The following is a 54,904-nucleotide window of genomic DNA, read 5'->3' on the forward strand; positions in this document are numbered from 1 at the left end:
CAACCAAAAGCGATGCCGATCGTTGTGCTGCCTTTGACCAGCCAAGTGCGGCAATGCCCATGCGAAGCCCAACGGTATCGCTGCTCACACGAAACTGCCCAGGCTCCCCTTTCACAAAGGTCAGAGCAAAATCCCCTTTGCCGTTGCCCGACACCATGTCGCGCGTGAGGCCGATATTGAATTCATCGATAAAGCGTTCGCTCAATTCCAGAGTGCCTGTCACCGAGCTGCGCCCGCCATTCCCCGGAGTTAACCCCGTGCTGAAAACCGCATTGAACGGCACCTGACCGATCCGGCCCGGCCCCTGCAGCGTCAGCGTCTCATTGTCAGCTCTCGCGATCAGTTTCGGCGAGGCAATAATCTTGTCTTTCACAAAATGTCCGGTGCGCACATCCAGCAGTTGGGCAGAAAGATCAAATTTAACATCTTCGGCCTTCAGCTTTTCAGCCAATGGCAGCCTCAGAACGCCATCAACGCGCGCCATACCTTCTGCGAGATCGACGGGAAGCTCCGCTTTGGAAAGGAAAGACAAAGGCTCATGATCAAGCAGCGCAAGCGTTGCCGTTACCGTGGCATCGGTTTTCAAATTCACTTCAGACGGCGCTGGTTTGATGCGTAGATCAGGGATCACAAACGAAGTACCGGATACGTCAATCAGGCCACCTTGCCCCGGTGCCACAACGCCCTCATGTGCTAAGACGGTAAAGCGGTTGTCAATCATGACGACCTGCCCCTTGCCTTGGGTCACATTGGGCATTTTTTTGGAATAGCGCACTTCGGCATTGTCAAAGTGGAAATCCAGGTAGATGTCCGGCTTATGTCCTGGCTGAGAGCGCGCTGCAAAATTCACGTCGCTTAGCGCGCCGGACAGGATATTTTCCGCCACCCATTTACGCGTTTTCGGGATCGCGTTTTCGGGCCACCAATTCACAACCTCTGACGCCGAGATCGCGTCCATATGGGCATTCAGCGCGACGATCCAGTCATCATCAGAGGCATTGAGCTGCGCATCCAAAAGAAGTGATTGCCCCTGATCCTGCAGCAACATCTCACCAATGCGGAGTTCAAATGGCTCTAACTGCAGTCGCAAATCGGCTTGAGCATGATCCAGCGACACACGATCGCCAAAGAGACCGGCTGGATTACCACTGAGTTCGGTCAGCTTGATCTGCGCAATCAGCGCATTTGGCAAACCCGTTTCGAAATCTTCAAGATGCGCTTTACCCTCCGCACGAGCCGTCACCCATGGACTTTCCACGAAGAGCTCATTGAATTGGATGGTATTGGTATCAGGCAGATATGTCAGATAACTGCGTGCAGATTGAAACGGGATACCATCCACGCTGTCTCTGGGTTGAATAACCCCTTCTGCAATCTGCAGCGAAGCGCTGAATGGGCCAATATTACCCTCTTCATCAATGAAAACGCGCATCGATCCTGAAATCGGAGCGCGCAGGATATCAAGCCAGGCTAATGCTGGTGATTGAGTCGCGATGTCTTCAGAGACGACATCGCCAATCGTGACCCCAAAACTTGCTGCAGTTTCTCCGATCTGACTCTCGTAGTTAAACAACAGCGTGCTGACGTAGTCACGCCCACCAAGCAATGCAAAATTTGACGCCATTCGCAGCTGATCGCCATCGCGACGCATCTGCATTTGGCCACCGTCAACTGTCCAGGAACGTTGCGCACGCAGATCGTCAAACTGAATTGTGACGGCATCCACATCCACAGCATCCAGACGCTCAAACTGAGGCAGGGTTAGCCAATCATCGATCCGTTGCACCAAATCGGATAGCGCCGTGTTTTCGCCTCCAGAGGCCTCATCCGCACCAAAAGACACTCCGACTTGCCCGCTGTCTTCACGTCGTGCATTCAGGAAAACGCCAGACAGGCGGATGTCTAATGGCGCAATCTGGCGCTTGAGCAGTCGGCGATATGACAAAGAGGTTTCTGCTTCGGAAAACTCAATGGCAGGGCCACCATCATTCGGAGAAATCACCAGACGTTCCAGCAGAATACGCGGATGCCAGTCTTTCTCGATTTCCACTGTGACATTGTCAAAGGTCACAGTTGCGCCCGGCACCGATTTGGAAAACTGCTCGATCGCCATATCCCGCAGCCAGGTTGGCGCCTGCACTGTACGACCATAGCTGTAAAGCAGCCCCGCGGTGATGGCACCGGCCAGTACAACCACCAAAAAGACCTTTGCCAATAGCAACCCAATGGCCCAGCGTCGAATGCGACGAGGCTTCTTTTCTGGTGTCACGTCTTCGGAGGGTTCGAGTTCACTCATATATACCGCAACGGCCCGTTCGGTTTGCTTGTCGTGTTCTGCGCCCTAGCATATAGCCTATTAGAAAATTCCCCAAGGAGATGACATGCTGGACATCGGCGATATTGCGCCCGAATTCACACTGCCTGAAACGGACGGAAACCTCGTAACCCTTTCTGAGCAAAAACCAAACCCTGTCGTGCTGTTTTTTTACCCGCGCGACAACACAAAGGGGTGTACGATTGAATCCATCGACTTCAGTCACGCCAAAAGTGACTTTGACGCTTTGGGTGTCAATGTCTTTGGCATTTCAAAAGACAGCCTCGCGAGCCACGCGAAATTTCGTGACAAACAAGGGCTGACGGTTCCCCTTCTGTCTGACGAAAACGGCACCGCCTGCGAAGACTATGGCGTTTGGGCTGAAAAGAAGATGTATGGCAAAACTTTCATGGGTATCGTGCGAACAACCGTTCTGATCGACAAAGACGGCAAGATCGCCAAGGTCTGGAACAAAGTGAAAGTACCAGGCCATGTCGATGAAGTTCTTGCCGCGACAAAGGAACTCTGAACGTGAAACCTTTGGCAGAAATGGCGGTGGAGGTTCTCACCACCGCCGATGGGCGCGCGAAAACCGCCCTGTCTCGGAAATACGCCGCAGAGTGGTTTGCGGCGCGTGAGGCTGGCGAAGATGTTGTCATCGGAGAGGCAGAGCCTCCCCTGCGACCGGCACGCCCTGAACAGCCTGAGCTGCTTTCACCAAGGGATGTACCGCGTCGCCGTCCGGGATCTCGCCCCGGTCAGATCGCGCTTCTGCATGCCGTGGCTCATATCGAACTCAACGCGGTGGACCTTCATTGGGACATCATCGCACGCTTCACCGACACCAAATTCCCTATTGGGTTTTATGATGACTGGGTGAAGGCAGCGGATGAAGAAAGCAATCATTTCAATCTCGTATGCAACTGTCTTGAAGACCTCGACAGTTTCTACGGAGACCTGCCTGCCCACGCAGGCATGTGGCGGGCCGCAGAAGATACAGCAGAGGATCTGATGGGCCGATTGGCTGTAGTACCAATGGTACTGGAAGCCCGCGGTCTCGACGTTACCCCCGGCATGATCGAGATTTTCCGCAAGGCCAAATTGGATAAGGTCGTTGAAGCGCTTGAAGTGATCTACGCCGAAGAAGTCGGCCACGTGGCCTATGGATCAAAGTGGTTCCACTTCCTTTGCGGACGGCACGAGCTAGACCCCAAAGACGCCTTTCACACGCTTGTTCGCAAATACTTCCACGGTGCTTTGAAACCGCCGTTCAACGAAGAGAAGCGCGCAGATGCGGGTCTGCCGCCTGATTTCTACTGGCCTCTGGCCGAGGAAACCCCCGTCAAACAGCGATAATTTGGCGATTTACTGCCGATCATTACGTAAAAATCTGCCCATAGTTGTATAGAGCAGCAAATTCCTTGCGAGCCAGTTAGCGGCTCGTTAAGGAATTGCGAGCGCTGCCGGGGACAGTATCAGCGCACGACAGGGACTACTAAGGGACGGGATGTGAGAACACGTCTGGCAATCCATATTCACGCGTTTCTGGAGCGTATATTCCCAGAGCGCAGACTCTTTCTTCGATCCGATTCCGACACGCGGTTTATCCGCCTGCGGCCGGCGACGCAGCTCATTGCCTTTTCAGGCGCAGGGCTGGTTATTGCCTGGAGCATTGTCGCGACGGCCATCTTGGTGATGGATAGCATCGGATCTGGCAATTTCCGCGAACAGGCCAAACGGGATCAGGAAACCTACCAGCTGCGCCTGAATGAGATTTCCGGTGAACGCGATATGCGCTCTGCCGAGGCGGTTGCCGCGCAAGAACGCTTTAGCGCCGCGCTGGAACAGATTTCAATAATGCAGTCTCAGCTGCTCGAATCCGAAACTCGCCGCCGCGAGCTGGAAACCGGGATTGAAGTGATCCAATCCACCCTGCGCCGCACCATGAAACAACGCGATGAAGCCCGCGTTGCTTTGGCGGACGCACAGACAGAGGGTCAAAACGGCGCAGCGCCTGGCGCTCAGGATTTGAACAACGCCGGCGTGGACGCGCTTGCCTTGGCTTTGGCTGAAACAGCGAAAGAACGTGATGACGTCTTCGCTGAAGCACAGGCAGCCCTTGCGCGCGCCGAAGAGATGAAGCTCGAATTGAAGCTTCTGGAAGAAAAGAACGAGCAAATCTTCACCCAGCTTGAAGACGCCATGACTGTTTCGGTGGAACCGCTGGAAAAGATGTTCTCCCAAGCAGGTCTCTCCACCAAATCTCTGCTGGAAGAGGTGCGCCGTGGGTATAATGGCCAAGGTGGCCCCCTAACCCCGCTGTCGATCTCGACCTCTGGCGGTGTGCTTGATCCAAACGCGGCCCGCGCCAATGGGCTGCTGAATGATCTGGACCGTCTGAACATGTACCGGATCGCGGCAGAAACTGTGCCCTTTGCCAATCCCGTAAAATCTGCTGTGCGATTCACCAGTGGCTTTGGCATGCGTTGGGGTCGGATGCACAATGGGTCTGATTTCGCTGGCCCGCATGGCACCCCGATCTACACAACAGCGGACGGTGTGGTCACCCACGCGGGCTGGTCGTCAGGCTATGGGCGGCTCATCAAGATCAAACACGCCCATGGAATTGAAACCCGCTACGCCCATTTGGCAAAAATCCGCGTAAATGTCGGCCAAAGGGTCTCGCGCGGCGAACGTATTGGTGATATGGGCAATTCTGGACGGTCTACCGGTACGCATCTTCACTATGAAGTGCGGATCAATGGTAAGGCTGTAAACCCAATGAATTTTATCAAGGCTGCACGAGATGTTTTCTAAAAGCAAAATCAACGAGCCCGGCGCGAAACCAACAGATTCCGCGAAACCGGCCGCCCCAGAAGCTGCCTCCATCCCGGCAGCACCAAAGGGAGCAGACATGAAACCAACAGCGCCAAAGGCGAAGCCACCAGCATCCGTGCTGTCCTCTGACCTGCATATTCAGGGCAACATGAAGACCACTGGTGATATCCAGGTTGAAGGCACTGTCGAAGGCGACATCCGTGCTCACCTGCTGACCATTGGTGAAAGCGCAACCATCAAAGGCGAAGTTGTTGCAGATGACGTTGTCATCAACGGTCGCATCGTCGGTCGTGTCCGTGGCCTGAAAGTGCGCCTGACGTCTACCGCGCGTGTAGAAGGCGACATCATCCACAAGACCATCGCGATCGAATCCGGCGCGCACTTCGAGGGCTCTGTGCAACGCCAAGACGATCCTCTGGCGGGCAAGTCCAAAGCCCCTGCCCCTGCAGCGGCAAAAGAAGCCTAAACACTTCTTTACATTGCGCATTTTTAAAGGCACCCTCGCGGTGCCTTTTTTGTGCACACCTTCCTGAATATAGGCTTTGCCATGCGTGCTATCTCGACCAATGCAAACCTTGTGGGCAGCCTCTGGATGGTCGCAGCAATGTTCGGATTTGCGCTAGAAGACAGCTTCTTCAAAGCCAGCACTGACACTTTGCCTATCGGACAAGCCATCGTCCTCTTAGGTGCGACTGGTGCGCTGATCTTCTCGATCCTCGCGCGCAGAAATGAACAATCGTTGCTCGTCGCTGAAGTGCGCTCAAAACCGATGATTATCCGCGCAGGCTTTGAAATCACTGGGCGTCTTTTCTTTTTCCTCGCAATTGCCTTGGCGCCGCTGTCATCCGCAACTGTGATCCTGCAAGCGACTCCAATTGTGGTTGTCGCCGGAGCCGCGCTTTTTTTGGGAGACAAAGTCGGATGGCGCCGCTGGCTTGCCATCGCTCTGGGGCTGACAGGCGTCCTGATCGTCCTAAATCCAGACAGCCAAAGCTTTACATGGCATTCGGCATTTGCCGTCATCGGCATGTTGGGTTTCGCAGGCCGAGACCTTGCTAGCCGCGCCGCACCTGCGACACTCACAACCAGCGTGCTCGGTTTTTACGGTTTCCTCGCCATCATAGTGGCCGGGATCATCTACCGATATTGGAGCGGCGAGCCCTTTGTCACCGTCACCTTTGAAAACGGCACTCTGATTGCACTTTCTGCGGTCTTTGGCGTGCTAGGGTATTCCTCCCTTATGAAAGCCATGCGCACCGGTGAAATCTCTGCTGTTGCCCCGTTTCGCTATTCCCGCCTGCTGATCGGATTGGGGATTGGAGTTCTCTGGTTCGGAGAGAGCCTGACCACGCGCATGCTGATCGGAAGCGCCATCATTATTCTGGCGGGTCTCTTTCTTCTTTGGCGAGGCCGGTCGAGTTAATCGACCCGGCGCGCAATCGCAAAGAGTGTCGGCGTGCCATCAGGCACCCACTTATGTTCGATCTCAAACCCATGGGTCTGCATCAGGGTCAGTAGCTCAGCTGATTTGAACCACCGCAGTTTCGGTAAGATGCCGATGGCACTGAGAGGCGGTACAAAAAGCCGCTCAAGCCCAAGACGATCCCCGAGACAAACAGTAGACGTGATCAGCAAACCACCGGGTTTGAGCGAGCGGCGCGCTTTCTCAAGCACAAATTCAGCATCCTCCACCAAGTGCAGGATCGACATGCCTAGGATGGCGTCATAACCCTGCCCCGCCACAGGCACCGGCCAATCTTCAAACCGCGCCACTTCGAAACTCGCATTTGGCGCGTTGTTGTCCCAAAGTTTTTCCCGCGCAATCGCGATCATTTCTTTGGAAAAATCGATCCCCTCAATCTGCGCAACACGCGGCGCATGGATCAAGGCTGTGGTCCCAGTCCCGCAGCCGAACTCCAAGACCCGATCCGTTGGGCGCAGGTATTCTGCGGTTTTGTCGAGTTTCACCTGATAAGCATCGGGGTTGGCGACCGGGCTCTTGGCATAGCGGCGGGCCATTTTGTTCCAGAAAAAAGTAGGGCTTAAAAGCATGGCAGCATTCCTCTTAAACGACAGGCATCTATTGCGCGTCGGTGATGTCAAAGACCTCTTCCAGAGGTTTTTCAAAGACCCGCGAAATCAGGATCGCGAGCTCCAGTGTGGGTGAATATTTCGCGTTCTCGATGGCGACGATGGTCTGACGCGTGACCCCGACGCGTTCAGCCAAATCCTTCTGCGTCATCTCATCCGCATCAAAGCGCAACCTTCTGATATTGTTGGTGATCTTGAGTTTGGACCTTCCCATCGATCAGTACCCCCGGCGATAGCTGCCAAAGCGCACTAGATCAGAGCCAAGGGCCCCAAATGCCATGCCGAAATACATGATATTCAAACCAACCAGCGCAGAGTAATCCATCGCCAAGGCTATGATCCCACAGATAAAGCCCAGCCCTGCCCCTGCCATCACCGCAAAAATCCCGCGCCGTTCAAACATGCGATCGCGCTCGTCAACGATGAAGCTCGGCTTGGCCTGCCCAGTCAAAATAGCGAAGAGAATATTAAAGAGGATTGTGCCGACAATGGTGGCCGCAATCGACAGAGGGATCACCCAGATCACCATTTTCGCCCAGACATTGGCTGCGTCTGGTCCATCAAATTCTCCGGCACCCTGCATCGCGACAAGGCGTGAGACCACATAGGCAATCGTGATCAGATTCACCAAAATCGAGACAACTGTATTGCGATCTTGAAAGGTCATATGGCCTCCGTGGGCAGTCGATTATGTTCTTGTGTCTAGTATTTCGTACTAAATGTCCAATATACAATACCTCGTGTATATTATTTTTTACATATTCAGAAATTTCAATAACTTAGCGGAGGATTTTTCCAAGAACTTTGGTGAAACCATCGAAAAATCTTGAATTTAATCCCATGCGGATTCACCCTTAAATCGATTGGAGAGACACATGCTGACAGGATCATGTCACTGCGGGCAACTGCGCTGGATCTACAAAAAACAGCCTGACTCAGCGACTGCATGCAACTGCACAATCTGCCGTCGCTACGGCGCTCTTTGGATCTATGGTCTTGAAGGAGAGACCATAGAAACAAGCGGAGACAGCCAATCTTATGTCCGCGGAGACCACATTGAATTCCACTTCTGCCCGAAATGCGGCTGTGTGGCCTACTATCAAGGCATCCTCCGAGAAGAAAACGGCAGCCTACGCATGGCAGCCAACCTGCGAATGGCCGATGATCCTTCGCAAGTACAAGCGATCCCAACTTTACGATTTGATGGGTTTGACAGCTTCAAACCAGCCCCGGCAGAGGATCGCTGCGTTTCTGATTACTGGCTTTAAACCAACGAGGTGATCTCCCGCTTCTACTCCGCCAATGTTTGCGCTATCAGTTACACATATCAACGGATTGGGACGGAATATGCACCCCAAAACCATCATAGTTATGGGCGTTAGCGGCGTCGGAAAAACCTCAGTAGCGCGTGGGTTGGCCGCGCATTTTGATGGGACATCTGTCGAGGCCGATGATCTGCATCCCCCAGCCAACTTAAAGGCCATGTCCAAGGGTATTCCCCTAACGGATGAGATGCGCACACCTTGGCTAAAGGCCGTGGCAGAGGCCATCGCCATCGAACATCAAAAAGCAGATGACCAGACCGTCGTCGCTGCCTGCTCAGCTTTGAAACGCAGCTACCGTGACTTGATCAGAGCGACCCTACCCGATGCGCATTTTGTGTATTTGACAGCAGACAAAGACCTAATCGCGTCCCGAATGGGGGCGCGAGAAGATCATTTTATGCCGGTTTCACTGCTGGAGTCACAGCTCTCTACACTGGAGCAGCTTGCGAAGGATGAAGCGCACACACAGGTTGATGTCTCAGGCACGCCGAATGAAGTCATATCCAGCGTAATCGTGTCTTTAACGTCGTAGCGGATTGTTAGGGAAAACTTCAACCGCCCAGCATCCACTCCCCATCCGGCCAAAAGGCGTGATAGGCAAAGGCAAACATCACATCATGCGGCAGGTCATTTCCGCTCGCATCTTTTACCCGAATAGAGCCAACATCGCGCCCTCTTCCGATACGACCGGTATCCAGCGCAGAGGCCTGTCCAGCAATCCAAGTTACTTCGATACCCGCTTCATTGATCACCGGCTCATCTCTGAGGCGGCTCAACGGCCAGGCGCGGTCTCCGACGCGCACCACTCTTTCCAGAGGGCCAATCCCGTGTGGGGGCATTTCGCCGTTATATAGAAATGGGCGGCGCGATGTATCATATCCACGATATGGGTTCGCACCATAGCTGCGGTTAAATCCCGGTTCATCCATCACAAGCCCGTCTGGATTGCGGGTTGAGAACTGCTCCCAGCTTTCCATCCATGTCGGCAATGTGGTGAGCTCGACACCATTTAACTCTCCGACAATCCCCTGCCCAATCGCCTGTTGCCACCAGCTTTGGGTTTCCCGATCGTACATAATCATGTCGGAATTGCGCAGCTTGCCGGACACTCCAAAAGTCAGAGTTCCAACAGGTGTCCGACGATCAAAAGTGATGCCTGAATTACAAAGCGGGCAGAAGGTCACGGCGACAGGTACATCACCGACAACGTCATTAACGATCTCATGCCAGGTCAGATAGCGGATCGGATAAGCCCGCGGGATCTCTCCTTCCAATTCAACCGTGATCACCGGTTCTAAAGGATCAATACGACTTTCGTCGGCTACGTTTAAGAAAGTTGGATCGCTCAGCGCGGGAATGCCATCTTTCGGAGGACCGTCTGACATGACCTCGATCCACTCAACACTTGTGTTGGTGAAATCCGTTTCAGGCCATTCGTTTTTCCAGAAGTTTGGATCGGCAGAGGCGGCACTCATGACCAAAGTCAAACCAGCCGCAGCAACTAGTGTTCGAAATTTCATGCGCGCGCTCCCGTTTTACTAAATAAAACAGTGCGCAAGTGTGGGGCACAAAGATAGCCCCCCACACGAGGTTGTGACTAAGAATTACTCTGTCACGACTACCGAGGTCATCACGTCTGGTTTGCCGGTGACAGCACCGGAGCGAGGATGGCCGCGTTTGATCGCATCCAGAACGTCCAGACCTTCGGTGACTTTGCCCACAACAGTGTATTGACCGTTCAGGAAGTAACCCGGCTCAAACATAATGAAGAACTGAGAGTTCGCGGAGTTCGGGTTCTGGCTGCGCGCCATGCCCACAACGCCACGCTCATATGGCACATCGGAAAACTCTGCTGGCAGATCCGGGAAGCTCGAGCCGCCAGTCCCCGCGCGACGCATGTCGCTGCCAAGAATGCCATGCTCCACATCGCCCGTTTGTGCCATGAAGCCATCGATCACACGGTGAAAGACCACGTTGTCGTATTTGCCCTGTTCGGCCAAAGTGGTGATCCGTTCAACATGCTGAGGCGCAACGTCCTCCAGCAGGTCGATCTTGATCACGCCATTGGCTTCACCCTCGACAGTGATGTCGATGCCCGATGCAAACGCTGGTCCGGAGACCAGCGCTGCAATCACTGCAAGCTTACGCAACATCTGCTGCAACCTTGACAGAAACCATACGGTCAGGGCTCGCAGGTGGCTCACCGCGAACGATGGCATCCACGTGCTCCATACCTTCGATCACACGGCCATAAACGGTGTATTGACCGTTCAGGAAGTGGTTGTCGTTGAAGTTGATGAAGAACTGAGAGTTCGCAGAGTCTGGCATCTGGGAACGCGCCGCACCCAGAGTGCCGCGGTCATGTGGCAGGCTGGAGAATTCCGCTTTCAGGTTAGGAAGGTCAGACCCACCGGTTCCGGCTGCGCGGATGTTGAAATCTTTTTCCATGTTGCCGTTGGCCACGTCGCCAGTCTGCGCCATGAAGCCATCGATCACGCGGTGGAAGCAAACATTGTCGTACTGACCGGAACGCGCCAGCTCTTTCATACGCTCAGAGTGGCCCGGCGCCACCTCTGGCAGCAGTTCGATCACAACGGTGCCGTCTTTCAGCTCCATCAGGATGGTGTTTTCGGGATCTTTAATGTCGGCCATCTGGCGCTCCTATTGTCGAATTTGGAGGCAAAGTAGTCATCAATTGCCAGAATGCCAAGGCTGCCATTGACCTGTCACGCGCATACGTTATGCAGCAAGGCGAAGACCTGCTTAAGGAGGCCGAAAATGGCTTGGAAAACACTGGATGATATGGACCTGAACGGCAAACGCGTTCTGACACGTGTAGACATCAACGTGCCAATGGAAGATGGCAAGGTGACCGACGCCACTCGGATCGAACGTATCGTGCCAACCATCAAAGACATCCTTGCGAAAGGTGGCTCTCCGATCTTGCTGGCGCACTTTGGCCGGCCAAAGGGCAAGCCTGTTCCTGAAATGTCTTTGGGCCAGCTGGTCCCTGCCCTCTCTGAGGCCTTCGGCACTGAGGTGACTTTCATCGAACGCCCAAGTCATGACGAGATCTATGCGCTGCCATCTGACGCCGTGGTGCTAATCGAAAACACCCGCTTCAGCCCAATGGAAGAAGCAAACGATCCGCAGATGGCGGGCTTCCTGTCCACTTTGGGTGATATCTACTGCAACGACGCATTCTCTGCCGCGCACCGTGCGCATGCGTCCACTGAAGGTGTGGCGCGTTTGATGCCAGCCTGCGCGGGTCGCCTGATGCAGGCCGAGCTCTCAGCTCTGGAAAGTGCCCTGTCTAAGCCAGAACGCCCGGTGGTTGCGGTTGTCGGTGGCGCAAAGGTTTCTACGAAACTGGAGTTACTGGGCAACCTTGTTGAAAAAGTCGATCATCTGGTGATCGGCGGAGGTATGGCGAACACATTCCTCGCAGCCCAAGGCCTGCCAGTTGGTAAATCGCTTTGTGAACATGATCTGGCTGACACCGCGCGCGAGATCATGGAGAAAGCCAAATCCGCTGGCTGTGACATCGTTCTGCCTGCCGACTTGGTTGTGGCACGCGAATTCAAAGCAGGTGCTGAAAACGAAGTTGTCGCCACCAATGCCTGCCCAGAGGACGCGATGATCCTGGACGCTGGCCCAACATCTGTTGAGCGCATCTCATCCATTTTGGATCAAGCGAAAACTCTGATTTGGAACGGCCCATTGGGCGCCTTTGAAATTGAACCTTTCAATGCAGCGACCAACGCAGCCGCTGCCAAAGCGGCGGAGCTTTCCAAAGAGGGTAAGCTGATCTCTGTTGCCGGTGGTGGTGACACGGTTGCAGCCCTCAATGGTGCGAACGCTGCGGATGATTTCACATATATCTCCACCGCAGGCGGCGCGTTCCTGGAATGGATGGAAGGTAAAACACTTCCCGGCGTTGCGGCACTCGAAGAAGAATAAGTCAGCCTTAAATATAGGCAAATATCGAAAATCAGAGCGGGTCTTAACCCGCTCTTTTTATTTCAGAAACTAAATCAATTTTAAACTTTGAGGAATCAGCCTCGAAACGGGAATTTGTTAGCGATACCGGCGTTGCAATTTGACCCTTTCGTCGCTTAGAAGCGGGTCAAGGTCTCTGACTGTCGGAACAAACCTTCATTTCAAGGCGGAATATAATGTCCAAAACATCTCAAGCTGAACTCATTCGCGCAGGTAAAGGCTTCATTGCCGCTCTTGATCAATCCGGTGGCTCCACCCCAAAGGCGCTGCGCCTCTACGGTGTTGAAGAAACCGCATATAACAATGATGACGAAATGTTCGGCCTGATCCACGAGATGCGCTCACGTATCGCTCAGGCCCCTGCCTTCACTGGCGACAAGGTGGTTGGCGCGATCCTGTTTGAAAAAACCATGGATAGCGACATTGCCGGCAAACCGTCCGCGACATTCATGTGGGAAGATCGCGGTGTGGTGCCCTTTCTGAAGGTCGACAAAGGCCTGGCAGCAGAAGAAAACGGCGCGCAGGTGATGAACGCGATGCCGGAACTGGACGCGCTTCTGGACAAAGCGAATTCCAAAGGCATTTTCGGCACCAAGATGCGCTCCGTGATTAACGCGGCCAACGCAGACGGCATCAAAGCCGTGGTTGGCCAACAGTTCGATGTCGCAAAGCAGATCATCGCCAAGGGTCTGATGCCGATTGTTGAGCCAGAAGTGACCATCTCTATCGCAGACAAATCCGAAGCAGAAGAAATGCTGCGCGACGAAATTCTCGCGCAACTTGATGCGCTGTCTGAAGATCAAAACGTCATGCTGAAGCTGACCCTGCCAAACGCGGCAAACCTCTATCAGCCACTGGTCGATCACCCACGTGTGCTGCGTGTTGTCGCTCTCTCTGGTGGTTACTCCCGTCAGCAAGCCAACGACATGCTGGCACAGAACGCGGGTATCATTGCTTCATTCTCCCGCGCTCTGACCGAAGGTCTGTCTGCGCAGCAGGACGACGCTGCCTTCAATGGCACCATCGAGGCGACAATCAGTGAGATCTACGACGCTTCCGTCGCGGGCTAAACAACTCACCCGAAACATTCAAATCCCCGTCGATCACCTCGGCGGGGTTTTCATTTGCGCCTATCAAACTCTGATGTTCAAGGGCCTAATGCCCCAGCGCTCGCTCTAACACTGCGCCGGATTGATACAAGTTCAGCGCCCCCGGCAGTGACCCGCGATGCTCACTTAACCGCGACGCGATAAACCCGTCCGCGATGAACTCTGGTGCTGCCTCTAGCAAGGCAACCGCAGACAGTAAAAGCGCCAGGCTTTCGCAGAACCACCTCGCCTCGCCTTCCTCTGGCGCAAGCGGCCACCGCGTATGATGAACCGCCAAGGCCGTGTCATAATGCGCGTTTCTGCCTGTCGCAGATTTCAATCGCTGCATGAGCGCCTCTTTGGCCATGCTGTCCTTTGACAAGGTTCTCAGAATGTCGAGGCAAATGACATTCCCCGCCCCTTCCCAGATGCCATTCAGTGGCGCCTCTCGATAAAGCATCGGCAAAGGTGTGTCTTCGACGTAGCCCATGCCCCCGAGCACCTCCATGCATTCTGCGATGACAGTCGGCGCGCGTTTGTTGTTGATGAATTTGGCCAAAGCGACTGCCACTCGGCTAAAGGCTCTGTCCTCATCGGATTGCCCGTCAAAGGCCTGCGCAACCATGAACCCTAGCGCGACTGCCGCCTCCACGTCCAAAGCAAGGTCAGCCAAAACACTTTTCATCAAAGGCTGATCCACCAAGGCGGCACCAAACGCATGGCGATACCGCGCCCAATGCAGCGCCTCGTGCAATGCCGCACGCATCAAGCCAGCGGGTGCCATCGCGGTATCAAGCCGCGTATGGTGCACCATTTGGATAATGGTGCGCACTCCATCGCCATCTTCACCAATCCGGTAAGCCAATGCATCATCGTATTCAATCTCTGCACTGGCATTGGCGTGATTGCCCAGCTTGGACTTAAGGCGTTGAATATGAACGCTATTCCGACCGCCCTCCAGCCACCGTGGGGCAAGAAAACAAGTGAGCCCTTTCTTGGTCTGGGCCAGTGTCAGAAACCCATCAGACATGGGGGCAGAACAGAACCACTTATGCCCCCGCAACCGATAAACATCCCCGTCTTGCGTGGCCATCGTGGCATTGGTCCGCACATCACTGCCACCCTGTTTCTCCGTCATCGCCATGCCGAGCATGACCCCGCGTTTTTGATCCACGGATTGCAGCGTTGGATCGTAGTCTGCGCTGAGGAGCTTGGGGAGCCAGACTTCTCCAATATCAGGCGCGCTTCGAAAAACCGGCATGGCGGCATAGGTCATTGTCAAGGGGCAGCAACAGCCCGGTTCGACTTGGCTTAGCAGATAGACATGCGCCGCATGGCAGGCATGCCCACCAAACTTCGCTGACCACGCAACGTTTGAATAGCCTGCCTTCAAGCTGGCGCGCAGAATGCCATGGTAACTCGCGTTGTAATGCACCTCATCCAAGCCACGGCCATGAAGATCATGGCTAACCAAGCGCGGTGGATCACGGCGCGCTTCGATCGCGGCCTGCCGCATCGCTGGCTGCGAATAAATCTTACTTGTTGCTTCCAGATGCCCGGCATCCACACCCCGCGCCTTCGCGTGAGTTTGCAAATACGGATCACTCACCAAGAGATCAGGTTCAGCCAGTATTTCAGGCTGATTGGTTACCCGGTGGGTACCCAGATCGTGGCGTGGCGGTAAATCTGCCATCAGTCCCTCCTTTGCCCCCGCAGCAGAGTCGGTTCCTGCTATTTCGATTAAAGAAATGCTAACAAACTGACTCTAATCGAAAAAAATCGAATCGTCCTGCATTTTAGGGATTCACATGGCGAATCACCTATGGCATAAGGGTGTCAGAGGGTCGCAAAGGCCCCACTTTACTGAGGCAGACGTGGCATAAACCATGGCAGTATCCAAATCCCGCCCGGCTATTGGGGCTGCTCTATTTTTTGGAGTGGCATTCAGTTTAGCAGTCTATTTTACCTTTGCCGCTGTGCAGGGGGATTATGGCTTGTTCCGCCGGGCGGAGATTTCGGCGCAAACTCAGCTTTTGGAACAAGAGCTTGAGATGATGCAGGTCGAAGTGGCGCGTATGGAAAACCTGACCAAGCGCCTGTCTGACGATTACCTTGACCTTGATCTCGTCGATCAGCAGGCTCGTTCTGTGCTCGGAATGCTTCGCGCCGACGAAATGGTCATTCGTTAACCAAGACCTTCACGCAACATTATTTTAGGGCTGGTACACCGGCCCATCCCGTGGTTTCATGGTTTTGCCGATAGTTTAAGGCTAAACTATATTCTGCGGGAGGATACGCACCCTATGGCTGCGAAAAAAGCGACGAAGAAGCCGAACGTCAGCGGCGATACGCTGAAAGAATATTACCGGGAAATGCTATTGATACGCCGCTTCGAGGAGAAAGCGGGCCAGCTCTATGGCATGGGTCTCATCGGGGGCTTCTGCCACCTTTATATTGGACAGGAAGCTGTTGTTGTGGGCTTGGAAGCCGCAGCGGAGGAAGGCGATAAGCGCCTGACATCTTATCGTGACCACGGCCATATGCTGGCCTGTGGCATGGATCCCAACGGGGTGATGGCCGAGCTGACGGGCCGCGAAGGCGGCTATTCCAAAGGTAAGGGCGGCTCCATGCATATGTTCTCAAAAGAGAAGCATTTCTACGGAGGTCATGGCATCGTTGGCGCACAGGTGCCCATCGGCGCAGGCCTCGCCTTTTCTGACAAATACAAAGGCAATAACCGCGTGACCTTCACCTATTTCGGGGATGGCGCCGCGAACCAGGGTCAGGTTTACGAGACCTTCAATATGGCCGCGATCTGGGACCTGCCGGTGATTTTTGTCATTGAAAACAACCAATACGCCATGGGGACATCGCAACAGCGCTCGACCTCAACCCCAGACATCTTCACCCGCGGTGAGGCCTTTGGCATCCCCGGCGAAGTTGTGGATGGCATGGATGTTCTGGCGGTGAAAGAAGCCGGCGAAAAGGCTGTGATGCACTGCCGCGCGGGCAAAGGGCCCTATATCCTGGAGGTGAAAACCTACCGCTACCGTGGTCACTCCATGTCGGACCCTGCAAAATACCGCACCCGCGAAGAAGTGCAGCGTGTCCGCGAAGAACGCGATCCGATTGAGCGTGTCCGCGAGATGCTTCTAACCGGTAAACACGCCTCTGAAGATGATCTTAAAGCGATCGATAAAGAGATCAAAAAAATCGTGAATGAAAGTGCTGAATTCGCCAAGACCAGCCCACTACCAGCGGAGTCCGAGCTCTATACGGACATCGTGGCGTAAAGGTCTGACATCATGGCACATTTTGAAATCTACGTGAAAGATGTCGATGCCGGAAAAGCCTTTTATTCGGGGCTTTTTGGCTGGGAGTTCAACCCCATGCCCGGTGGAGAAGAGATGGAGTATAATCTCGCCTCAGGACCGGGACTCGGCGGTGATCTGACCATCGGCATGATGAAACGCCCCGATGAAGCACACCCAGCTGGTTCAGCTATCCGTGGCGGCACAATGACCTTTGATGTCCCTGATTGCGACATCATCTATCTCTGGGCGTTATCCAATGGCGGTGCAGAGGCACTCCCACCCACTGATTTTCCCGGCGTGGGCCGCTGCGCCTATGTGGAAGATGGCCAAGGCAATATCGTTGGCATGATCACCTCGGCAGAAGGATCTTAAAAAATGGCAGTAAATATTTTGATGCCGGCCCTCTCGCCGACAATGGAAGAAGGCACGCTGGCAAAATGGTTGGTCAAAGAAGGTGATGAGGTCAGCTCTGGCGACATCATCGCAGAGATCGAGACCGACAAGGCAACCATGGAATTTGAAGCGGTCGACGAAGGTGTGATCGGGCATATTCTGGTGGCGGAAGGCACCGAGAATGTTGCCGTGAACACAGCCATCGCGACGCTGCTTGAAGATGGAGAGGAAGCCGGTGCGGCTCCTGCCCCATCTGAAGCAAATGGCACACCTGCGGCGGCAGCCACCGAAGCGCCTGTAGCAGCGCAGCCTGCAGCAGCAGAGCCGGTGCCAGTCATGAACCTGGAGCCAGACTGGCCCGTGGGCACAGAGGTAAAACAGCAGACCGTGCGCGAAGCATTGCGGGATGCGATGGCCGAAGAGATGCGGTCTGACGAAGAAGTCTACCTGATGGGCGAAGAAGTCGCTGAATATCAGGGGGCTTATCAGATCTCGCAGGGTATGCTCGATGAATTCGGCAGCAAGCGCGTCATCGATACCCCAATCACCGAACATGGTTTTGCCGGGATCGCTGTTGGTGCGGCCTTTGGTGGGTTGAAGCCAATTGTCGAGTTTATGACCTTCAACTTCGCCATGCAGGCGATTGACCAGATCATCAACTCCGCCGCCAAGACGCTTTATATGTCCGGTGGCCAGATGGGCTGCCCGATTGTCTTCCGCGGCCCAAACGGCGCTGCGGCGCGTGTGGGCGCGCAGCACTCTCAGGACTACGCCGCATGGTATGCGCAAATTCCGGGTCTCAAGGTGGTCATGCCCTACTCGGCAAGCGACGCCAAAGGTCTGCTGAAGTCCGCAATCCGCGATCCAAACCCGGTGATCTTCCTGGAAAATGAAATCCTCTATGGTCGGTCCTTTGAAGTGCCTGTCATGGATGATTTCACTGTTCCCATCGGCAAGGCCCGCGTCTGGCGCGAAGGCACTGACGTGACCATTGTGAGCTTTGGTATTGGCATGCAATATGCTTTGGAAGCGGCTGACAAGTTGGCTGAAGAAGGTATCTCAGCGGAAGTCATCGACCTGCGCAGTCTGCGTCCGATTGATTATGACACGGTGCTGGCGTCGGTCATGAAGACCAACCGCTGCGTCACAGTTGAGGAAGGCTTCCCGGTAGGATCGATTGGCAATCACCTGTCTGCAACGATCATGGAAAAGGCCTTCGATTACCTCGACGCCCCTGTGATCAACTGCGCGGGCAAGGATGTGCCGATGCCTTATGCGGCCAATCTTGAGAAACTTGCTCTGGTAACAACCGACGAAGTAATCGCAGCCGTCAAGCAGGTGACCTACAGGTAAGCTGATGGATATTCTGGGCCGCGACAGAGAAACCGAATGCTACCACGTCAAAATTGACGTGGATGGCCGCACCGTCTCTGCACTGGTTCCGGAACGTCTGGGCGCAGGGCATCGTTTCATTGGTGCCCGCCCAACCCATCAGTCCGCCTACACCTGGATTGCTGAGAACCAAACAAAGATAGAAGCCGCCATTGCCATTCTGGCCCGCGGCACGGGGCGCCCCAAGGCGCCTTTCGACCAAATCACGCTGATTGAGGAGCGCTGACATGCCCATTGAAATCCTGATGCCGGCCCTGTCGCCGACGATGGAAGAAGGCACCTTGGCCAAATGGCTGGTCAAGGAAGGCGATGAAGTGAACTCTGGCGATATCATCGCTGAGATTGAAACCGACAAGGCGACGATGGAATTCGAAGCCGTAGACGAAGGCACCATGGGGCCGATCCTTGTGGCCGAAGGCAGCGAGGGCGTGAAAGTAAACACCCCCATCGCGATGCTTTTGGAAGATGGCGAGGATGCTGGTGCTGTGACCGCACCTTCCCCGGCTGCTGAAGCACCCGCACCGGCAGCACCCGAAACGCCTGTGGTAGCAGCGGCACCCGTCGCCGCGGCGGCGCCTGCTGCGCCAGCAGCATCAGATGGATCGCGGGTTTTTGCGTCCCCATTGGCCCGCCGCATTGCGGCAGACAATGGCATTGATCTGAACACGCTCAAAGGGTCTGGCCCGAAAGGTCGCATCGTCAAAGCAGACGTCCTGAATGCACAGCCCGGCACGGCACCGGCCGCAGCACCCGCGGCTGCTGCAAGCGCGCCTGCCGCGGCACCGATGGCGTCTAGCCCATCCGCCGAACAAGTCGCCCGCGCCTACGAAGGCCGCGAGTTCGAAGAAGTCAGCCTGGATGGCATGCGCAAAACCATTGCAGCACGCCTGACCGAGGCCAAGCAGACCGTGCCGCATTTCTACCTGCGCCGGGACATCAAGCTGGATGCCTTGCTGAAGTTCCGCAGCGAAATCAACGCACAACTGGCGGATCGCGGTATGAAACTGTCCGTGAATGACTTCATCATCAAGGCCGTCGCGCTCGCCCTGCAATCCGTGCCTGCCGCCAACGCGGTTTGGGCCGGTGATCGCGTTTTGCAGATGAAAGCCAGCGATGTCGCCGTTGCGGTGGCCATCGAAGGCGGTCTCTTCACTCCTGTCTTGCAGGATGCAGAGATGAAGTCCCTCTCAGCGCTCTCAACGGAGATGAAAGACCTTGCGACACGCGCGCGCGATCGCAAGCTCGCGCCGCATGAATACCAAGGCGGCAGCTTTGCGATTTCCAACCTCGGCATGTTTGGCATCGATAACTTCGACGCCATTGTGAACCCACCACATGCAGGCATTCTAGCCGTGGGCGCCGGAGTGAAAAAGCCAGTGGTGGACGCAGAAGGCAATCTATCGGTTGCCACAGTGATGAGCGTGACCATGTCGGTGGATCACCGCGTGATCGATGGTGCCGTTGGCGCTGATCTTTTGAAGGCGATTGTCAGCAATCTGGAAAATCCAATGGCGATGCTGGCCTAATCTTTACCGGCAAACAAAGAAAAAGCCGCTCAAACGAGCGGCTTTTTCTTTTTGATATAAGTGCAGTATCACTCGATATGCGTTTGATCCATGCTGACGGATGGCTGCGAGCACCCTGCGTCACCCACGATACGCGCTGGCACACCTGCCACGGTTTTGCAGGCAGGCACTTCTTCGAGAACCACAGACCCCGCCGCAACACGCGAACAATTGCCAACTTTGATATTGCCCAGCACTTTGGCCCCGGCCCCGATTAGCACGCCATCGCCAATCTTTGGGTGACGATCCTCTTCTTCCTTGCCGGTTCCGCCAAGGGTCACGGAGTGGAGCATGGAGACATTGTCGCCCACCACGGCAGTTTCACCGATCACGATGGAGTGCGCATGGTCGATCATAATGCCCTGTCCAATGCGGGCATTCGGGTGAATATCGATGCCAAAGACTTCCGAGCAGCGCATCTGGAAGAAATAGGCCATGTCTTTGCGCCCTTCCCTCCAGAGCCAATGCGCCACGCGATAGGCTTGAATGGCTTGGAAGCCTTTAAAGAAGAGCATCGGCTGAATCAGGCGATGGCAGGCTGGGTCACGTTCGTAAACAGCCGTCAGGTCCGCCCGCGCCTGCATCGAGATATTTGGATCAGAGCGATAGGCCTCATCGCAGATCTCACGCAACAGCTGCTCTGACATCTCGGCGGATGCCAGCTTCAGTGAGACGCGATAAGCCAGCGCCTGCTCGATCGAGCTGTGGTGCAGGATAGAAGAATGCACAAGGCCGCCCAATAGCGGCTCATCCTTCAACGCCTCCTGACCTTCGCGCAGGATGCGCTGCCAGACTGGGTCGAGCTCTTGAATATGTAGGTTGCGTTCAGCCATTGGACCCTTCCTTCGTTGCCCAGCATTATACCTACTTAGGAAAATCAGAGCAAATTCAAGGTTGTTATGGACCCGATCAGTTGCGCGAATGCAAGAGTAAGCGCTGAAATCAGGGATGGAATTCCAAATTTAAGGTCTGATTGGAACGTTCGGACCGACCCGAACGGTGGAGTTTGAAGTTTCTCCAATGGCGCAATGCGCTCAGTGCAATGGCCAATGCAGCGCAAAATTCCGGGCATTGGAAAGCAGGTGAAGAATGAAACTGAGGCGCGGTCATTCCCAAACGTCCCATCACGCTGCCATTGCCCCATTGCCGATGTACATGCCCGATACGTTTGCGATATTTATCTGCGCAATCAACCTCTTGCAGCACTTCCAGACAGGTTTTGAACGCATCTCCCCTTCGACGCATCAGAAGGTAATGCGAAAGGGCAAAGACATCACCAGCAAGCACGGGTCTCATCCGTTCAGGGTAACCTGAAGTGAAGCTTCTGGCCCTGTGCCATAGACGCTGGAAAGCTGCGCCACACGAGCTTCAAAACTCCCGGTAACTCCGTGGCTTGCCAGTAAACTTGCGTCATAGGTCCAAACCGACTGTTCCAGAATGGTCTCATGGATCAAAGCCGCATCCGACCAGATCTGCAGTCGATAGGCCTCCTTCTCTTCCCCCAATGGCACGTCTGACACCAACCAGTTGTCACCGCCAATCCGCGTGCGTCTGATCCAACACAGATCAACATCACCAGAGGCCTGCTGTGCTGCCTTCAGATGCACCGGCGCGTAGGGCCGCATCCCATTGCCATCAAACGCCAATTGGCTTTCCACATAAACCTGATCACTGACCGGTCGCGACGCCGGCCCCACGCGATAGTGCCGTTCCTGTCCCAAAGCACTCGAAGGCAGATCCAACTGCTTGGCAGCCCCATCCAGCAAAACAAACCAACTCCCAGCGGGCCAATCGCCCAACTCTAAGGAGTCGCTACCGGCCTGCCCTCTCAGGCGATCTGAAATCTCATAAAGCCCCTTGCCCACCAAATCGGCTTTGGCAAACTGAATAACCTCCCAATTGTTTGGCGAACCATCCCCGACAAGGGCAATATTGCTCCCTGCCAAAACCGCCGCTTCTTCTTTACTTTCCAATGTCCCCTGGATCATGCGCACCTGCACAGACTGCCCGCGATCCCAGACGCCACTCTGAGAGGCTTTGAGTGGGCCTTCCAATACGCCAACTGTGGGCCGCTGCGAGAGCAGCTTGTTCAGCGCATAATCAGATGTCGCTAAGGAACTATAGACCGCTGAGACACCAGGCCAGGGATCGGCCACAGTAATGATATGAGGCGCATGCGGAACTTCATCACCGGTGATCAAAGGCAGATCCATAAACAGCGGAAACACAGGCACCGGCGCGCTGAAATCCGGCAAGCTTACCTCATCAAGCTCCAAATCACGCGGCTCATAAACTTCTGATGCCACCCGTACGGCTTCACAAAGCAAGGCCTCGGTGATTTCGATGCGATCGATACGGTAGTCCTGTGCCACTCCCTCTGCATCGAGCAGCCCGACAACTTCGCCAACACGTAGAGGAAGACGCGAAAGCGGCAATGCAAAGCGCACCACATCCTGTGCAAGTCGTGACTCCGCCAGCCAGCGCTCAGCAACCTGCCGCGCTTCCCCGCGCAGCATCGTTAAGTTCAGTTCACTTTGAGAAACCGACAGGGTTTCATCATCCGCAATCCGCGCCTCTTCGCTGATCGTGTCATAGTCCCCTAGCGCCTGCACCGCATCCACGCGTACTCGTCCAATTGTCTCTGCCGCGGAGGCGCGACGCCGCTCAACTCCAATTGGCATCTCCGGGGTGACGGCAACCAGTTCCTCGTCGATCTTCTGATCTGCTGACGCACCTCTCATGACAAAATGGAGTTTGCCCTCTCTTTCTACCGCGTCAAATCCATAGCGCAGCATCAGCACCTGCAGGCTCTTGCGGGGTTCAGAGACATCATCGCAAACAAACCCCCTGACAATTCCCACCAGCCCTGAGGTATCGATCTGCTCCAGACCAGCTTGAAAACATATCTCACGCACCACTGAGGCCAAAGACCGATGCGTGCTGCGCCCCGACAGCCAATGCCCCCGGCGATAGTTTTCACCATCGCTCCACACATCCAGATTGGCCGGAAACCGAGGATAGGGCCGCGCATCCCAAGCCCAGACATAGGCCCGCGACATGTCGATCATGCGGCTATCATAGACCGCAGACTGAGGATTGTTTTCAGGCGCATTCCAGTAAAGCGTCATCGCTTTGAGATACTGCATTTGCAGATATTCATCCGGTTGCCCGTTCGAATAATGCGGCAGGCTGCTTTCTGACGATTTCGGATCAAGAAATTTGTTGGGCTGGTTTGTGCCCTTATCAATCGCCGCACAGCCAAGTTCAGTGAAAACAATCGGTTTCGATTGTGGCTCCCAGGCAGTCGCCGCTTCCTGCCGAACGCCACCAATTCGCTCGTGATGTGCATTCTGCCACCAACTGCGAATGTCTTTATAGCGATAGATCCACGGCTCCCCGTAAGCCCCATCTTCGATCGGCGTCCTGATCTGCGCATCCCGCGCCTCCTGGGAGTGATAAAACCAGTCAAACCCCTCCCCGCCTTCAATGTTGGAAGTCAGATAGTCGAGGTCATAGATCGACGAAAACCTCGCATCTTCGTGTTCGCCGCCATCGCGCCAATCAGAGAGCGGCATGTAGTTATCAATGCCCACAAAATCCAAATCCGGATCTGCCCAAAGTGCGTCGAGATTGAAGTAACGATCCCCGGAACCATCACTGGGCTGATACCCAAAATACTCGCTCCAATCCGCCGCATAGCTGAGTTTTATTTCCGGCCCCAAAATCGACCGCACCTCACGCAGCAAATCAATCATCTGCGTGACTCCGGGAAAGTCTCCATTGGCACCTCGAATAGACGTGACGCCGCGCATCTCTGAGCCGATACAAAAGGCTTCAACCCCACCGGCTGCTTTGCACAAAGCCGCCTGATGCAGAATGAAGCGGCGATACCGCCATTCATCCGGACCGCTATAGGTCACCGAACCTTCAGACACAGAGAAATCAGCAGCAGACGCCGCCCCAAAAAACGCCGCAACTTCTGCATCAGCAGCAGAGGTACGATCAGAAGTCCCATCGCGCCCGGGCGCCACAGCCAATGTAATCCGCCCACGCCAGGGCAATTTGGCTTGATTCGCGCTGTCAGACCACGGATCAGGCAGCCCGTTGCCCTCGATCTGGTCCATCAGAATAAACGGGTAATACATCACCGCTTTGCCAATCTCATTCAGATGCCGAATAGCCTGAATCACAGCCCCGTCCGCAGGTGTGCCACCGTAGACCGGACGGTCATTTTCAGACGGTACAATCCCAGCAGAGGACCTCGTGAGCCCCGACACAATCCAAGGCATCGATCCGTCGAACTCATGTTTCTCAACCTTCGGCGTGATCTCACAATTTTCGCAGCGCAGATCATTTCCAAACCAAGAAACGATCAGCGATGCCGCCTCACAATTTGGCAGCTCACTCTCCAAATCCCTGGCAGCAGTCACAAAATCAGGTAGTCCAGACGGAGAGTTCATATTCGCAGGCCACGATTGCCCCGGACCGTTTTCATAATAAACCGGCTCCGTCGCCAAAGCGTACTCTCCGGTACCTGGCATCAGGGCGACAGCCTTTGTTCCTCGCGTTGGCTCAATCTCTGCCTCTTCCAACTCAACTGGCGCAGGTCGTGCCACCTCAAAAGAAAACTGCGGAACACGGTTTCCATAAGGCGCAAGATCGAGGTCTTCAAAAACCACATAGGCCGTGCCGCGATAGGCAGGCACTGTCCCGCTGCCTTCCACCGCCTCAATCTTAGGATCAGGCAGTTGATCTTCGCTGCCCGGATAGACCCGCATCGTAACATCTTGCAGAGAGATTTCCCGACCATCCGCCCACACGCGCGAGATACCTGTGATTTCACCTTCACAAAGCCCCAAAGCCAGCGACACCGAGTAGTTATAGTCATTGCGTTTTGGTGAAGACGGCGCGCCCTTACCACCTCCACTGCTGGTCACGGTTTCTTTGAATCCAGTCGCCCAAATCACATGCCCACCGATACGCATGCGCCCGTACAGTCTCGGGATCGCACGCCCTTCGGCAGATCCCGTAATCCGGTAGCGATCAATACGCCCGCTTTCGACAGCCGCACCCCCATTGCCCAGAATTTTCTGATCAATCGCATTGCCAATCATTGCGCCCGCAAAGCGACCAATCGCCACTGAAGACAGCCCCAAAACCGACCCGCCGACAGCGCCACCCAAAGCGGCACCAGCCGCAGACAAAACCATAGTTGTCATGACAAAATCTCCTGTTCGGATGGATCCGGAAGTGGAAAGGCAAACCGCGCCACAATCCGGCGCGCCCATGGGACACTTAAGGGAGTTTCGACAACTGCATGGCCTGCATAGGCATGAATAAAGGAGGCCTCAGCCCCAGTGCTGGCTTGAATGCCCATATGTTTCGCAACACCTTGGTCTCGCATCCGAAAGAGCAAAACATCCCCCTCACAAACTTCGTCCAAACCTTTACAAATCAGATGTCGTTGCGAGGCTTTCCACAGAACTTCGTCTTGCCCCATCTCAGACCAGTCCCCTGAATAGGCAGGCACGTCTTCAGGTTCTGATCCATTAACTTCACGCCAGATCCCGCGAACAAGCCCCAGACAGTCACAGCCCGCCCCGAGCATTGATGCCTGATGCACATACGGCGTTCCAATCCAGCGTCGAGCAGCCTGCACAACAGCGGCGTTCATCGCAGGCTACCGCCGTTATTCACCCCGTTCGACCTTGGGATCGTGGTGATCCAGTCATCCCCAGGAAGATCAGGAAACCCTTGAAAGTTCAGATGGTTCGCGAATTTAAATCGACAGGTCGAAAACTGGCCGTCGCACCCGGCAATCAGCGTCACTTCATCGCCGTCAGTAACGCGCCCAGGAAGCGGCGTCCACAGCTCGATACGTCGCCCAGCGTCAACGCGCACGTCCGCTTTGATCACGCCGTTCTGCCCTGACGCCTTATGCAAAAGCGCGCCATGGCTGAACCACGCGTCATCAAAAGCGCGACTCCCCTGCAGTTCAAAGACCATTGAGTTTTCATGAGACACCACAGAATACGCACCACGATACTCGGGCCGCGTAACGTCTACCCGGCAGCGTTTATCCCCCAAAGAACAATTGCCGCGTTTCTGATAGGCGCGACCGATCGGCTGGTTCAGTGGTTCGCTCAACCCACGCACTTCTGCTTGAAAACGACCGCCACTGCGGGTGACCTCCCCAATTTGCCCCGCAAACAAAACCATCCGCTGCTCCGGCGCTGCCCAGTTCACCAACCAGCACTGCACATCAGCCCCGTCATAGAGCCCCGCAGAAATGTCCTCCTCTGAAATTGCATCCGCCCTCAAAGCCCCAAGAGTTTCTGTGTTATCGACCCCCAGCCCGGTCCCCTGCTCCAGCGCAAAGGCCGTCATCCCACTGTCTGCCTGAAAGGCACAGTCTTCAAACTGCAAGGCGCAGTCATGATCGGTGAAACCCAGCACCAGGCCATCTTTGCGCGCAACACGCCAGCATCGCGCCAGCGTTGTCAGCCCACTGGCCAGATGCGCCTTGAATTCTTCAGAAACAGACATCACACACGCACCTCCACCACAGGCACATTCGGCATATCCCCAGCTTGAAAGCTCGCCACGCTGGTCTGAATGCGATCCGTGTCAAAGCGCACCGGCACATCAAATTCAAACCCAGCGGTCACCTGTTCCCCCGGAGCCGGAGCATGGCTCAGAGTGACCTTCCCACTGGCCGTATCCAGTGTGAAATCAACGGCTTCCTGCTGTTCAGTGTCAGCAACACCGATACGCACCATACCTTCGACGGGCTTTAAAATCGGCCGATCATACTGCGCATCGCCGCTTTGATAGACCTTCTGCAGCTGAAACACATGGCGCGCGCCATCCCCTTCACCAATCACCTGATCGCGAAAGTCGATCTCTGCTGATGCCCGACCCGATTTGAAATCCGACCAGTCCTTCCAGCGAAACCCATAAAGCTGACCCCGCCGCGCTTCAAAGAAGGAAATCAGTATTTCAATGTCATCCAAAGACCGCATCCCAACACCCGCATCATAGCGCCGCCGCGCATGCGCCCAGGGTGTGTTGCGTTCCTCAAACCCATTGGCCAACGTCACAACATCCGTGCGACGCTCAGGCCCACCGATTGATCCAAAGCTCAAGTTGGCTGGAAATCTTACCTCATGAAAATTCATCACATGCCCCCTCACATATTCCGCTGACCGCGCGAGAGCGCCCGGCTCATCTGCGCTGTGATCTGTCCCTGAGAGCGCCGGAAGCCCTCAACATCTGCGGTCTGAACATTCATCACCACCTGCACCGGTCGCCCGCCGCCACCACGCACGCCCAGTTTGCCATCAGCCCCGCGCGCCAAAGGCATGATCGCTTCAGGCCCGGCCTCCCCCATGAGGCCAAGCCCGCCACGCATTGGAAAGGCCGTCGCTTGGCTAACGATGCCACCATTGGCAAAAGGCATGACGCGACCCTGCGAAAATGCTGCGCCATCGGCAAAGGGCATCATCCCGCGAAACGCCCCGCCGACGCCTCTCGCAATCAATGATCCGATATGGTCCGTGACTGGCGTAACGGCAGCCTCATAAGCTGTATCCATTACGCTTTTGAACACATTGCGCAGAGCATCACTCAGGCTATCCCCATCTTGAACCAGCCCATCAACGGCCTTCTTCAGCCCTCTGGACATGCCCTTTTCAAAGGTCTCAAAATCCCCGGCTGAGGTCTGAAGGCTCTGTCGAACCCTCTTTAGCTCGCCGTCAAATGCCGCCAATACATCCCCAGTCACTTCCGCCGTATCGCCAATACTCGAAAGCCGATCCTGAAGATCTTCAAGATTATCAAATTCACTCATCCGAATGTCCTTTCTGATCGGGATAGGCTGCCAACAACTGATCCAACTGGCTGCGACTCATCGGAGCCACACCCTTGCTCTGCCCCAACATCATCGCGAGTTCCACTGGCGTCAGCGCCCAGAACTCATGCGGTCGCAATCGCAATCCAAGCAGCCCAGCCCGCATCAATGCTGCCCAGTCAAAGCGCGCCATCGCCTTCTCCCGGCACCACAAAGGCCACCGCCAACATCCGCGCTGCCAAACGTGCTGCCTGCATGGGGCCACCCTCAATCTCCGCCTCGGCCAGATCCGCCTCAGCCCCCTCCCAGCCGCAGGCTGAGAGCCCCGCATAAAGCAACGAAATCACATCAGACGCGGAAAAACGGCCGCCTTCGAAGCGCTCCACCAAAGCCATCAAAGACCCAGTTTCCAACCGCGTTTCCAGGCCTGCCAAAGCACCCAAAGTCAGCTTCGCCAGACAGCGCTCGCCATTCACCACCAGCGCGATTTCTCCTGTATGTGGATTGGCCATCCCTTAAGCCGCCACAAAGGTCAGCGCACCGGCAGATGCCAAAGCCAACTCATATGTCGCCTCGCCATTATGCTTTCCAGCATACTCCAGAGACGTCACCTGAAACGGCCCTTCGACGGTGCCAAAATCGGGGATAATCACCTGAAATCCAGGGATCTCACCATCAAAAAACAACTGCCGTGCGCGCTCGTCTGTATCAGCATCTTTGAAAACACCTGACCCCGAAATCGACGCTGATTTTACACCCGCACCACCAAGCAATTCACGCCAGCCACCCTGGCTCTCAAGCGAGGTCACATCCACACTCTCAGCATTAAAACTGATCCGAGTGGCCCTCAATCCGGCCAGCGTCACAAAGCTACCATCCCCCTGAATATCCACCTTGATTAGCAGGTCTTTCCCGTTCTGTGCCGTCATCTGCCCAGCCCCTTTCTGTCTATGAAATCAATTGTCTTGGACACGCGCTGCAAAGCGCAGATCAATTCGCCGAAGGTTCGCAGCCTCTTCTCGGCTCGCGACCGCACGTTCAAATCGCAGAGCGACCAAATGCCCCCGCGCCAAACCTAGGTCGGCACCGGCCAACGCATCGCTCACGGCAACTGCGACAGCCTTTGCCCCAGCAAACCCACTGACGTCAGACACCACAGAAACTTCAAAGCGATGCAGCGCCCCGCCTCCGTCCCCCTCTGACCGATCCAGCACCGTCTCAGGCCCCAAAGTCACGTAGGTCGATGGAATGGTCCCGTTTGGCACCTCGTCATAAATCGCGCTTCCCACGAGACCACCGAGATCAGCATCCGCCAACAAATGCTGATACACCGCCGCCTGCAACGCCACCGCCACACCATAGCTCATGCCGCCACCTCTTCACGCGCCAGACAGATCAGATAGCGCCCGGTAAGGTCAGGCTCCATCACCGCCAAAATCCTGAATATCCGAGCCCCCTCGCGTAGCCGCTGCCCTGCTTCAGGCCGTCTGGATGACCCGACAGGCGCCGCCCGCACCGTCACTTTCATATCCAGCCGAGAAACACCCACATCCTCGCGATCCCGCTCGCTACCAGAACGAGGCTTCACTTCCGCCCATAGCTCTCCCAATGCGACCCAGCTTTCCACAAAGCCGCCCGCACCATCAGAGTTCCGCGTCACGCTTTCCAACACCATGCGGCGGCTCAACAAAGGCTGCCTCATGACATGCCCTCCAGCCCCATGCGGCCAATGCTCAAACGGCGATAGCGCGCAATCAGGCTCGTTACGCCAAAGGGCATACAACCGCCGCCCAGTGCAGTCTCGTTGCGGTATTCATAATAGTGGGCTGCCAGCATGAGAACCGCTTGCTGCAAATCTGCTGGCACATCACCCCAGTCTGCCGCAAAGCCCACGGTCGCCACGACTTCAATTTGCCCGCCGCTCACCGGCGCAGGCAAACATGCGCCCACCGCCCGAAGCATCGGATAATGCGCGTCCATATCCAGACGGTACAACGAAGCGGCGACTTCCGTCGGCATCTCTGCTACATCCAACAGGCGCACAGCCTCAACCGACGTCACCGGCGCCAAGGGTAAAACCTGTGCTTCAGGATCGCGCCAATCGCGCATCCGCCAGGTCACAACCCGCGCCATCAAGACCTTGCTGCAACGTGCCTCAATCACCGCAATCGCCGCGCGCAGAAACCCTTCCAGAACGCTGTCCTGCAGGCTGTCCTCGGCAAACCCCGTCCCCAGTCGCAAATGCGCGCGAAACTCGGCCATGGGCAATGCCGACACCGGCAATTCTGTTTCATCCACCAGATACATGGACATCCTCCAAACCTCTCGCTCCCCTCACCTCTCCCCAACACGAAATGGGGCGCGCACCACGCGTCACTCGGTGGGAGGGGAGCAGCCAGAAACGCGTCTCAGGCGCACGCCCCGGCAAGGCAGTCACATCACCGCCTCACCCCTCACGACGCCCGCTTAGGACACCGCGAACCGCAGCAGTTTTATCGCCGCAAAGTCGCTCACATCGCCGCCCACGCGTTTGGTTGCGTAAAACAGCACGTGAGGTTTGGCAGAGAATGGATCGCGCAACACGCGCAGGTCTGGACGTTCCGCAATCGTGTAACCCGCTGAGAAATCACCAAAAGCAATAGCATCCGCACCGGTGACAATATCTGGCATATCCTCAGCAATCAGCACTGGATAGCCGAGCAGACGCGCAGGTTCCCCCGCCGCCAGTCCGTCAGACCAAAGGAAACGCCCATCGGCATCCTTCAGCTTGCGCACAGCGCCCGCAGTTTTGGAGTTCATCACAAAAGAGCCATTCGCGCGGTATTCAGCACCCACCGCATGGACCAGATCAATCAGCCCATCACCGCCATTGAAACCGCCATCCACACCGGTGGCCACATAGCCAATATTGCCCCAGCTCCAGCTGTCATTATCCACCGCCGTATGGCTCAGAATGCCTGTCGGCTTATCAACACCATCGCCACTGATGAAGGCCGCTGCCTCAGCACGCGCGAATTTGTCCGCAATGCGCCCGGCCAGCCAGCCTTCGACATCAAAAGCACTGTCATCCAGCAACCGCTGAGACGCCTTCGGCAGCGCCGAAAGTTCATGCAAAGGAATAGCAATCCGCTCAATCGTCGGCGTGCCAGTCTCAGACGTGACCGAGGTCTCATCCGCCCAACCAGCACCCGCCTCCGTGCTGTCAATCAGTACGTCATAAGACGTCGCCTCGACATTCACGACATTGGCAATCGCCCGAATTGAGGCGGTCGAGGCCAGCACCGAATTCACACTTTCAGATGTCACCGGATCAACCAAATAGCCGCCATCCCCGTTCACAACAGACGACAGCGCCTTTTCTTCCAGCTCCAGCCCACGCAGCCCGTCATCATCCCCTGTCCGGAGATAAGCCGCCATCGCCTTCTTGTGTGGCGCTTCATAATCCGTGCGCTCCAACCCTGGTCGCGCTGCCATCATCGTCTTTTGATCCAACTTGTTCATTCGCTCGTCCTGCTGTTGCAATTTCTTTTCAATCTCCGCCCGAAAGCCTTTGAATTCAGACGTAAACCCCGCCACCGCGGCCTTTACCCCCTCCACCGGAGACACACCTTCCCCGTTCCGAGCCATCAGCCCGGTTCCCGTCTTGGTCATCCTTGAACCCTTTCGAAATGTACCGACGCTAGTCCCGCGCCATCTCCTGACGCGCGTCCTCAAAGACCCCCGCCAAAGCCCGCATCATGTCAGCGTCAGGGTCATCCATATAATCATCCCCCTTGGCTGCCACGCGCGCCGTTGGAAGCATCGGGAAGGTCACCAAAGACACCTCCCAAAGCTCCAATTCATTCAAGAGCCGCTGGCCTTGTCCATCCTTCGCAGCCTTCACAGTCCGGTAGCCAATCGACAGCCCGTCAATCGCACCCGCCGCAATCAAGGCCGCCGCCTCGCGTCCTTTGGTCACTCTGTCGAGCAACCGGCCTTTCACATAAAGGCCTCGTGCATCCTCGCGCACCTCATCCCAAATCCCGATGGGCTGCGCCGGATCATGCTGCCACAACATCTTCACGGATCGCCCCGCTGCTTTCAGAGCCTTCAAGGATGCAGCATAGGCCCCCGCCTGCACCACATCGCCGCCCTGATCGGTTGCGCCAAACAGCGAGGCATAGCCCTCAATCACATTGCCAGATTCAACCGTCAGCCCCTCGCCAAAACGCGCAAACTTTTGTTCTAACCCCGTGGCTAAATCCATTTCCATCCTCACATCCCCGCTTCGATCAATGACTGAAACGCCTGCGCCAGGATCACCCCCACGACGCCATAAACCGTCAACCACAGCCGTTTCTCCAGCCGCTCAATCAGCGCTTCAATCCGATCGAGCCGCTTGTTCAAACTGTCAAATTGCAGCTTCGCCACCCGCTCATGCGCTTCCAAACGCAAGGCCGGCGCACAATCAAAGGCCTCAAACCCGTATCGGTCCCCTTCAGCCATCCGCCCCCTCCATCATCGGAGGCAAACCAAGCAGCTTGCGCTTTTCCTGAGGCGTCAAAAAATCCGCCGCCTGCACCCGCGCCCATTGACTGTCACGTTCTGCACTCAAGGCAGGCACCTGATCCAAATCCGGCTTCAGCTGTACCGCTTCACCTGAAAACCCACCCAGCCAGTCCGCCAAGCGACCCGCCAAGCGGCTTACCAAAGGCAGAACAGTCAGCCGGAAAAACGCCCGATGCGCTTCTTGGTAATTCGCGTAGGTCGCATCTCCCGGAATACCCAGCAACATCGGCGGCACCCCAAAGGCCAAAGCAATCTCCCGCGCCGCCGCTTCTTTGGTCTTTTGAAACTCCATATCGGATGGAGAGAACCCCATGGGCTTCCAATCCAACCCACCTTCCAGCAACATCGGACGCCCTGCATTCCGCGCGCCCTGATGATGGCTCTCCATCTCAGAGACCAACCGATCATATTGATCCGAACTCAAAGACCCCTGCCCATCTGCCGCCTTATAGGTAATCGCCCCAGACGGCCGCGCCGCATTATCCAAAAGCGCCTTCGACCAGCGCGACGCGCTATTGTGCACATCCAGCGCCATGGCCGCTGCCTGCATCGGCGAAAACCCATAATGATCATCCTGCGGGTGAAAATTCCGCAAATGGCAAATCGTGGATTGCCCAGAAACTTCAAACCGATGCTTTCGCCCACCAACCGCATATTCATAGCCAGCAGGCCAACCATCCGCTCCCGGCACGACACGCATGCGGTCAGACCGCAAGACATGCAGCTCCACCGGCAAACCAGCCTCGCCCACGGCTTCCACATAACCATCGCCCGACAGCATCAACTGCGCGACTAAAGCCTCCAGAAACTCCGCCCGCCCCTGCGCCAGGTTCGGATGCGCTAACAGTGACAAAATAGGATGCGTCTCATACCGCTTCTCAGCATCCTCCAGCACCAAAGACACTGCCGCCGCCGCTTCTGCAATCAGCTTCACACAGCGAAACCCAACCGGATTTCCCGCATAGCCCGTCTTGGTCAAAGACACGGTGTCTCGTGGTGACCAAGCCACCCGGCCCGAGGATTGATACGCCACCACAGGCGCCACCGCACTGGCCTTCTGCTCAGGCGCTTGCCATGATCCACGCTTTAGAAAATCAAACACCATGCGCCTCGCCTCTACCCTCGTTGTTTTGTTGAAAATCAATCTGACAGAAACCCGTTAAACCCCTGACACATATGGGTTCTCTCTGCATGCAACGCCCCATAAAGACCGCGCTACAAAGACCTTACCGATGGCCGAGACCACTTCGCCGCTGGCTCCAACATCACATCGGTCAATGCCCAGACCAGCGCATCCACCCGATCAGGCGATCTGTCCCCCTCAAAGCCTTGCGGCCCCATCAAGCACATCTGATCCTCCAGGGCCCCAAGACCCGGCAGATGCCCCACGCGCCCCTGCTCATACAAAGCCGCCACCGGCTCTGCTCGCGCCACCTTGCCCCTGGACGCCCGCACCGCCCGATAGGCCATCAAAGGATCTACCTGCCGCAGCACGCTCTCCACCAGATCACCACCCTGATTGACCTCTGCCACTAGCCGATCCGCCCCCCAACGCCGCGCCGCATCACAAGCCGCTTCAGCCCAGCCCTGCGGCGACTTCCCCGCCACCGAGGCATCCTCCAGCACATAGGCCTTCCACTCTTGCGGAGGCCCGTTCATCACAGCCCCCACAACCACAATCCCGCACTCGTCTGATTGCGCCGTCCCCGTCACCGGAGGGTCCACGGCAACCACAATCCGCCGCAACTCCGCCGCCTTTTTCACCTGCGCCGCCGACAACATCGTCCGAGACCACAAAGCCCCCTCAATGTCGGCCATCAACACGCCCTCAAGCTCCTGCCGCCCCAGCCGCGTCCCGGCATAGCGCCGCTCCACCTCTTCTAGGAAACTCGCAGCAAGATTGGCCCGGTTCGCCTCCGTTGGCGCATGGGTCTGCACCGTCGTATCCAACTCCAAAATCCGCTTCAGGACCGGCACATTTCGTGGCGTCGTGGTCACCACCTGCTGCGGGTTCTCTCCCAGCCGCAGCCCAAATTGCAACATGTCCCAAGTTGCCTCAGCATTCTTCCACTTCGCCAACTCATCCACCCAAGCCGCATCAAACTGCGGCCCCCTGAGCCGCTCCGGATCATGCGCCGAAAACGCCTGCGCCATGGCCCCGTTCGGCCAGGTCAAACGCCGCCGCGTCTCATGCCACACAGGTTTCCGATCTGGCGGCGAGCAGGCAATAATCCCGCTCTCCCCATGCACCATGACCTCGCGCACCTGCTCCAGCGTTTCCCCCACCAAAGCCACACGCGACGCCAGCCCCGCATCTAGGGGACGAGAACCCTCGACCATGGACCGAACCCACTCTGCCCCGGCCCGCGTTTTCCCAGCCCCGCGGCCACCCAAAATGACCCAGGTCTTCCAATCCACACCCTCTGGCGGCACCTGATGCCCCATCGCCCAGAACTCAAACAAATCAGGGAGAGCCAGCAGCTCTCCCTCTTCCAACCCATTCAGAAACTCATTCCGAACGGCAGCACTTTCGCAAGCGAGCCAATCGGCACCCGATCGTCCGTCGGGCCTCAACGAGATCGAGCGCATATCCGTCCACAATCCCTTCTTGTTCTTGTCGTCGCTTTTCAAACCGTGCCTCCGTTTCAATCGCCAAACGGCTCCAGGTGCGGATATCAGCGAGCAATTTGTTCGCCTCCCGCACAGACGCAGGCTCCCCAGCCATGACTTCATTCTCCAGCCCCCGCAGGGACTGGGTCAGATGCGCCAATGTCTGGCGAACCGCGTCAAATTCCTCCTCCAACGAAGGAGCTTTTTGTGGCGTTTCATTGTTTTGCATGTATTTCGCCTCTCGTGTTGTTGCCTCCCACACGAGCGAAATGAAAACGGCCTTAGGGAATACTCCCAAGGCCGAACCCAACTCTTCTAGCATGCCATATCTATAGCAAGGACCGTGACGATTGTCAATATATTGTTTATTTACAAATACTTAAATGTCCGCACCCTGAACCTGCAACGCAGATCAATTCGTCGGAGAATACTTCTTCAAAACAGCCATAGTCGGTTCATGACCTTCGGCAAATGCAAATACATCAGCACCCGAGAAACACCCCTTACCGGTGTCGCCCGCGCACACCGTGATATCCGCACCAGCGAGCAAAAGCGCTTCAGTTGCGATCGGATTCCATTCCGAAACCGCTGTAATCAGCGGAGTCCATTCTAAGTTTTCGGAGCGTTGTTCGATATCAGCACCAAGCTCAACGCAACGTAGGACAATTTGCGAAAGTGCTGTGGCATCAACACCATTCAGGTTTGCAAATCCCAAACCATGCAAAACATTCGTATGGGTCAGCCCCAATTTCGGATCCGCGCCATGGTCTAGTAATAGAGTGATGACGTCCAATGATACGCCAGTCATGTTGGACATAGCCGCATAAAGCGCAGTCTTGTCATATTGACCAATCCGCGCGTTGATATCCCAATCGCTCAATGCAGCGCGGACGGCTTCTAATTCACAGTCATCAATGGCTTCAAATATAGCTGGCTGCGGCTCTATCGGTTGTTTCAACCGCTCTTCGATATCCGCCGCGAGCTCTGGATTGCCCATAAGATCAACATGCATCTGAACACTCATCTCCAGCGCTTCGCTCAGCTGCTCCAGTTCTTCGAGTTCAGGATGGGCCTGTGCCGCGGCAACCAGTTCCTTCTTCAAAGCTTCACACTCTGGCAAAAGCTTCGCCTGCCGCTCAAGATCAAAACCGGATAAACCCATCATCAGGTCCGTGGTTCGCTTCATCAAATCATCAATATTCATTGGAAAAGTCCTTTTCTAATCCACTCTTCCTACCCGGATAATACGGCAAATATTTGATCCAATCAGTCTAATTTCTCCAGACACAAGCCCAACCTGACCCAAACGTGATTGGCTGTTGAACGGAAATCCGTGAACTCTACCCCAAAGAATTTCCAGCAAAGGGCGGCTCCATGTCTAAGATCTCTCGTTTCAAAGCAGCACTGTCCTCTGCGCTCCTTCTTGCGCTCACATCCCTGCCCGTTTCAGCAATCGCGCAAACCAACCACGCCGTCGAGCAATTCGGCACGCCTCCCCAATCCCCGACAGGATCGCTTTCTGGGGAATTAGAAACGGCCATTCAAGTTGCCTTCATCGACAGCATGCAAGATGGCACCTGGGGCGAGGCGCAAAACGTCGCGCTGCATACAATCACAAACTCAGGCGATCCCCGCATCGCATGGATCATTTCTGACCTTCTACGCTTTGCAGGCAGTGCGCAGCTCAACCAAGCCCTTGCCAATTCCGCCGCTGCTCTGCTGGGCATATCCCCCCCACGCCGCAACCATTGGGGCGTCATCACCGACCACCTCATCGCCTATGACATCCCCGCCCCGCCCGACTACCTGAAAGCCAAACGCGCGATCTTCACCACGGTTGTCCCCGGCTGGGACAAGATCTTCGTCAAGGGTGACATCGACTGGCGGCATGTCTCCTGGGGAGGTGTGCTGATCGACGACCGCCCATTCGACAGAACCGACGATCCCTGCAACTGCATTCCAGCTGCTGACAATCCCGAAGTTCAAACAGCGAACGAAGCCACTTGGCTGAAAGACAGCGACATTGTCTTTGGCGTCGAAGTGAACGGCGAATACCGCGCCTATCCCCGCCAAATCATGGAAGTGCGCGAGATGGTCAACGACACCCTGGGCGGCCGCGACCTCGGCATCCCATACTGCACACTATGCGGCGCAGCGCAGGCTTATTTCACCGACGTCAAAGGCATCAACCGCCCGGTCCTGCGCACCTCAGGCCTGCTGATCCGATCAAACAAAGTCATGTATGACATCACCAGCGGCTCGGTCTTTGACACCTTCAAAGGCACCGCCGTCACAGGCCGTTTGGCCCGCAAAGGCATCCAGCTGGAACAAGCCAACGTCATCACCACCGAATGGGGGGAATGGAAAAAAGCCCACCCGGAAACCACTGTTTTGGTTGAAGAACTGGCCCTGGGCCGCAATTTCGACTTCCGCAACAACCGCGATGCCGGCGGCCCGATCTTCCCAGTCGGAGATATCGACCCCCGCCTGCCCGTGCATGAAGACATCATCGGAGTGATCACCGCCTCCGGCAAACCGATTGCCTTCCAACGCAGCAAGGCTTTCTTGGCGCTAAAACGCGGCGAATCCATCTCGGTCGAAAACGTCAACCTCGTCATCGACGCAGGTGGCGTGAAAGCCGTAGACGCCAGCGGAGCCCCACTCGGGAGCCACCAAGCGTTCTGGTTTGCCTGGTCGCAGTTTTACCCAGAGACTGAATTGTGGGGTGGGTGATGCAATACCAAAAAGATTTTTTCCGTAACATGCTTAGAATTGGATAAACTTCGAGAACTTATTTAACTTGAGGACGTTCAATCAAAACTGATAAATGCTGTAAAATTGGAAGCTTGAATTATCGCGCTCTGGCTGTGTAAACCTGCTGAAGCAAATAATTAAAGATAGAATCTTTACCAATTTTCAGAGAAGAATTCCGTAATGCCGTTTTCCGCAACAGTTTATAACGTCCTTATCGCGTCACCATCCGATGTTCCAAACGAAAGAAAGGCAATAGCTCAAGCATTGCAAGACTGGAATTCTTTGAATGCCAAGGATGAAGGAAAGGTACTACTTCCTGTCATGTGGGAAACCCACAGTGCACCAGCAATGGGCGAACGACCTCAAGGTCTGATCAATAATCAAGTCGTACGCGGATGTGATCTTCTTGTCGGAGCATTTTGGACTAGGTTTGGTTCACCAACTGGTGTTGAAGAAAGCGGTACAGTTGAAGAAATTAAGTGGTTTCTGAACAATAAGAAACCCACGATGCTCTATTTCTCTAAAGCTCAGGTGGATTTGGATGAAGTCGATATTGACCAATATCAGAAACTAAAAGATTTTAAAAAATCTATCCGAGATAAGGGCATACAAGAAAACTACCATGGGTGCGATGAACTTCGACAGAAGCTCTTACGGCATTTGACAATCGTTATGCGCGAGATGAACACTGGGCCAAGCTTAGACAAACAAGCTGTTCAGGCAGTGAAAGCGTCCAGTCGGGCAGAAGAACATCATTCTACCTCGAATAGCCAACCAACTGGCGAAAATAGTTCCGCGAACGCGACCAAGAATAACATTACTCTAGTAGAGTATTCCGCTAAGGCATTCATAATTCGGGGTAATGTAATTCAGTTCAAGGACGAATTGAAAAAGCAAGGCGGTAAATGGATTACTTGTAGAGACAAATCTAAGGCATGGATGTTCTCAAAACGGCACACAAAGAGTGTTGCGAAAATCCTGAACATTAAGCCTATATTGGTCGCTATTGAAGAGGCTTAAAAATTAGTCCAAGATTGAAGTGTAATCGATCTTGGAACCCAATCAAATAGTTGGAATTTTTAGATATATCGTTCTTCGCGATAATAAGCGTCAGTTAGTCAAACCTAGACAAATCAATGATTGATCAACAATGTCAATCTAACTACTCAGCCCGCTCCGCCTCAATCTCACGCCACTTCGCCACGTTCCGATTATGCTCGGCCAATGTCGTCGCGAACGCATGCCCACCGGTCCCATCTGCCACAAAGAAGATATACTCCGTCGTGTCCGGGTTCGCTGCTGCTTCAAGGCTCGCGCGGCCTGGGTTGGCGATCGGTGTCACTGGCAGACCGTCAATCTGATAGGTGTTCCAAGGCGTCTCGCGCTGCAATTCGCTGCGGCGCAGACCACGGCCCAGAGTACCCTCTCCGCGGGTGATGCCATAGATCACCGTCGGGTCAGTTTGGAGCCGCATGCCGCGGTTCAGACGGTTGGCAAAGACACTCGCCACCTGACGGCGCTCTTCGGCGACGCCCGTTTCTTTTTCTACAATAGACGCCAAGATCAGCAGCTCTGCCGGCGAGGACAGAGGCACCGAGGTATCCCGCGCGGCCCAAATCTCTTCAACAGCCGCCGCCTGAGCCAATTGCATGCGTTCAATAACAGAAGCACGGGTATCGCCTTCACGGATTTCATAGCTATCCGGCGCCAATGTACCTTCTGTAGGCACCTCAACTTCACCCGCCAATAGGTCAATCCTGCTAAGACTATCAACCACTTGCCAGCTGGTCACACCTTCGGCCATGGCAATACGATAGCGCGTGTCAGACTGCGCGCGCACCTTGGTGAAAATCTCAGGCGCTTCCGCCTCGGCAGGCTCAAAAGACACGACATCGACAAAACGATTGGTCGCCGGGTCCAGTTCGCGCACCTGCACAGAGGCACGGGTCACACCGATGCGGTAGACCACTTCGGTGCCACAAGTAGACGCGCCACCACGGGTCACAATATCGGTGATCTCTTCCATCGAGGCACCGGCTGGTACCAGAAACGACCCGGCCTTAAGCTGTGATGATTTCTCGGCATAGTCAGCACCAATGCGGAACAAAGCACCGCTCGACACAGCGCCCGCCTCTTCCAGCTGACCAGACACGCGGCGCATGTTCGAGCCGCGGTCCACTTTCACACAGATGGCTTCCGACAGTGGCCCTTCAGCCGTATATTGGCTCTGCCCCCACAGGATCACCCCGCCAAGCAGGAACACCGCGACAATCAACAAGGTTATCGCGTTTGACGCAATGCTCCGCCACATGGGTTAGACCTTCCCGAAAAGCACCGAGGCGTTGGTCCCGCCAAAGCCAAAGGAGTTGGACAGCGCCACGTCGATCTTGCGCTCGACCTTTTTGTTCGGTGCCAGATCAACCTTGGTCTCAACCGCTGGGTTGTCGAGGTTGATGGTTGGCGGCGCAACCTGGTCACGGATCGCGAGGATCGAGAAGATCGCCTCAATCGCGCCAGCCGCGCCCAACAGGTGGCCGGTCATAGATTTGGTGGAGGACATGGTGACATTCGCCGCAGCCTCACCCATCATGCGCTCCACCGCGCCCAGCTCGATGCTGTCGGCCATGGTGGATGTGCCATGTGCGTTGATATAGTCGATGTCCGCTGGCTCTTTGCCCGCGTCTTTCAGAGCGGCGCGCATGGAACGCTCACCGCCCTCACCATCTTCAGACGGCGCTGTGATGTGGTATGCATCGCCAGACAGGCCATAGCCCAGAACTTCCGCGTAAATCTTCGCACCACGTGCCACGGCGTGATCATAGTCTTCCAGCACAACAACACCCGCGCCTTCGCCCATCACGAAACCATCCCGGTCTTCATCATACGGACGGGACGCCGCCTGTGGGTCATCCGCACGTTTGGTCGACAGCGCCTTACAGGCGTTAAAGCCCGCAATACCAATCTCGGAAATCGCCGCCTCAGCACCGCCTGCAATCATTACATCCGCGTCGCCGTTTTTGATCAGACGGCTCGCATCGCCAATCGCATGCGCACCTGTAGAGCAAGCAGTAACAACCGCGTGGTTCGGGCCTTTAAAGCCATAGCGGATCGACACCTGACCGGAGATCAGGTTGATCAGCGCACCTGGGATAAAGAACGGAGAGACACGACGTGGGCCGCGCTCTTTGATCAGGATCGCAGTTTCGGCAATCGAGTTCAGACCACCGATGCCAGACCCGATCATCACGCCAGTGCGCAGACGGTCTTCTTCGCCCTCAGGGGTCCAGCCAGCATCCTGCACAGCCATCTCAGCCGCCGCGATACCGTAAAGGATAAAGTCATCGACCTTACGGCGTTCCTTTGGCGCCATCCAATCGTCGGCATTGAACGTCCCATCGCTGCCATCGCCCAAAGGCACTTCGCAGGCGTATTTGGTTGTGACGTTCTCGGCATCAAACCGAGTGATCGGCCCCGCCCCGGATTTACCCTCCAGAATACGAGCCCAGCTTTCCTCAACTCCGGATGCCAATGGGGTCACCAGACCCAGACCTGTAATGACGACACGACGCATAGTGCTGCCCTTTCCTCAATTCGTTGAATGCTCTTACCAAGGCTTTGCTATTGGGGGCAAGACATAGCAAGACATTCAGCGGACTGTCACTGAACAAAGCACCTATGCTGGTGAATTTTCGCTGAAATCGCGCCTTACTGAAAATGCGCCTTGGGTTCCGGCGTCGCCTGCGCCAGCGCCAATGCCTCTTCCAGTTCTACGTCCTTGGCAAAAAGAGCCCGCCCCACAAGGGTCCCGCTGATGTTTGACACATATTTCAAGCGCGAGACATCATCGGCTGTATTTACAGTACCGCGCGCGATCACCGGATGTTTCGTCGAGGCAGCAAGGCCAGAGATCACACTTAGATGCCCCTCCTGATCATCGCCAATATCAGCATCAATATCGGTCACAATCACACCGGCCAATGGCACATCATCATAGGATTTCAGGAAATCCTCCGGCACCATGGCGCCTGCGTTGCGCCAGCCCTCGGTCATCAACTTGCCCTGAAAAATATCAACCGCCAGCACAATCTGATCCGGATGGCGTATGGCAAGCTCTCGCACGATCTGCGGCGCCTGCACGGCCAAAGTCCCGATGACAACGCGCGCCGCACCTTTGTCGATCAGATATTCCGCACGATCTGCGGTGCGCACCCCGCCCCCGATTTGAATGGCAGCACTGGTCGTGGTGATCATTTCTTCGATCAGCGCATCATTGCTGCCCTCGCCTGCAACGGCGTCCAGATCGGTCACATGTATCCAGTCCGCACCCTGCGCGGCAAACCCCTGCACCGTCTCCAGCGGGTCAACATGCCAGATCGAGGCCTCCTCCAGCCGTCCGCGCTGCAGGGACACGCATTTGCCATTTTGCAATTCGACGGTGGGGTAAATGATCATGGGGTCCTCCTGAGACAGTCTGCGGCTATGACGGGCCACAGAATTATCTTGCAATCTCAGATCGAAATCAAACGGCACCAAATCGGCGTGTCTGGGTCAAAAGGCGACCTATTTGGAGAGATTTGAGAAGATCGCCACGCGGATGGAAAACGCTCGAATAGGAAAAGACGCATAGCGCTGCCCTTTCCTCAATTCGTTGAATGCTCATACCTTGGGTTGGGTATGAGGGGCAAGTCTATGTGCCCCACTTGAGGAGTTTCAGCAAAGATTTTGCCATTGCAGCGCCTCTAAGGCCGGGTGACCCTCTGTTTCAGCGCATAATACGTTCTGCGATGGCCGGGGATAGTCGGTTCAAAATCCGTAAGGTTTTAGCCTTCTCGACCCAGACTTCGGCGCGCTCGCGTTCTAGCCCTGCCAGAACCTCGTTGGCGGCCTGCGCAGCTGTGATTTTACCTGACCCACGCCCGGCAGTCATATCCGTTTCAACCAGCGCCATAATGGCCTCGCAGACATGAATATGCGGTGCGGAAGATTGACATTGATACCGCAGCGCCTTGGTAAAGGACCGTAGCGCAGCCTTGGTGCCGCAATAGGTTGGCGAAGCTGCTTTTGGCGCAAGGGCAAGTCCCGAACCGATATTCACAATCGCTGAGGCCTTGTGGACTCGCAAAATGGGCAGAAAGCCAATCGTCAGGGCAACCAAAGCGGAAAGGTTCAAATCGATTTCGCGGCGCGCCAGCTCGATGAGCCTCGCATTGTCTTCGCTGAAAACATCCATTTCGAATTGCACGGCAGCGTTGTTTATCAAGACATTGATGTCAGGATGGACCGTCGCCACTGTCTTCAAAAGCGCGTCCACCTCCCGGCTTTGAGAGAGATCTGCCTGATAGACCGCAACACGATCTGGATAGGCGACCTTCAGGGCCTCCAAACTATCCAGAGAGCGCCCAACGGCCACAATAGAAGCGCCTTTCTCGATCAGCTGCTTTGACAATTCCAGCCCGATGCCCCGCGCTCCGCCGGTGATCAAGATTTTGCTTGCGTTCAGGTTCATACCACCGCCCCACGCGCTTTGGCCTTCTGAAAGGCCTGATGCCCGTTTTCCAGAGCCGGAAAAATATCAATCACTTCGAAATAGGCTTTGGCAATCAAGGCACTGCTGCGCAGCCGCTCCATGACAAAATAATAGGCCTGCAGATCGCTGGCTTCAAAAACCGCAATATCAGAACAGCGGCCCGCAAAAGCCTCCGCATCGTAAAACCGCATGGTCACACGGTCATCCACCAGCGCCTCACGCAATGATGTATCAGCGATTTCGCCGCGCATATCATCGCTAAGAGACAGCCATTCGGTGGATACTTTGAGCAAAACAAATATCGTCCAGGTCACCTGAAATTCCCTTCTTTTCTTGGTGCCCTATTGATATTGAGTAATTACTCACATTTTCCACTCGCATTGAGATGATCCAATGTCAGCGCCCATAAATCCCAGAAAAGAACCAAAACAGGCGCGGTCCAAAGCCACGTTTGAGGCCATCCTTGAGGCCTCTGCTCGCATTTTGGAAACGGGTGGGCTTGAAAATTTCAACACAAATCGCGTGGCTGAGGTCGCTGGGGTCAGCATCGGAACGCTCTATCAATACTTCCCGTCCAAACAGGCCATTCTGACAGAGATCATTCGTCAGAAACGCAGCTTGCTATTATCGGACCTTCGGTCCGCGACTGCCATGCAAGCCGAAGAGCGCTTTGAAATCACCTTGGATAAGCTGCTGTGGGCCGCGATCCGACATCAACTGCGCTGGCCCAAACTGGCGCAGACCCTGGAATATGCAGAGGCCTTCCTACCGCTCGAGACGGAAACCTCCGAATTAAACCGGGACATTCTGAATGTAGTGTCGGACTTTCTCATTCACACGCAACATCCCAACCCAGAGCAAACGGCCCAAGACCTGATTGCAGCTCTGCGCGGGATGATTGATGCAGCAGGTCTGGCAGGAGAAACCGATCAACAATCGCTTTTCATGCGATGTCAAAAACTGGCGCTGGGGTATTTGACTTAACTCCTGTCCAAACAAAAAAACCCCCGCCGAAGCGAGGGTTCTTCCGAATTGATCTCTGACGAAGCTTAGGAAGCTTCGGAGATGAATTTCACTGCGTCGCCGAAAGACTGGATGGTCTCTGCTGCGTCGTCAGGGATTTCGATGCCGAACTCTTCTTCGAAAGCCATAACCAGCTCTACGGTGTCCAGAGAGTCTGCGCCCAGATCGTCGATGAAGGAAGCGCCTTCAACAACTTTGTCTTCTTCAACACCCAGGTGTTCTACAACGATCTTTTTTACGCGGTCTGCGACGTCGCTCATGTCAATTCCTCATTCGTACTGGCCGCAATGGCCTTTGGTCTTCCGCTCAGCGGATAATCATTTGCCCGTATGGGCGGCTCTTGTTCCGGCTCCCCCGGATACCCGGAAAGCCAGACGGCTCACCCGGAAACTGCGCCGCCTGTAGCATATGATTCCTATTAGGCAAACGCTTTCGCACTGTAATTCCTGAAAGGCTGCTATGAGGTTTTCGCCCCATCTCAGCCCGTCAGCGCTTACAACATGGCCATGCCACCGTTCACATGCAAGGTGGTGCCTGTCACATAGCCCGCTTCATCGCTGGCCAGATAGAGAACCGCCGCTGCGATTTCAGCTGGCGTGCCCATGCGGTTGCTTGGGATTTGCTTGTTGATGGCTTCTTTTTGCTCATCGTTCAGCTTTTCGGTCATCGCAGTGGCGATAAAGCCCGGAGCAACGGCATTTGCGGTGATGCCACGGCTTGCGACTTCGTAGGCAATCGACTTGGTCATGCCGACCATACCTGCCTTAGAGGCCGCATAGTTGACCTGTCCCGGGTTGCCTGTCGCGCCGACGATAGAGCTGATGTTGATGATCCGGCCCCAACGCGCTTTCATCATTGGGCGCATGACCGCACGGCAGAGACGCATCGCGGATGTGAGGTTCACATCAATGACCTGCTGCCATTCTTCATCCGACATACGCATGAAAATCTGGTCTTTGGTGATGCCTGCGTTGTTCACAAGGATATCAAGGCTGCCCATGACTTCGATGGCCTGTTTTGGCAGTTCTTTGACGGCTTCTGCGTCACCCAAGTTGCATGGCAAAACAAAAGCGCGCTCGCCCAGTTCTGCGGCCAGCGCTTCAAGCGGCTCAACACGCGTGCCGGAAAGGCCGACATTTGCGCCCGCTGCGTGCAACGCTTTGGCGATTTCGCCGCCGATGCCACCGGATGCACCGGTTACGAGGGCGGATTTACCTGTTAGATCAAACATTTGAACTCCTGAAATTCAAACTTTTAGAATTTATGCCAGCTTCTCAGCGGCGGCTTTGACATCATCTGGCGTGCCAACGGCAGTGCAGGCAATCGCGCGATCAATACGGCGCACCATGCCGGACAGCGCTTTACCTGCGCCGATCTCATAAATCTCGGTCACGCCTTCACCGGACATCCAAGCCACGGACTCACGCCAGCGGACAGAACCTGTGACCTGCTCAACCAGCAAAGAGCGAATGGTTGTCGCATCCGTCACCGCCTGCGCGCGCACATTGGCCACCAGCGGCACGGCTGGGCGTTCAATGTTCACACCATCCAGTGCCTCGGCCATGACTTCGGCAGCAGGCTGCATCAGAGCACAGTGGAACGGAGCACTCACTGGCAGCAGAACCGCGCGTTTCGCGCCTTTTTCCTTGGCCAGCTCTACCGCGCGTTCGACCGCTTCTTTGTGGCCGGAAACCACCACCTGACCTGGGTCATTGTCGTTTGCCGCCTGACAGACCTGCGCGCTTTCTTCGGCCGCTGCTTCAGCCACTTCGGTCGCGGCTGCGAAATCAAGCCCCAAAAGAGCGGCCATCGCGCCAACGCCTACCGGAACCGCAGCCTGCATTGCCTCGCCGCGGGTGCGCAGCAGGCGCGCGGTGTCAGCAATGCTCAGAGAGCCAGCAGCCGCGAGAGCGGAATATTCACCAAGGGAGTGGCCCGCGACGAAAGAGGCGGCCTCTACAGAAACGCCTTCTGCTTCCAAAGCTTTCATCGCTGCCAAAGACGTTGCCATCAAGGCTGGCTGCGCGTTCTGTGTCAGGGTCAGATCAGCCTGATCGCCTTCCCAGATCAAAGAACTGAGTTTCTCACCCAGCGCGTCATCCACCTCGTCAAAGACAGCCTTTGCGGCTGGATAGGCTTCGGCCAAGGCTTTGCCCATTCCAATTGTCTGCGCGCCCTGTCCCGGAAAAACGAATGCTCGGCTCATGAGAACTCCCAAAATTCTTGCGTTTTATCCGCAATACCGAACCCTGTGCGGGTGTGCAATGTCATTGCGCGTGCCTGCACTGAGTTTCGGTGCCCTCTGCGCTTGCTGTGCGACGTTCACCGCATATCCTGTCCCAAACGGCAAACATGCAACGGGACCCATATTATGGCGCTCACAAACACCCACAAGAGTTACGGCGGCATCGCCAAGGTCTTTCACTGGATGACAGCGCTGCTGATCCTAACGGCCTTTCCACTGGGCATCATCGCCCAGCAGCTTCCTTTTGAAACAAATGATCAACTCGCTCTAAAAGCTACTGTGTTTTCTGCTCATAAAACGATCGGCGTACTGGCCTTCTTCACAGCTTTAATGCGCATCCTCTGGGCCATAACTCAGAAACGCCCAGGCCTTTTGAACGCCGAAAACAAGCTTGAGGCGACCGCTGCGGAAACAGCGCATTGGTTGCTATATGGATCGATGCTGGCAGTGCCATTGACCGGATGGGTACACCATGCTGCCACCGAGGGCTTTGCACCGATCTGGCTGCCATTCGGGCAAAGCCTTCCGCTGGTGCCAAAGTCCGAGGCAGTGGCGAGTGTCACAGCCTCTATGCATTTTCTGCTGATCATTGTGCTTGGACTAACAATCCTTGCCCATATCGGTGGTGCGCTTAAACACTTCGTCATCGACAAGGATCAAACCCTGCAACGTATGTTGCCTGGGCGCGCCCCTCAGGTGGATGTCGAGCCTCACGTGCGCAGCCTACTGCCCCTCAGCGCAGCACTCGCAATCTGGGCCATCGCAATGGTCGCAGGCACTTTCGGAGGTGTCTTCAAATCGCATGACGCGCCGATCGCAACCGTGGCCCTGCAAGAGGTCACATCAGACTGGCAGGTCACTTCCGGAGACCTCACACTGGAAATCACGCAATTTGGTGCACCCGTTGCTGGATCATTTGGCGAGTGGACCGCGCAGATATCCTTTGAAGAGCAAGACATTGACGGACGTCACGGTGATGTAACAGTCGAAGTCGCTATTGGCTCATTGTCATTGGGATCAGTCACGCAACAGGCAATGGGCAATGACTTTTTCAATGTCGCGACCTTTCCAACAGCCACCTTCCAGGCCGACATTCTGTCCGATTCTGATGGCGACAACCAATACATCGCTGAGGGTACGTTGACCCTAAAAGGAGCCACAGTTCCGGTCACCCTGCCCTTCGTGATGGAAGTTGACCAGAACACTGCAACGATGGAGGGCTCTGTTTCACTGGATCGGCAGGACTTTGGTATTGGAGCCAATATGCCTGATGAAACCAACCTCGGATTTGGTGTGGATATTAGCGTGGCGCTTCAAGCTCAGCGCTAAAATTCCCCAAAAGAAGAAAAGCCCGCAGGTCAGAAACCTGCGGGCTTTACAGCGTTTAGGTATCAGATTGATCAGCTTGCGCTGCCGTCTGCTTTCATCGCTTCGATCGAGATCATCACTGGAACTTCATCGCTGACAAAAGGCGCAAACTGACCAAGATTGAAATCTGAGCGCACCAATGTGGTTGTCGCGTCAAAACCCGCCCAAGGCTTGCCTGCCAATGGGTGGTCGCCAACTTGGTTGAGTTTTGCATCCAGAACAACGGATTTGGTTACATCGTTCATTGTCAGATCGCCTGTGATCAGCGCGGTGTTTTCACCGGTCACTTCAATGCTGGTGGAAACGAAAGTTACTAAATCATCGTCTTCCGCACCAAAGAAGTCGGCTGACATGAAGTGGCCAAAGCGCTCTTCCCAACCGGTCAGCATGGATTTCACTGGGAATGCCACAGACACAGACGACGACGCCGGATCTTCCTGATCGAACATGATTTCACCGTCAAAACCAGAGAACATGCCGTAGGTCGTAGAGTAGCCTAGGTGGTTATAAGAAAAGACGATTTGGCTGTGGCTTGCGTCGAGCACATATTTCTCGGCACCTGCGGATGCCATGGATGCTGCGGCCGCCAGGCCAGCTGCGAGTACGAGAGTTTTCATTGGATTGCTCCGTTATCAAAAAGAATACGAAGCAGAGATTGCCCTGTTCGTGCGTGCAATCAATTCGTTGGTTGCCAACAGATATTGTGCAGGGTTGCACAAGAGTTTCTGTTGCCAACCAATTGCTTGACCGAAGTCAGACTGCGGCTTGCAATCTGTGAAACTCAGAAACCAGGGCCTGGCGGGCTGGCTTCTCTAAATGCAGGTCAAACAATGGGTTGGCACGCTCATCCCTCATTGCAGCATCGCTTCCACGCAGGGTCAAAACACTGCCGCGTGGAGCAATATTCTCCAACTTCACTGCTTTCCCGCGGCGCGCGGACATTTTCCATTCTTCCGTCGAGCGGTCAAAGGCCAGCTCTACCGGTTGTCGCACTGTGCCTACGCGCGTCATGGCGACGCCAGAGACGAACAGGGACACACCGATAAGAGCTTTAATGAGAGCCAATGCCTCCGACTCAAATCCAGGAAGGGCCAGCACAGAGATCCCCATCACGCATATTGAGGCCCCAACGGCGACAGCCATTATGCGTTTGAGCCGATCCAAACCCGCTGTGACAAACAACTGCAGGCTGTTGGAGGGAGCGATTTCTATCACCATGATTGACCCGACTTTCTTCCGGATTTACAGACAAGTTCAGCCTGATCAGGAAAAACGGCGCAATTTAGGCAAAATCCTTTGAATTAAGGCGGAAACAGTTTGTTTCGAAAATCAAAAAGGGTTGCTTAACCCCCTTAATTCGTTATACAGCGCCATCCTTTTTGCAATTGTTTAGAACCGCGCAGTCTCTCGTGGGTGAGGCGCAAAAAGGTCTACTGCCTCGCTCTTTGAAATGCGCTTGAAATGAACTGGAGTTCACATGCCACTCTATGAGCATGTTTTCATCTCGCGTCAGGACCTGTCCAACACGCAAGCTGAAGGTCTTATCGAACATTTTGGTTCCGTAGTATCCGACAACGGCGGCTCGCTCGTTGAATCCGAATACTGGGGTGTCAAAACGATGGCCTACAAAATCAACAAGAACCGCAAGGGCCACTACGCCTTCCTGAAAACTGACGCGCCTGCGGCAGCTGTTCAGGAAATGGAACGCCTGATGCGTCTGCATGACGATGTTATGCGTGTTCTGACCATCAAAGTTGACGAACATGCGGAAGGTCCGTCTGTTCAGATGCAAAAACGTGACGATCGCGGCGAACGCCGTGAGCGCCGCAACTGATAGCGCGAAGAAAGGACAGTAAACCATGGCTGCAAAACCATTTTTCCGCCGTCGTAAGGTCTGCCCATTCTCTGGTGAGAATGCGCCTAAGATCGACTACAAGGACACAAAACTTCTGCAACGCTACATCTCTGAGCGTGGCAAGATTGTTCCTTCCCGCATCACTGCGGTTTCCGCGAAAAAACAGCGTGAGCTGGCTCGTGCAATCAAACGCGCGCGCTTCCTCGCTCTGCTGCCTTACGCAGTGAAATAAGGAGATACTGATATGCAAGTTATCCTTCTTGAGCGCGTGGCCAAACTGGGCCAAATGGGCGAAGTTGTAGATGTGAAGCCGGGCTACGCTCGTAACTTCCTGCTGCCACAGGGCAAAGCGCTGACCGCGTCTGAGTCCAATGTTGCACAGTTCGAAGCGCAGAAAGCGCAACTCGAAGCACGCAACCTGGAAACCAAGAAAGAAGCAGAATCCCTGGGTGAGAAGCTGGCTGGCCAGCAGTTCATCGTGATTCGCTCCGCTTCCGATGCTGGTGCGCTTTATGGCTCCGTTACACCACGTGACGCAGCAGAAGTTGCAACCGAAGCAGGCTTCTCTGTTGACCGCAAGCAAATCGTTCTGATCGCACCGATCAAAGAACTTGGCCTGCACAACGTAGAAGTTCGTCTGCACCCAGAAGTCTCTGTTGAAATCGCTCTGAACGTTGCACGTTCCGAAGAAGAAGCAGAACTGCAAGCTTCCGGCAAATCCATTCAGGAACTGGCGGCAGAAGCAGAAGCAGAAGCAGAATTCGAAATCGCTGAACTCTTCGACGATATCGGTTCTGCGGCAGCTGACGACGACAACCTGGTTGAAGACGCCCCTGCTGAAGAAACCGAAGAAGACGCAGAGTCCTAATCGGTTTTACAAGATTGGATGTCGCGCCTCACGCGCGACATCTCATGCAAGCCAACGCCGAAGAACTCGGCATTCTAACAACTTTAAGGCGAAGAATTTGCCCTGACGCCATAATTCAGGCAGAAAGGTTTGCATATAAATGGTCGCCACGGGACGGATTGCGGCTACGCAACCGGTTCGTAATAGTAGTTAGAACCACAGGTGAAGTATGAATAAGATCGATGTTTTGGTTGGCAAAAGGATCCGTGCGCGTCGGCATGCCATGGGTATCAGCCAAACCGAACTCGGCGACGCAATTGGCGTCAAATTCCAACAAATTCAGAAATACGAAACCGGTGCAAACCGTGTGAGTGCGTCCCGTCTTTGGGCCGTTGCTGAGAAGTTGGGGGTAGACGTTGTCTACTTCTTCGAGGGCATTAAGCGCTCCGATGAAAACGCTGAGTTGTCAGATGAACCAATTGACAAGATGGAATTCCTGTCAGACCGTGATGCCATCGAGATGATGGAGCTCTATCGCAAGCTGCCCAATAGCCAGCGAAGTGCAGTTCTGGCATTTATGCGCTCCATGGTTATGGAATCGCAGCAGACAAACTTGAGTGTCGCGAACTCTTAATCGAGACACTCACGCGTGTTTCACACGCACCGGGAGGATAGTTGTTGGATCTTTTCAGCCTGCATGACGCGCCACGTTCAGAAGAGCTATATGCGAGCTATCTGGATGAAGTGTGCGAAACGCTTGGCTTCGACAATGCGGCCTATGCAGGTATCAACCCTGCCGGTGGAACCATGCATGCCTATGTCACCTATAGTGAAGATTGGCAGAACCACTACCAAGATCACGGGCTGCATAATCTCGACCCTACCCTACATTCTGCCATGCGCAGCGTCGCCCCTGTGGATTGGTCGCGCCTGAGCCGCGATACAAATTTTCGCCGTGTTTTCAATGACGCGAGAGATTTCGGCATCAGTGAACGTGGGATCACAGTTCCCATTCGTGGTCCCTACGGGGAATTCGGAATGCTCAGCGTAACGCGCGATTGTTCCAATACAGAATGGAAGAAGCACCGGAACACGGTGATGGTTGAGCTGCAGAAGATTGCAGCCCATGTACATGACCACGTGATGGTCTCCGAACCGATCACACGTTTCCTGAAGCATCCAAACCTCTCCAAGCGTGAGTTGGAAATCCTGCAATGGATCGCGGCTGGCAAATCTCAGCAGGACATTGCGGACATTCTTAACATTTCGAGCCGCACCGTTGAGGTGCATTTGAAATCATCTCGCAGCAAACTCTTTGCACTGACCACAGCCCAGGCCGTTGGGCGCGCGGTAGGTATGGAACTGATCTATCCGAGCTAACACCTCAAAACTTAAATAGAAATTCAAATTGATTCGCTTCACGCCCGGCCCAGATGCCGGGCGCAGTCATGTTTTGCCCCCATCAATCAACTACGGGATTTCCCTAATAGATAAAATTTTCTGAAAGTTTAGCAGTTAACCACGATCAATTTCGCAAGGATGGGGAAAGAGATGATCATTATCGTAGATGGACTGAACAAGCATATGTTCCAGCCCCTGCTGGACGATATGTTCCGCCTTCGCGCCCGGGTTTTCGCCGGTCGTCTGGGGTGGGAAGTGAATATTGAAGACGACAAAGAGATCGACCAATTCGATCATATGGATCCAGGCTATATCATTGGCGTGGATGAAGATATGAACGTGATCTCTTGTGCACGTGTTCTGCAAACCACCGGCCCGCACATGCTGTCAGATGTGTTTAACGCAATCCTGTGCGGTCAGGATCCGGTGCGCAGCCCGAACATCTGGGAAAGCACACGTTTCTGCGTCGATACGCAGCGTCTGAAAGGCGAAAAGAGCAAACACACGGTTTCCACGGCAACCTGTGAACTGATGCTGGGCATTCTGGAATATGCGCAGGATAACGGTATCACAGATATTGTCACCGTGATCGACCCAGTGATGGACCGCGTGCTGAAGCGCTCCAACAATGCGCCGCATGGCTACGTGGGTGAGACCGTGCCGATGGGTAAGGTGAAAGCACTTGCCGCCCTTCTGGACTGTACAGACGAACGCATTGCCAATGTTCGTGAATTTGCTGGCATCGATGGCGAAATCTTCGTTTCAGAAGAAGAAGCGCTCAAAAAACTGGAACTGCGCCAGATCGCACAAGAAATGTGCCTCGCTGCCCTGCCCGACAATGAGCTTGATCTGGAAGCGATCTCAAAGCCAGGCGCCAGCCTGACGGACCTGCGAGAATACTGCTTTGACCAATTGGCGAAAGCGGAAACCGAAGCAGAGATGTCTGCAGCAGTTGCTCTGATGGAGATGCTCTCGGACAAAATCGGTGCCTCTGATGCCGAAGAGCTGCAGCGCCTGGCGCGTAAACTTCCACGCTCTGCAGAGGAAACGCGGGCGAAGCTCACCCGCTCTGCCTAAACAAACACATGGCGACGCGCCCCTCGTGCGCCATGGAGTTGAAGACTGTCTGCGCTGTCGCTGGCTGCGCATACAAATGACTTGCGAATAACCGCTCAATCATCCCCTGAGCGGGTTGCGCTCCCCAACGGCGCAACATACCGGAGGCTGCCAAAACTCCTGGCAGCCTCCAACTGTTTCCACAAAACAAACCGCCTTTCGGCAGTAGGTATCGGTGGGTTTACCTGGAATTGCCCTGAATCAGCGCTTTTTGCTTGGTCATTTCAGCCACAAGAAAACGCACAAATGTCATCACACGCACCGAACTGCGCAAATCCGGGTGTGTTAAAACCCATCCGGGTCGCGATGAAACCGCGCCTGTGCCGGGAACGCGTTGGAGCCCCTCGAGCGTGTCCGCAAAAAAACAGGGCGAGACGATCATGCCCATCCCAGCCTTTGCCGCCTCGGCCTGATCCAGCATATCTGGGATTTGGTGCTTTACATCAGCATCAGGGAACGGCCCGCTTTTGACCCAACCATGGCTGGGATCAACAACGCCGCGGCCGATCCAGTTGGCATTGGTCTGATTGCCGTCAAACCAATGCGCGGCAATGTAATCTGGCGCTGCATAAGCGCAATCCACGAAATCAGGCAATCGTCGCCCCACCAGATTGCCGTTTGGATCAAATTCTGAACGGAAGGCTACATCTGCAGCCCCCCTCATCAAATCCTCGATTGAAAAACTCGAATTCAAAAGAATTTCGATGCCCGGGTATTGCTGACAAAACTTCGAAATAAGCGGCATCAGCATGTGCTGCGACAACAGCGGCGGCGAGGTCACACGGATCTGACCAACCAAGGCGGAATCCAAACTGTTCGCAGTACGCTGAAGTTCCACAACACCGCCCTCGACCCGCTCCGCTTTGGCAAAAATCTGTTCCGCCATAGATGTCGCCAACATGCCATCTCGTGACCGGGTAAAAAGCACTGCACCCAAGCTGGTTTCCAGATCCGTCAAATGCCGCGACACGGTCGAGTGGCTCATGCCCAACTCGGCTGCCGCCCCGCGAATAGAGCGCTCACGGAACAGGGCCAAAAAAACCCGGATGTCGTTCCAATCCAACTGGGCCATCAAAGTTCCTTTCAGGGGGTGGTCGATTTCTGCACCATATCCCCCCATTTCTCGCAGTTCCATTTCATTTTTGACGGGATTAACTGAAGGGGACACAAGGATTGGAACAGTAAATGACCGAGAAAATGAACCGGACGGAATTCAAGGAAACCATCAATGCCGCTAAAGAACGCGTCTGGGAGCTCCTGTTTCGCGAATATGGAGAGATCCACGTTCATAACCCAACGATGGTCAGCTCAAATTACTTAAATGGCGGCAGCAAAGGCGAACTCGGTGCCGTCAGACACTGTAAATTCAGCGACAAGCTTTTTCTGGATGAAAAGATTGATGAAGTGAACGGAACCCATAGCTTCAAAGTCGTTGTAATTGA

Annotated in this window: 63 protein-coding genes (2 of these 63 cut by a window edge); 26 read left to right on the top strand and 37 right to left on the bottom strand. The window is 55.1% G+C overall.

The features are described 5' to 3' along the window. Positions 1 to 2,296, bottom strand: the 5' portion of a protein-coding gene (locus M0D42_RS07115) for a DUF3971 domain-containing protein (RefSeq protein ID WP_265020896.1). 1,025 nt of this gene lie to the left of the window's left edge; the window shows 2,296 of its 3,321 coding nt (coding positions 1–2,296); it begins with the start codon at positions 2,294 to 2,296; the stop codon falls past the left edge of the window. An 85-nt stretch (positions 2,297 to 2,381) separates the two neighbouring features. Between M0D42_RS07115 and bcp the strand changes: the two genes are divergently transcribed. The 5 genes from bcp to M0D42_RS07140 all read left to right on the top strand — a co-directional run bounded on the left by bcp (position 2,382) and on the right by M0D42_RS07140 (position 6,575). After that, entirely contained in the window at positions 2,382 to 2,843 is a 462-nt protein-coding gene (gene bcp, locus M0D42_RS07120; RefSeq protein ID WP_265020897.1) for a thioredoxin-dependent thiol peroxidase, read from the top strand. A 20-nt stretch (positions 2,844 to 2,863) separates the two neighbouring features. Next, the gene (locus M0D42_RS07125; RefSeq protein WP_265021116.1) at positions 2,864 to 3,670 is read left to right on the top strand and encodes a ferritin-like domain-containing protein; all 807 of its coding nucleotides are present in this window, start codon (positions 2,864 to 2,866) and stop codon (positions 3,668 to 3,670) included. Between the two features lie 153 nt (positions 3,671 to 3,823). Then, the gene (locus tag M0D42_RS07130; RefSeq protein ID WP_265020898.1) at positions 3,824 to 5,131 is read left to right on the top strand and encodes a M23 family metallopeptidase; all 1,308 of its coding nucleotides are present in this window, start codon (positions 3,824 to 3,826) and stop codon (positions 5,129 to 5,131) included. After that, entirely contained in the window at positions 5,121 to 5,618 is a 498-nt protein-coding gene (locus M0D42_RS07135) for a bactofilin family protein (protein WP_265020899.1), read from the top strand. Before M0D42_RS07130 ends, M0D42_RS07135 begins: the two co-directional genes overlap by 11 nt. Positions 5,619 to 5,699: 81 nt before the next feature. Then, a complete protein-coding gene (locus M0D42_RS07140) occupies positions 5,700 to 6,575 on the top strand; it encodes a DMT family transporter (RefSeq protein ID WP_265020900.1) in 876 nt (291 codons plus the stop codon). Here M0D42_RS07140 and M0D42_RS07145 read toward each other — a convergent pair. From M0D42_RS07145 to M0D42_RS07155, 3 genes are all read right to left on the bottom strand, one after another. Further along, positions 6,572 to 7,171 carry a class I SAM-dependent methyltransferase gene (locus tag M0D42_RS07145; RefSeq protein WP_265020901.1) on the bottom strand — a complete coding sequence of 200 codons (600 nt, stop codon included), beginning with the start codon at positions 7,169 to 7,171 and terminating at the stop codon, positions 6,572 to 6,574. The genes M0D42_RS07140 and M0D42_RS07145 overlap by 4 nt on opposite strands. Positions 7,172 to 7,232: 61 nt before the next feature. Next, entirely contained in the window at positions 7,233 to 7,394 is a 162-nt protein-coding gene (locus M0D42_RS07150; protein ID WP_330221195.1) for a helix-turn-helix transcriptional regulator, read from the bottom strand. Positions 7,395 to 7,460: 66 nt separating this feature from the next. Continuing rightward, positions 7,461 to 7,910: a hypothetical protein gene (locus M0D42_RS07155; RefSeq protein ID WP_265020903.1), complete on the bottom strand. Its 450-nt coding sequence runs from the start codon at positions 7,908 to 7,910 to the stop codon at positions 7,461 to 7,463. A 208-nt stretch (positions 7,911 to 8,118) separates the two neighbouring features. Here M0D42_RS07155 and M0D42_RS07160 point away from each other — a divergent pair, with 208 nt between their 5' ends. Together M0D42_RS07160 and M0D42_RS07165 are read left to right on the top strand one after the other, a co-directional pair. Beyond that, positions 8,119 to 8,511 (top strand): GFA family protein, encoded by a 393-nt coding sequence (locus M0D42_RS07160; protein WP_265020904.1) that lies wholly within the window; start codon positions 8,119 to 8,121, stop codon positions 8,509 to 8,511. Positions 8,512 to 8,590: 79 nt separating this feature from the next. Next, positions 8,591 to 9,100, top strand: a complete 510-nt coding sequence (locus M0D42_RS07165) for a gluconokinase (protein ID WP_265020905.1) — start codon at positions 8,591 to 8,593, stop codon at positions 9,098 to 9,100. A 19-nt stretch (positions 9,101 to 9,119) separates the two neighbouring features. Here the strand turns inward: M0D42_RS07165 and M0D42_RS07170 are convergent, their stop codons facing one another. The 3 genes from M0D42_RS07170 to M0D42_RS07180 form a co-directional block, all read right to left on the bottom strand. Further along, on the bottom strand, positions 9,120 to 10,088 hold the full coding sequence (locus M0D42_RS07170; protein ID WP_265020906.1) for a DUF3179 domain-containing protein: 969 nt from the start codon (positions 10,086 to 10,088) through the stop codon (positions 9,120 to 9,122). 84 nt (positions 10,089 to 10,172) lie between these two features. Continuing rightward, on the bottom strand, positions 10,173 to 10,721 hold the full coding sequence (locus tag M0D42_RS07175; RefSeq protein WP_265020907.1) for a peptidylprolyl isomerase: 549 nt from the start codon (positions 10,719 to 10,721) through the stop codon (positions 10,173 to 10,175). Beyond that, positions 10,711 to 11,220, bottom strand: coding sequence for a peptidylprolyl isomerase (locus M0D42_RS07180; RefSeq protein ID WP_265020908.1), 510 nt, complete (start codon positions 11,218 to 11,220; stop codon positions 10,711 to 10,713). Before M0D42_RS07180 ends, M0D42_RS07175 begins: the two co-directional genes overlap by 11 nt. Positions 11,221 to 11,346: 126 nt before the next feature. Here M0D42_RS07180 and M0D42_RS07185 point away from each other — a divergent pair, with 126 nt between their 5' ends. Beyond that, positions 11,347 to 12,528, top strand: coding sequence for a phosphoglycerate kinase (locus M0D42_RS07185; RefSeq protein WP_265020909.1), 1,182 nt, complete (start codon positions 11,347 to 11,349; stop codon positions 12,526 to 12,528). A gap of 215 nt (positions 12,529 to 12,743) precedes the next feature. Then, positions 12,744 to 13,637: a fructose bisphosphate aldolase gene (locus tag M0D42_RS07190; protein ID WP_265020910.1), complete on the top strand. Its 894-nt coding sequence runs from the start codon at positions 12,744 to 12,746 to the stop codon at positions 13,635 to 13,637. Positions 13,638 to 13,722: 85 nt separating this feature from the next. On the opposite strand, the gene M0D42_RS07195 is transcribed toward M0D42_RS07190, so the two are convergent. After that, positions 13,723 to 15,348: an acyl-CoA dehydrogenase family protein gene (locus M0D42_RS07195; RefSeq protein ID WP_265020911.1), complete on the bottom strand. Its 1,626-nt coding sequence runs from the start codon at positions 15,346 to 15,348 to the stop codon at positions 13,723 to 13,725. Between the two features lie 193 nt (positions 15,349 to 15,541). Between M0D42_RS07195 and M0D42_RS07200 the strand changes: the two genes are divergently transcribed. The 6 genes from M0D42_RS07200 (at position 15,542) to M0D42_RS07225 (ending at position 20,280) form a co-directional block, all read left to right on the top strand. Then, positions 15,542 to 15,844 (top strand): FtsB family cell division protein, encoded by a 303-nt coding sequence (locus M0D42_RS07200; protein WP_265020912.1) that lies wholly within the window; start codon positions 15,542 to 15,544, stop codon positions 15,842 to 15,844. Positions 15,845 to 15,958: 114 nt separating this feature from the next. Then, the gene (gene pdhA, locus M0D42_RS07205) at positions 15,959 to 16,948 is read left to right on the top strand and encodes a pyruvate dehydrogenase (acetyl-transferring) E1 component subunit alpha (RefSeq protein WP_265020913.1); all 990 of its coding nucleotides are present in this window, start codon (positions 15,959 to 15,961) and stop codon (positions 16,946 to 16,948) included. A gap of 12 nt (positions 16,949 to 16,960) precedes the next feature. Then, positions 16,961 to 17,341: a VOC family protein gene (locus tag M0D42_RS07210; RefSeq protein WP_265020914.1), complete on the top strand. Its 381-nt coding sequence runs from the start codon at positions 16,961 to 16,963 to the stop codon at positions 17,339 to 17,341. Positions 17,342 to 17,344: 3 nt separating this feature from the next. Beyond that, positions 17,345 to 18,715, top strand: a complete 1,371-nt coding sequence (locus tag M0D42_RS07215) for a pyruvate dehydrogenase complex E1 component subunit beta (protein WP_265020915.1) — start codon at positions 17,345 to 17,347, stop codon at positions 18,713 to 18,715. A gap of 4 nt (positions 18,716 to 18,719) precedes the next feature. Further along, on the top strand, positions 18,720 to 18,980 hold the full coding sequence (locus M0D42_RS07220; RefSeq protein ID WP_265020916.1) for a hypothetical protein: 261 nt from the start codon (positions 18,720 to 18,722) through the stop codon (positions 18,978 to 18,980). A gap of 1 nt (position 18,981) precedes the next feature. Further along, the gene (locus M0D42_RS07225; RefSeq protein ID WP_265020917.1) at positions 18,982 to 20,280 is read left to right on the top strand and encodes a pyruvate dehydrogenase complex dihydrolipoamide acetyltransferase; all 1,299 of its coding nucleotides are present in this window, start codon (positions 18,982 to 18,984) and stop codon (positions 20,278 to 20,280) included. Positions 20,281 to 20,348: 68 nt separating this feature from the next. Here the strand turns inward: M0D42_RS07225 and cysE are convergent, their stop codons facing one another. The 18 genes from cysE to M0D42_RS07315 all read right to left on the bottom strand — a co-directional run bounded on the left by cysE (position 20,349) and on the right by M0D42_RS07315 (position 36,530). Then, entirely contained in the window at positions 20,349 to 21,152 is an 804-nt protein-coding gene (gene cysE, locus M0D42_RS07230) for a serine O-acetyltransferase (RefSeq protein ID WP_265020918.1), read from the bottom strand. A gap of 459 nt (positions 21,153 to 21,611) precedes the next feature. Continuing rightward, on the bottom strand, positions 21,612 to 25,538 hold the full coding sequence (locus tag M0D42_RS07235; RefSeq protein WP_265020919.1) for a baseplate multidomain protein megatron: 3,927 nt from the start codon (positions 25,536 to 25,538) through the stop codon (positions 21,612 to 21,614). Next, a complete protein-coding gene (locus tag M0D42_RS07240) occupies positions 25,535 to 25,993 on the bottom strand; it encodes an NlpC/P60 family protein (RefSeq protein WP_265020920.1) in 459 nt (152 codons plus the stop codon). Before M0D42_RS07240 ends, M0D42_RS07235 begins: the two co-directional genes overlap by 4 nt. After that, positions 25,990 to 26,865 (bottom strand): DUF2163 domain-containing protein, encoded by an 876-nt coding sequence (locus M0D42_RS07245; protein ID WP_265020921.1) that lies wholly within the window; start codon positions 26,863 to 26,865, stop codon positions 25,990 to 25,992. Before M0D42_RS07245 ends, M0D42_RS07240 begins: the two co-directional genes overlap by 4 nt. Beyond that, on the bottom strand, positions 26,865 to 27,497 hold the full coding sequence (locus tag M0D42_RS07250; RefSeq protein WP_265020922.1) for a DUF2460 domain-containing protein: 633 nt from the start codon (positions 27,495 to 27,497) through the stop codon (positions 26,865 to 26,867). Before M0D42_RS07250 ends, M0D42_RS07245 begins: the two co-directional genes overlap by 1 nt. Before the next feature lie 11 nt (positions 27,498 to 27,508). Beyond that, positions 27,509 to 28,168, bottom strand: a complete 660-nt coding sequence (locus tag M0D42_RS07255) for a phage tail tape measure protein (protein WP_265020923.1) — start codon at positions 28,166 to 28,168, stop codon at positions 27,509 to 27,511. Next, entirely contained in the window at positions 28,161 to 28,361 is a 201-nt protein-coding gene (locus M0D42_RS07260; protein WP_265020924.1) for a rcc01693 family protein, read from the bottom strand. The genes M0D42_RS07255 and M0D42_RS07260 overlap by 8 nt, the downstream gene beginning before the upstream one ends. Then, positions 28,348 to 28,680, bottom strand: coding sequence for a gene transfer agent family protein (locus tag M0D42_RS07265; protein WP_265020925.1), 333 nt, complete (start codon positions 28,678 to 28,680; stop codon positions 28,348 to 28,350). Before M0D42_RS07265 ends, M0D42_RS07260 begins: the two co-directional genes overlap by 14 nt. Positions 28,681 to 28,683: 3 nt before the next feature. Next, the gene (locus M0D42_RS07270) at positions 28,684 to 29,097 is read right to left on the bottom strand and encodes a phage major tail protein, TP901-1 family (protein WP_265020926.1); all 414 of its coding nucleotides are present in this window, start codon (positions 29,095 to 29,097) and stop codon (positions 28,684 to 28,686) included. A gap of 27 nt (positions 29,098 to 29,124) precedes the next feature. Beyond that, positions 29,125 to 29,535, bottom strand: coding sequence for a DUF3168 domain-containing protein (locus M0D42_RS07275; RefSeq protein ID WP_265020927.1), 411 nt, complete (start codon positions 29,533 to 29,535; stop codon positions 29,125 to 29,127). Then, positions 29,532 to 29,870 (bottom strand): phage head closure protein, encoded by a 339-nt coding sequence (locus M0D42_RS07280; protein WP_265020928.1) that lies wholly within the window; start codon positions 29,868 to 29,870, stop codon positions 29,532 to 29,534. The genes M0D42_RS07275 and M0D42_RS07280 overlap by 4 nt, the downstream gene beginning before the upstream one ends. Further along, positions 29,867 to 30,475, bottom strand: a complete 609-nt coding sequence (locus M0D42_RS07285; protein WP_265021117.1) for a head-tail connector protein — start codon at positions 30,473 to 30,475, stop codon at positions 29,867 to 29,869. Before M0D42_RS07285 ends, M0D42_RS07280 begins: the two co-directional genes overlap by 4 nt. 159 nt (positions 30,476 to 30,634) lie before the next feature. Beyond that, positions 30,635 to 31,819: a phage major capsid protein gene (locus tag M0D42_RS07290; RefSeq protein ID WP_265020929.1), complete on the bottom strand. Its 1,185-nt coding sequence runs from the start codon at positions 31,817 to 31,819 to the stop codon at positions 30,635 to 30,637. 28 nt (positions 31,820 to 31,847) lie between these two features. Then, entirely contained in the window at positions 31,848 to 32,414 is a 567-nt protein-coding gene (locus M0D42_RS07295; protein WP_265021118.1) for an HK97 family phage prohead protease, read from the bottom strand. 8 nt (positions 32,415 to 32,422) lie between these two features. Next, positions 32,423 to 32,653 (bottom strand): GTA head formation protein, RCAP_rcc01685 family, encoded by a 231-nt coding sequence (locus tag M0D42_RS07300; RefSeq protein ID WP_265020930.1) that lies wholly within the window; start codon positions 32,651 to 32,653, stop codon positions 32,423 to 32,425. After that, positions 32,646 to 33,821, bottom strand: a complete 1,176-nt coding sequence (locus M0D42_RS07305) for a phage portal protein (RefSeq protein ID WP_265020931.1) — start codon at positions 33,819 to 33,821, stop codon at positions 32,646 to 32,648. Before M0D42_RS07305 ends, M0D42_RS07300 begins: the two co-directional genes overlap by 8 nt. 110 nt (positions 33,822 to 33,931) lie before the next feature. Then, positions 33,932 to 35,305 carry a DNA-packaging protein gene (locus M0D42_RS07310; protein WP_265021119.1) on the bottom strand — a complete coding sequence of 458 codons (1,374 nt, stop codon included), beginning with the start codon at positions 35,303 to 35,305 and terminating at the stop codon, positions 33,932 to 33,934. Positions 35,306 to 35,738: 433 nt separating this feature from the next. Continuing rightward, a complete protein-coding gene (locus tag M0D42_RS07315) occupies positions 35,739 to 36,530 on the bottom strand; it encodes a hypothetical protein (protein ID WP_265020932.1) in 792 nt (263 codons plus the stop codon). A 170-nt stretch (positions 36,531 to 36,700) separates the two neighbouring features. On the opposite strand from M0D42_RS07315, the gene M0D42_RS07320 reads away from it, so the two are divergent. Both M0D42_RS07320 and M0D42_RS07325 read left to right on the top strand, forming a co-directional pair. Continuing rightward, a complete protein-coding gene (locus M0D42_RS07320) occupies positions 36,701 to 38,059 on the top strand; it encodes a DUF3179 domain-containing protein (protein ID WP_265020933.1) in 1,359 nt (452 codons plus the stop codon). Positions 38,060 to 38,260: 201 nt separating this feature from the next. After that, on the top strand, positions 38,261 to 39,100 hold the full coding sequence (locus M0D42_RS07325) for a DUF4062 domain-containing protein (protein WP_265020934.1): 840 nt from the start codon (positions 38,261 to 38,263) through the stop codon (positions 39,098 to 39,100). A 142-nt stretch (positions 39,101 to 39,242) separates the two neighbouring features. Here M0D42_RS07325 and mltG read toward each other — a convergent pair whose 3' ends face one another. From mltG to M0D42_RS07350, 5 genes are all read right to left on the bottom strand, one after another. After that, on the bottom strand, positions 39,243 to 40,391 hold the full coding sequence (mltG, locus tag M0D42_RS07330; RefSeq protein ID WP_265020935.1) for an endolytic transglycosylase MltG: 1,149 nt from the start codon (positions 40,389 to 40,391) through the stop codon (positions 39,243 to 39,245). Between the two features lie 3 nt (positions 40,392 to 40,394). Next, entirely contained in the window at positions 40,395 to 41,651 is a 1,257-nt protein-coding gene (gene fabF / locus M0D42_RS07335) for a beta-ketoacyl-ACP synthase II (RefSeq protein ID WP_265020936.1), read from the bottom strand. 134 nt (positions 41,652 to 41,785) lie between these two features. Then, positions 41,786 to 42,532: a 1-(5-phosphoribosyl)-5-[(5-phosphoribosylamino)methylideneamino] imidazole-4-carboxamide isomerase gene (locus tag M0D42_RS07340; RefSeq protein WP_265020937.1), complete on the bottom strand. Its 747-nt coding sequence runs from the start codon at positions 42,530 to 42,532 to the stop codon at positions 41,786 to 41,788. Between the two features lie 310 nt (positions 42,533 to 42,842). Then, complete coding sequence (locus M0D42_RS07345) at positions 42,843 to 43,586, bottom strand: SDR family oxidoreductase (RefSeq protein WP_265020938.1); 744 nt, start codon at positions 43,584 to 43,586, stop codon at positions 42,843 to 42,845. Continuing rightward, positions 43,583 to 43,921 (bottom strand): darcynin family protein, encoded by a 339-nt coding sequence (locus M0D42_RS07350; protein WP_265020939.1) that lies wholly within the window; start codon positions 43,919 to 43,921, stop codon positions 43,583 to 43,585. Before M0D42_RS07350 ends, M0D42_RS07345 begins: the two co-directional genes overlap by 4 nt. Positions 43,922 to 44,000: 79 nt before the next feature. Between M0D42_RS07350 and M0D42_RS07355 the strand changes: the two genes are divergently transcribed. Then, positions 44,001 to 44,591 carry a TetR/AcrR family transcriptional regulator gene (locus tag M0D42_RS07355; protein ID WP_265020940.1) on the top strand — a complete coding sequence of 197 codons (591 nt, stop codon included), beginning with the start codon at positions 44,001 to 44,003 and terminating at the stop codon, positions 44,589 to 44,591. 65 nt (positions 44,592 to 44,656) lie between these two features. Here M0D42_RS07355 and M0D42_RS07360 read toward each other — a convergent pair whose 3' ends face one another. The 3 genes from M0D42_RS07360 to fabD all read right to left on the bottom strand — a co-directional run bounded on the left by M0D42_RS07360 (position 44,657) and on the right by fabD (position 46,836). Then, positions 44,657 to 44,890, bottom strand: coding sequence for an acyl carrier protein (locus M0D42_RS07360; RefSeq protein WP_265020941.1), 234 nt, complete (start codon positions 44,888 to 44,890; stop codon positions 44,657 to 44,659). Between the two features lie 233 nt (positions 44,891 to 45,123). Continuing rightward, positions 45,124 to 45,861 (bottom strand): 3-oxoacyl-[acyl-carrier-protein] reductase, encoded by a 738-nt coding sequence (gene fabG / locus M0D42_RS07365; protein ID WP_265020942.1) that lies wholly within the window; start codon positions 45,859 to 45,861, stop codon positions 45,124 to 45,126. A 30-nt stretch (positions 45,862 to 45,891) separates the two neighbouring features. Then, entirely contained in the window at positions 45,892 to 46,836 is a 945-nt protein-coding gene (gene fabD, locus M0D42_RS07370) for an ACP S-malonyltransferase (protein ID WP_265020943.1), read from the bottom strand. 165 nt (positions 46,837 to 47,001) lie between these two features. Between fabD and M0D42_RS07375 the strand changes: the two genes are divergently transcribed. Continuing rightward, positions 47,002 to 48,204, top strand: coding sequence for a cytochrome b/b6 domain-containing protein (locus M0D42_RS07375; RefSeq protein WP_265020944.1), 1,203 nt, complete (start codon positions 47,002 to 47,004; stop codon positions 48,202 to 48,204). A 71-nt stretch (positions 48,205 to 48,275) separates the two neighbouring features. Here the strand turns inward: M0D42_RS07375 and M0D42_RS07380 are convergent, their stop codons facing one another. Together M0D42_RS07380 and M0D42_RS07385 are read right to left on the bottom strand one after the other, a co-directional pair. After that, entirely contained in the window at positions 48,276 to 48,860 is a 585-nt protein-coding gene (locus M0D42_RS07380) for a YceI family protein (RefSeq protein ID WP_265020945.1), read from the bottom strand. A gap of 136 nt (positions 48,861 to 48,996) precedes the next feature. Further along, positions 48,997 to 49,461, bottom strand: coding sequence for a hypothetical protein (locus tag M0D42_RS07385; protein WP_265020946.1), 465 nt, complete (start codon positions 49,459 to 49,461; stop codon positions 48,997 to 48,999). A 259-nt stretch (positions 49,462 to 49,720) separates the two neighbouring features. Between M0D42_RS07385 and rpsF the strand changes: the two genes are divergently transcribed. From rpsF to M0D42_RS07415, 6 genes are all read left to right on the top strand, one after another. Beyond that, on the top strand, positions 49,721 to 50,077 hold the full coding sequence (rpsF, locus tag M0D42_RS07390) for a 30S ribosomal protein S6 (RefSeq protein WP_265020947.1): 357 nt from the start codon (positions 49,721 to 49,723) through the stop codon (positions 50,075 to 50,077). Positions 50,078 to 50,102: 25 nt separating this feature from the next. Continuing rightward, positions 50,103 to 50,330 (top strand): 30S ribosomal protein S18, encoded by a 228-nt coding sequence (gene rpsR, locus M0D42_RS07395; protein WP_009805008.1) that lies wholly within the window; start codon positions 50,103 to 50,105, stop codon positions 50,328 to 50,330. 12 nt (positions 50,331 to 50,342) lie between these two features. Continuing rightward, positions 50,343 to 50,966 carry a 50S ribosomal protein L9 gene (rplI, locus tag M0D42_RS07400; protein WP_265020948.1) on the top strand — a complete coding sequence of 208 codons (624 nt, stop codon included), beginning with the start codon at positions 50,343 to 50,345 and terminating at the stop codon, positions 50,964 to 50,966. Positions 50,967 to 51,174: 208 nt separating this feature from the next. After that, the gene (locus M0D42_RS07405) at positions 51,175 to 51,579 is read left to right on the top strand and encodes a helix-turn-helix domain-containing protein (RefSeq protein ID WP_265020949.1); all 405 of its coding nucleotides are present in this window, start codon (positions 51,175 to 51,177) and stop codon (positions 51,577 to 51,579) included. 44 nt (positions 51,580 to 51,623) lie between these two features. Then, the gene (locus M0D42_RS07410) at positions 51,624 to 52,325 is read left to right on the top strand and encodes a LuxR family transcriptional regulator (RefSeq protein ID WP_265020950.1); all 702 of its coding nucleotides are present in this window, start codon (positions 51,624 to 51,626) and stop codon (positions 52,323 to 52,325) included. Positions 52,326 to 52,496: 171 nt separating this feature from the next. After that, positions 52,497 to 53,423, top strand: coding sequence for an acyl-homoserine-lactone synthase (locus M0D42_RS07415; RefSeq protein WP_265020951.1), 927 nt, complete (start codon positions 52,497 to 52,499; stop codon positions 53,421 to 53,423). Between the two features lie 220 nt (positions 53,424 to 53,643). Here M0D42_RS07415 and M0D42_RS07420 read toward each other — a convergent pair whose 3' ends face one another. Continuing rightward, positions 53,644 to 54,597: a LysR family transcriptional regulator gene (locus tag M0D42_RS07420; protein ID WP_265020952.1), complete on the bottom strand. Its 954-nt coding sequence runs from the start codon at positions 54,595 to 54,597 to the stop codon at positions 53,644 to 53,646. A 50-nt stretch (positions 54,598 to 54,647) separates the two neighbouring features. Here M0D42_RS07420 and M0D42_RS07425 point away from each other — a divergent pair, with 50 nt between their 5' ends. After that, positions 54,648 to 54,904: the beginning of an SRPBCC family protein gene (locus M0D42_RS07425; RefSeq protein ID WP_265020953.1), read on the top strand. It continues 280 nt past the right edge of the window; the window shows 257 of its 537 coding nt (coding positions 1–257); it begins with the start codon at positions 54,648 to 54,650; its stop codon lies off the right edge, out of view.

This window comes from Cognatishimia activa (assembly GCF_026016445.1).
Classification (GTDB): domain Bacteria; phylum Pseudomonadota; class Alphaproteobacteria; order Rhodobacterales; family Rhodobacteraceae; genus Cognatishimia; species Cognatishimia activa_B.

Coding starts and splice junctions, on each gene's coding strand:
- M0D42_RS07135 (WP_265020899.1), top strand. CDS start 5,121: ATGTTTTCTAAAAGCAAAATCAACGAGCCCGGCGCGAAACCAACAGAT.
- M0D42_RS07275 (WP_265020927.1), bottom strand. CDS start 29,535: ATGAGCTATGGTGTGGCGGTGGCGTTGCAGGCGGCGGTGTATCAGCAT.
- cysE (WP_265020918.1), bottom strand. CDS start 21,152: ATGGCTGAACGCAACCTACATATTCAAGAGCTCGACCCAGTCTGGCAG.
- M0D42_RS07295 (WP_265021118.1), bottom strand. CDS start 32,414: ATGGATTTAGCCACGGGGTTAGAACAAAAGTTTGCGCGTTTTGGCGAG.
- M0D42_RS07385 (WP_265020946.1), bottom strand. CDS start 49,461: ATGGTGATAGAAATCGCTCCCTCCAACAGCCTGCAGTTGTTTGTCACA.
- M0D42_RS07155 (WP_265020903.1), bottom strand. CDS start 7,910: ATGACCTTTCAAGATCGCAATACAGTTGTCTCGATTTTGGTGAATCTG.
- M0D42_RS07300 (WP_265020930.1), bottom strand. CDS start 32,653: ATGGCTGAAGGGGACCGATACGGGTTTGAGGCCTTTGATTGTGCGCCG.
- M0D42_RS07125 (WP_265021116.1), top strand. CDS start 2,864: ATGGCGGTGGAGGTTCTCACCACCGCCGATGGGCGCGCGAAAACCGCC.
- rplI (WP_265020948.1), top strand. CDS start 50,343: ATGCAAGTTATCCTTCTTGAGCGCGTGGCCAAACTGGGCCAAATGGGC.
- M0D42_RS07320 (WP_265020933.1), top strand. CDS start 36,701: ATGTCTAAGATCTCTCGTTTCAAAGCAGCACTGTCCTCTGCGCTCCTT.
- M0D42_RS07215 (WP_265020915.1), top strand. CDS start 17,345: ATGGCAGTAAATATTTTGATGCCGGCCCTCTCGCCGACAATGGAAGAA.
- rpsR (WP_009805008.1), top strand. CDS start 50,103: ATGGCTGCAAAACCATTTTTCCGCCGTCGTAAGGTCTGCCCATTCTCT.
- M0D42_RS07255 (WP_265020923.1), bottom strand. CDS start 28,168: ATGAGTGAATTTGATAATCTTGAAGATCTTCAGGATCGGCTTTCGAGT.
- rpsF (WP_265020947.1), top strand. CDS start 49,721: ATGCCACTCTATGAGCATGTTTTCATCTCGCGTCAGGACCTGTCCAAC.
- M0D42_RS07265 (WP_265020925.1), bottom strand. CDS start 28,680: ATGGCCAATCCACATACAGGAGAAATCGCGCTGGTGGTGAATGGCGAG.
- M0D42_RS07170 (WP_265020906.1), bottom strand. CDS start 10,088: ATGAAATTTCGAACACTAGTTGCTGCGGCTGGTTTGACTTTGGTCATG.
- M0D42_RS07420 (WP_265020952.1), bottom strand. CDS start 54,597: ATGGAACTGCGAGAAATGGGGGGATATGGTGCAGAAATCGACCACCCC.
- M0D42_RS07235 (WP_265020919.1), bottom strand. CDS start 25,538: ATGACAACTATGGTTTTGTCTGCGGCTGGTGCCGCTTTGGGTGGCGCT.
- M0D42_RS07240 (WP_265020920.1), bottom strand. CDS start 25,993: ATGAACGCCGCTGTTGTGCAGGCTGCTCGACGCTGGATTGGAACGCCG.
- M0D42_RS07290 (WP_265020929.1), bottom strand. CDS start 31,819: ATGACCAAGACGGGAACCGGGCTGATGGCTCGGAACGGGGAAGGTGTG.
- M0D42_RS07210 (WP_265020914.1), top strand. CDS start 16,961: ATGGCACATTTTGAAATCTACGTGAAAGATGTCGATGCCGGAAAAGCC.
- M0D42_RS07190 (WP_265020910.1), top strand. CDS start 12,744: ATGTCCAAAACATCTCAAGCTGAACTCATTCGCGCAGGTAAAGGCTTC.
- M0D42_RS07225 (WP_265020917.1), top strand. CDS start 18,982: ATGCCCATTGAAATCCTGATGCCGGCCCTGTCGCCGACGATGGAAGAA.
- fabF (WP_265020936.1), bottom strand. CDS start 41,651: ATGCGTCGTGTCGTCATTACAGGTCTGGGTCTGGTGACCCCATTGGCA.
- pdhA (WP_265020913.1), top strand. CDS start 15,959: ATGGCTGCGAAAAAAGCGACGAAGAAGCCGAACGTCAGCGGCGATACG.
- M0D42_RS07415 (WP_265020951.1), top strand. CDS start 52,497: ATGATCATTATCGTAGATGGACTGAACAAGCATATGTTCCAGCCCCTG.
- M0D42_RS07165 (WP_265020905.1), top strand. CDS start 8,591: ATGCACCCCAAAACCATCATAGTTATGGGCGTTAGCGGCGTCGGAAAA.
- M0D42_RS07150 (WP_330221195.1), bottom strand. CDS start 7,394: ATGACGCAGAAGGATTTGGCTGAACGCGTCGGGGTCACGCGTCAGACC.
- bcp (WP_265020897.1), top strand. CDS start 2,382: ATGCTGGACATCGGCGATATTGCGCCCGAATTCACACTGCCTGAAACG.
- M0D42_RS07145 (WP_265020901.1), bottom strand. CDS start 7,171: ATGGCCCGCCGCTATGCCAAGAGCCCGGTCGCCAACCCCGATGCTTAT.
- M0D42_RS07250 (WP_265020922.1), bottom strand. CDS start 27,497: ATGAATTTTCATGAGGTAAGATTTCCAGCCAACTTGAGCTTTGGATCA.
- M0D42_RS07340 (WP_265020937.1), bottom strand. CDS start 42,532: ATGATCATTTACCCCACCGTCGAATTGCAAAATGGCAAATGCGTGTCC.
- M0D42_RS07195 (WP_265020911.1), bottom strand. CDS start 15,348: ATGGCAGATTTACCGCCACGCCACGATCTGGGTACCCACCGGGTAACC.
- M0D42_RS07285 (WP_265021117.1), bottom strand. CDS start 30,475: ATGTATCTGGTGGATGAAACAGAATTGCCGGTGTCGGCATTGCCCATG.
- M0D42_RS07270 (WP_265020926.1), bottom strand. CDS start 29,097: ATGACGGCACAGAACGGGAAAGACCTGCTAATCAAGGTGGATATTCAG.
- M0D42_RS07185 (WP_265020909.1), top strand. CDS start 11,347: ATGGCTTGGAAAACACTGGATGATATGGACCTGAACGGCAAACGCGTT.
- M0D42_RS07310 (WP_265021119.1), bottom strand. CDS start 35,305: ATGCGCTCGATCTCGTTGAGGCCCGACGGACGATCGGGTGCCGATTGG.
- M0D42_RS07305 (WP_265020931.1), bottom strand. CDS start 33,821: ATGGTGTTTGATTTTCTAAAGCGTGGATCATGGCAAGCGCCTGAGCAG.
- M0D42_RS07160 (WP_265020904.1), top strand. CDS start 8,119: ATGCTGACAGGATCATGTCACTGCGGGCAACTGCGCTGGATCTACAAA.
- M0D42_RS07245 (WP_265020921.1), bottom strand. CDS start 26,865: ATGTCTGTTTCTGAAGAATTCAAGGCGCATCTGGCCAGTGGGCTGACA.
- mltG (WP_265020935.1), bottom strand. CDS start 40,391: ATGTGGCGGAGCATTGCGTCAAACGCGATAACCTTGTTGATTGTCGCG.
- M0D42_RS07345 (WP_265020938.1), bottom strand. CDS start 43,586: ATGAACCTGAACGCAAGCAAAATCTTGATCACCGGCGGAGCGCGGGGC.
- M0D42_RS07260 (WP_265020924.1), bottom strand. CDS start 28,361: ATGGCGCGCTTTGACTGGGCAGCATTGATGCGGGCTGGGCTGCTTGGA.
- fabG (WP_265020942.1), bottom strand. CDS start 45,861: ATGTTTGATCTAACAGGTAAATCCGCCCTCGTAACCGGTGCATCCGGT.
- M0D42_RS07360 (WP_265020941.1), bottom strand. CDS start 44,890: ATGAGCGACGTCGCAGACCGCGTAAAAAAGATCGTTGTAGAACACCTG.
- M0D42_RS07325 (WP_265020934.1), top strand. CDS start 38,261: ATGCCGTTTTCCGCAACAGTTTATAACGTCCTTATCGCGTCACCATCC.
- M0D42_RS07180 (WP_265020908.1), bottom strand. CDS start 11,220: ATGGCCGACATTAAAGATCCCGAAAACACCATCCTGATGGAGCTGAAA.
- M0D42_RS07375 (WP_265020944.1), top strand. CDS start 47,002: ATGGCGCTCACAAACACCCACAAGAGTTACGGCGGCATCGCCAAGGTC.
- M0D42_RS07280 (WP_265020928.1), bottom strand. CDS start 29,870: ATGAGGCAGCCTTTGTTGAGCCGCCGCATGGTGTTGGAAAGCGTGACG.
- M0D42_RS07175 (WP_265020907.1), bottom strand. CDS start 10,721: ATGTTGCGTAAGCTTGCAGTGATTGCAGCGCTGGTCTCCGGACCAGCG.
- fabD (WP_265020943.1), bottom strand. CDS start 46,836: ATGAGCCGAGCATTCGTTTTTCCGGGACAGGGCGCGCAGACAATTGGA.
- M0D42_RS07200 (WP_265020912.1), top strand. CDS start 15,542: ATGGCAGTATCCAAATCCCGCCCGGCTATTGGGGCTGCTCTATTTTTT.
- M0D42_RS07315 (WP_265020932.1), bottom strand. CDS start 36,530: ATGAATATTGATGATTTGATGAAGCGAACCACGGACCTGATGATGGGT.
- M0D42_RS07220 (WP_265020916.1), top strand. CDS start 18,720: ATGGATATTCTGGGCCGCGACAGAGAAACCGAATGCTACCACGTCAAA.
- M0D42_RS07140 (WP_265020900.1), top strand. CDS start 5,700: ATGCGTGCTATCTCGACCAATGCAAACCTTGTGGGCAGCCTCTGGATG.
- M0D42_RS07355 (WP_265020940.1), top strand. CDS start 44,001: ATGTCAGCGCCCATAAATCCCAGAAAAGAACCAAAACAGGCGCGGTCC.
- M0D42_RS07380 (WP_265020945.1), bottom strand. CDS start 48,860: ATGAAAACTCTCGTACTCGCAGCTGGCCTGGCGGCCGCAGCATCCATG.
- M0D42_RS07405 (WP_265020949.1), top strand. CDS start 51,175: ATGAATAAGATCGATGTTTTGGTTGGCAAAAGGATCCGTGCGCGTCGG.